Origin of the sequence: [Eubacterium] eligens ATCC 27750 (assembly GCF_000146185.1) — a bacterium.
Taxonomy (GTDB): Bacteria; Bacillota; Clostridia; order Lachnospirales; family Lachnospiraceae; genus Lachnospira; species Lachnospira eligens.
Genome location: NC_012780.1, coordinates 230,687 through 288,357 on the forward strand (window position 1 = coordinate 230,687; position 57,671 = coordinate 288,357).

51 protein-coding genes and 2 pseudogenes (1 of these 53 cut by a window edge) are annotated in these 57,671 nt (G+C 34.9%); 6 read left to right on the top strand and 47 right to left on the bottom strand.

Features of this window, described 5'->3' with window-relative positions; genetic code table 11:
• Positions 1 to 179 precede the first annotated feature (179 nt).
• The 3 genes from EUBELI_RS11645 to EUBELI_RS11655 all read right to left on the bottom strand — a co-directional run bounded on the left by EUBELI_RS11645 (position 180) and on the right by EUBELI_RS11655 (position 2,148).
• Positions 180 to 455 carry an acyl carrier protein gene (locus EUBELI_RS11645; protein ID WP_012740555.1) on the bottom strand — a complete coding sequence of 92 codons (276 nt, stop codon included), beginning with the start codon at positions 453 to 455 and terminating at the stop codon, positions 180 to 182.
• Positions 456 to 679: 224 nt separating this feature from the next.
• Entirely contained in the window at positions 680 to 1,570 is an 891-nt protein-coding gene (locus tag EUBELI_RS13790) for an alpha/beta hydrolase (RefSeq protein ID WP_012740556.1), read from the bottom strand.
• A gap of 17 nt (positions 1,571 to 1,587) precedes the next feature.
• Complete coding sequence (locus tag EUBELI_RS11655; RefSeq protein ID WP_012740557.1) at positions 1,588 to 2,148, bottom strand: TetR/AcrR family transcriptional regulator C-terminal domain-containing protein; 561 nt, start codon at positions 2,146 to 2,148, stop codon at positions 1,588 to 1,590.
• 198 nt (positions 2,149 to 2,346) lie between these two features.
• Here EUBELI_RS11655 and EUBELI_RS13795 point away from each other — a divergent pair, with 198 nt between their 5' ends.
• The gene (locus tag EUBELI_RS13795; protein WP_148231392.1) at positions 2,347 to 2,955 is read left to right on the top strand and encodes a zinc dependent phospholipase C family protein; all 609 of its coding nucleotides are present in this window, start codon (positions 2,347 to 2,349) and stop codon (positions 2,953 to 2,955) included.
• 75 nt (positions 2,956 to 3,030) lie between these two features.
• Here EUBELI_RS13795 and EUBELI_RS11665 read toward each other — a convergent pair whose 3' ends face one another.
• The 4 genes from EUBELI_RS11665 to EUBELI_RS11680 all read right to left on the bottom strand — a co-directional run bounded on the left by EUBELI_RS11665 (position 3,031) and on the right by EUBELI_RS11680 (position 9,277).
• Positions 3,031 to 4,722, bottom strand: a complete 1,692-nt coding sequence (locus EUBELI_RS11665; RefSeq protein ID WP_012740559.1) for a bifunctional diguanylate cyclase/phosphodiesterase — start codon at positions 4,720 to 4,722, stop codon at positions 3,031 to 3,033.
• A 46-nt stretch (positions 4,723 to 4,768) separates the two neighbouring features.
• On the bottom strand, positions 4,769 to 6,487 hold the full coding sequence (locus EUBELI_RS11670) for a HAMP domain-containing methyl-accepting chemotaxis protein (RefSeq protein ID WP_012740560.1): 1,719 nt from the start codon (positions 6,485 to 6,487) through the stop codon (positions 4,769 to 4,771).
• A 546-nt stretch (positions 6,488 to 7,033) separates the two neighbouring features.
• Positions 7,034 to 8,074, bottom strand: coding sequence for a metallophosphoesterase (locus EUBELI_RS11675; protein ID WP_012740561.1), 1,041 nt, complete (start codon positions 8,072 to 8,074; stop codon positions 7,034 to 7,036).
• Between the two features lie 48 nt (positions 8,075 to 8,122).
• Positions 8,123 to 9,277: an APC family permease gene (locus EUBELI_RS11680; RefSeq protein WP_012740562.1), complete on the bottom strand. Its 1,155-nt coding sequence runs from the start codon at positions 9,275 to 9,277 to the stop codon at positions 8,123 to 8,125.
• 151 nt (positions 9,278 to 9,428) lie between these two features.
• Here EUBELI_RS11680 and EUBELI_RS11685 point away from each other — a divergent pair, with 151 nt between their 5' ends.
• Positions 9,429 to 10,643, top strand: a complete 1,215-nt coding sequence (locus EUBELI_RS11685; RefSeq protein ID WP_041688923.1) for a GNAT family N-acetyltransferase — start codon at positions 9,429 to 9,431, stop codon at positions 10,641 to 10,643.
• Between the two features lie 83 nt (positions 10,644 to 10,726).
• Here EUBELI_RS11685 and EUBELI_RS11690 read toward each other — a convergent pair whose 3' ends face one another.
• The 3 genes from EUBELI_RS11690 to EUBELI_RS14850 all read right to left on the bottom strand — a co-directional run bounded on the left by EUBELI_RS11690 (position 10,727) and on the right by EUBELI_RS14850 (position 12,046).
• Positions 10,727 to 11,143, bottom strand: a complete 417-nt coding sequence (locus EUBELI_RS11690) for a hypothetical protein (protein ID WP_207643835.1) — start codon at positions 11,141 to 11,143, stop codon at positions 10,727 to 10,729.
• A 14-nt stretch (positions 11,144 to 11,157) separates the two neighbouring features.
• Positions 11,158 to 11,535, bottom strand: a complete 378-nt coding sequence (locus EUBELI_RS11695; RefSeq protein ID WP_012740565.1) for a hypothetical protein — start codon at positions 11,533 to 11,535, stop codon at positions 11,158 to 11,160.
• Positions 11,536 to 11,914: 379 nt separating this feature from the next.
• Positions 11,915 to 12,046, bottom strand: a complete 132-nt coding sequence (locus EUBELI_RS14850; protein ID WP_012740567.1) for a hypothetical protein — start codon at positions 12,044 to 12,046, stop codon at positions 11,915 to 11,917.
• On the opposite strand from EUBELI_RS14850, the gene EUBELI_RS11700 reads away from it, so the two are divergent.
• Positions 12,036 to 12,545, top strand: coding sequence for a GntR family transcriptional regulator (locus EUBELI_RS11700; RefSeq protein WP_012740568.1), 510 nt, complete (start codon positions 12,036 to 12,038; stop codon positions 12,543 to 12,545). The genes EUBELI_RS14850 and EUBELI_RS11700 overlap by 11 nt on opposite strands.
• Here EUBELI_RS11700 and EUBELI_RS11705 read toward each other — a convergent pair.
• The 3 genes from EUBELI_RS11705 to EUBELI_RS14550 form a co-directional block, all read right to left on the bottom strand.
• Positions 12,542 to 14,095, bottom strand: a complete 1,554-nt coding sequence (locus EUBELI_RS11705) for an ABC-F family ATP-binding cassette domain-containing protein (RefSeq protein ID WP_012740569.1) — start codon at positions 14,093 to 14,095, stop codon at positions 12,542 to 12,544. The genes EUBELI_RS11700 and EUBELI_RS11705 overlap by 4 nt on opposite strands.
• 72 nt (positions 14,096 to 14,167) lie before the next feature.
• Positions 14,168 to 17,254 (bottom strand): HD domain-containing protein, encoded by a 3,087-nt coding sequence (locus EUBELI_RS11710; RefSeq protein WP_012740570.1) that lies wholly within the window; start codon positions 17,252 to 17,254, stop codon positions 14,168 to 14,170.
• A 345-nt stretch (positions 17,255 to 17,599) separates the two neighbouring features.
• Positions 17,600 to 18,796: a hypothetical protein gene (locus EUBELI_RS14550; protein ID WP_012740571.1), complete on the bottom strand. Its 1,197-nt coding sequence runs from the start codon at positions 18,794 to 18,796 to the stop codon at positions 17,600 to 17,602.
• Positions 18,797 to 19,038: 242 nt separating this feature from the next.
• Here EUBELI_RS14550 and EUBELI_RS11720 point away from each other — a divergent pair, with 242 nt between their 5' ends.
• Positions 19,039 to 20,904 carry a DUF4012 domain-containing protein gene (locus tag EUBELI_RS11720; RefSeq protein WP_012740572.1) on the top strand — a complete coding sequence of 622 codons (1,866 nt, stop codon included), beginning with the start codon at positions 19,039 to 19,041 and terminating at the stop codon, positions 20,902 to 20,904.
• A 303-nt stretch (positions 20,905 to 21,207) separates the two neighbouring features.
• Here EUBELI_RS11720 and EUBELI_RS11725 read toward each other — a convergent pair whose 3' ends face one another.
• The 28 genes and pseudogenes from EUBELI_RS11725 to EUBELI_RS13805 form a co-directional block, all read right to left on the bottom strand.
• Positions 21,208 to 22,227, bottom strand: a complete 1,020-nt coding sequence (locus EUBELI_RS11725; protein WP_041688924.1) for an Abi family protein — start codon at positions 22,225 to 22,227, stop codon at positions 21,208 to 21,210.
• Positions 22,228 to 22,634: 407 nt separating this feature from the next.
• The gene (locus EUBELI_RS11730; RefSeq protein WP_012740574.1) at positions 22,635 to 23,210 is read right to left on the bottom strand and encodes a hypothetical protein; all 576 of its coding nucleotides are present in this window, start codon (positions 23,208 to 23,210) and stop codon (positions 22,635 to 22,637) included.
• Between the two features lie 131 nt (positions 23,211 to 23,341).
• Positions 23,342 to 23,812 carry a hypothetical protein gene (locus EUBELI_RS11735; protein WP_012740575.1) on the bottom strand — a complete coding sequence of 157 codons (471 nt, stop codon included), beginning with the start codon at positions 23,810 to 23,812 and terminating at the stop codon, positions 23,342 to 23,344.
• 24 nt (positions 23,813 to 23,836) lie between these two features.
• Positions 23,837 to 24,121, bottom strand: a complete 285-nt coding sequence (locus tag EUBELI_RS11740) for an STAS-like domain-containing protein (protein WP_012740576.1) — start codon at positions 24,119 to 24,121, stop codon at positions 23,837 to 23,839.
• A complete protein-coding gene (locus EUBELI_RS11745) occupies positions 24,118 to 25,293 on the bottom strand; it encodes a hypothetical protein (RefSeq protein ID WP_041688925.1) in 1,176 nt (391 codons plus the stop codon). The genes EUBELI_RS11740 and EUBELI_RS11745 overlap by 4 nt, the downstream gene beginning before the upstream one ends.
• Positions 25,294 to 25,312: 19 nt before the next feature.
• A complete protein-coding gene (locus EUBELI_RS11750; protein WP_012740578.1) occupies positions 25,313 to 26,086 on the bottom strand; it encodes a hypothetical protein in 774 nt (257 codons plus the stop codon).
• Positions 26,087 to 26,254: 168 nt separating this feature from the next.
• Positions 26,255 to 26,533 carry a hypothetical protein gene (locus EUBELI_RS11760; RefSeq protein ID WP_012740580.1) on the bottom strand — a complete coding sequence of 93 codons (279 nt, stop codon included), beginning with the start codon at positions 26,531 to 26,533 and terminating at the stop codon, positions 26,255 to 26,257.
• Between the two features lie 493 nt (positions 26,534 to 27,026).
• A pseudogene (wecB, locus tag EUBELI_RS11765) lies at positions 27,027 to 27,608 on the bottom strand (non-hydrolyzing UDP-N-acetylglucosamine 2-epimerase); the annotation flags it as partial.
• Entirely contained in the window at positions 27,609 to 28,457 is an 849-nt protein-coding gene (locus EUBELI_RS14555) for an SdiA-regulated/phytase-like domain-containing protein (RefSeq protein WP_012740583.1), read from the bottom strand.
• The gene (locus EUBELI_RS11770) at positions 28,450 to 29,874 is read right to left on the bottom strand and encodes a lipopolysaccharide biosynthesis protein (protein ID WP_012740584.1); all 1,425 of its coding nucleotides are present in this window, start codon (positions 29,872 to 29,874) and stop codon (positions 28,450 to 28,452) included. Before EUBELI_RS11770 ends, EUBELI_RS14555 begins: the two co-directional genes overlap by 8 nt.
• A 7-nt stretch (positions 29,875 to 29,881) precedes the next feature.
• Positions 29,882 to 30,991 (bottom strand): radical SAM protein, encoded by a 1,110-nt coding sequence (locus EUBELI_RS11775; protein ID WP_041688926.1) that lies wholly within the window; start codon positions 30,989 to 30,991, stop codon positions 29,882 to 29,884.
• Positions 30,992 to 31,029: 38 nt separating this feature from the next.
• Entirely contained in the window at positions 31,030 to 32,118 is a 1,089-nt protein-coding gene (locus EUBELI_RS11780) for a polysaccharide pyruvyl transferase family protein (protein ID WP_049777988.1), read from the bottom strand.
• A 13-nt stretch (positions 32,119 to 32,131) separates the two neighbouring features.
• A complete protein-coding gene (locus EUBELI_RS11785; RefSeq protein ID WP_012740587.1) occupies positions 32,132 to 33,121 on the bottom strand; it encodes a glycosyltransferase family 2 protein in 990 nt (329 codons plus the stop codon).
• A 26-nt stretch (positions 33,122 to 33,147) separates the two neighbouring features.
• The gene (locus EUBELI_RS11790; RefSeq protein WP_012740588.1) at positions 33,148 to 34,251 is read right to left on the bottom strand and encodes an EpsG family protein; all 1,104 of its coding nucleotides are present in this window, start codon (positions 34,249 to 34,251) and stop codon (positions 33,148 to 33,150) included.
• A complete protein-coding gene (locus EUBELI_RS11795; RefSeq protein ID WP_012740589.1) occupies positions 34,242 to 36,071 on the bottom strand; it encodes an HAD family hydrolase in 1,830 nt (609 codons plus the stop codon). Before EUBELI_RS11795 ends, EUBELI_RS11790 begins: the two co-directional genes overlap by 10 nt.
• A gap of 40 nt (positions 36,072 to 36,111) precedes the next feature.
• Entirely contained in the window at positions 36,112 to 36,957 is an 846-nt protein-coding gene (locus EUBELI_RS11800; RefSeq protein ID WP_012740590.1) for a glycosyltransferase family 2 protein, read from the bottom strand.
• A 12-nt stretch (positions 36,958 to 36,969) separates the two neighbouring features.
• Positions 36,970 to 39,057 carry a sugar transferase gene (locus EUBELI_RS14090; protein WP_012740591.1) on the bottom strand — a complete coding sequence of 696 codons (2,088 nt, stop codon included), beginning with the start codon at positions 39,055 to 39,057 and terminating at the stop codon, positions 36,970 to 36,972.
• Positions 39,058 to 39,203: 146 nt separating this feature from the next.
• Positions 39,204 to 39,905, bottom strand: coding sequence for a CpsD/CapB family tyrosine-protein kinase (locus EUBELI_RS11810; RefSeq protein ID WP_012740592.1), 702 nt, complete (start codon positions 39,903 to 39,905; stop codon positions 39,204 to 39,206).
• 2 nt (positions 39,906 to 39,907) lie between these two features.
• On the bottom strand, positions 39,908 to 40,759 hold the full coding sequence (locus EUBELI_RS11815; protein WP_012740593.1) for a YveK family protein: 852 nt from the start codon (positions 40,757 to 40,759) through the stop codon (positions 39,908 to 39,910).
• Between the two features lie 31 nt (positions 40,760 to 40,790).
• Entirely contained in the window at positions 40,791 to 41,534 is a 744-nt protein-coding gene (locus tag EUBELI_RS11820; RefSeq protein ID WP_012740594.1) for a CpsB/CapC family capsule biosynthesis tyrosine phosphatase, read from the bottom strand.
• A 208-nt stretch (positions 41,535 to 41,742) separates the two neighbouring features.
• Positions 41,743 to 42,000: pseudogene (locus tag EUBELI_RS14095) on the bottom strand (AAA family ATPase); the annotation flags it as partial.
• Positions 42,001 to 42,018: 18 nt separating this feature from the next.
• Positions 42,019 to 42,771, bottom strand: coding sequence for a lysophospholipid acyltransferase family protein (locus EUBELI_RS11825; RefSeq protein ID WP_228003391.1), 753 nt, complete (start codon positions 42,769 to 42,771; stop codon positions 42,019 to 42,021).
• Between the two features lie 17 nt (positions 42,772 to 42,788).
• The gene (locus EUBELI_RS11830; RefSeq protein WP_012740597.1) at positions 42,789 to 43,481 is read right to left on the bottom strand and encodes an SGNH/GDSL hydrolase family protein; all 693 of its coding nucleotides are present in this window, start codon (positions 43,479 to 43,481) and stop codon (positions 42,789 to 42,791) included.
• Positions 43,482 to 43,491: 10 nt separating this feature from the next.
• Positions 43,492 to 44,238 (bottom strand): flavodoxin family protein, encoded by a 747-nt coding sequence (locus EUBELI_RS11835; RefSeq protein ID WP_012740598.1) that lies wholly within the window; start codon positions 44,236 to 44,238, stop codon positions 43,492 to 43,494.
• 2 nt (positions 44,239 to 44,240) lie between these two features.
• On the bottom strand, positions 44,241 to 45,149 hold the full coding sequence (locus EUBELI_RS11840) for a patatin-like phospholipase family protein (protein WP_012740599.1): 909 nt from the start codon (positions 45,147 to 45,149) through the stop codon (positions 44,241 to 44,243).
• 9 nt (positions 45,150 to 45,158) lie between these two features.
• Positions 45,159 to 45,386: an acyl carrier protein gene (locus tag EUBELI_RS11845; protein WP_012740600.1), complete on the bottom strand. Its 228-nt coding sequence runs from the start codon at positions 45,384 to 45,386 to the stop codon at positions 45,159 to 45,161.
• Positions 45,387 to 46,034: 648 nt separating this feature from the next.
• Positions 46,035 to 47,519, bottom strand: coding sequence for a class I adenylate-forming enzyme family protein (locus EUBELI_RS11850; protein ID WP_041688927.1), 1,485 nt, complete (start codon positions 47,517 to 47,519; stop codon positions 46,035 to 46,037).
• A 450-nt stretch (positions 47,520 to 47,969) separates the two neighbouring features.
• A complete protein-coding gene (locus EUBELI_RS13805) occupies positions 47,970 to 48,587 on the bottom strand; it encodes a lysophospholipid acyltransferase family protein (RefSeq protein ID WP_012740604.1) in 618 nt (205 codons plus the stop codon).
• 292 nt (positions 48,588 to 48,879) lie between these two features.
• Between EUBELI_RS13805 and EUBELI_RS11860 the strand changes: the two genes are divergently transcribed.
• Together EUBELI_RS11860 and EUBELI_RS11865 are read left to right on the top strand one after the other, a co-directional pair.
• A complete protein-coding gene (locus EUBELI_RS11860; protein ID WP_012740605.1) occupies positions 48,880 to 49,491 on the top strand; it encodes a TetR/AcrR family transcriptional regulator in 612 nt (203 codons plus the stop codon).
• A gap of 9 nt (positions 49,492 to 49,500) precedes the next feature.
• Complete coding sequence (locus EUBELI_RS11865; protein ID WP_012740606.1) at positions 49,501 to 51,003, top strand: hypothetical protein; 1,503 nt, start codon at positions 49,501 to 49,503, stop codon at positions 51,001 to 51,003.
• Positions 51,004 to 51,059: 56 nt separating this feature from the next.
• Here EUBELI_RS11865 and EUBELI_RS11870 read toward each other — a convergent pair whose 3' ends face one another.
• The 6 genes from EUBELI_RS11870 to EUBELI_RS11895 form a co-directional block, all read right to left on the bottom strand.
• A complete protein-coding gene (locus EUBELI_RS11870) occupies positions 51,060 to 52,913 on the bottom strand; it encodes a methyl-accepting chemotaxis protein (protein WP_012740607.1) in 1,854 nt (617 codons plus the stop codon).
• A gap of 138 nt (positions 52,914 to 53,051) precedes the next feature.
• Entirely contained in the window at positions 53,052 to 53,627 is a 576-nt protein-coding gene (locus EUBELI_RS11875) for a DUF5662 family protein (RefSeq protein WP_049777989.1), read from the bottom strand.
• A 22-nt stretch (positions 53,628 to 53,649) separates the two neighbouring features.
• A complete protein-coding gene (locus tag EUBELI_RS11880; RefSeq protein WP_041688928.1) occupies positions 53,650 to 54,819 on the bottom strand; it encodes a DUF4317 domain-containing protein in 1,170 nt (389 codons plus the stop codon).
• Between the two features lie 422 nt (positions 54,820 to 55,241).
• Positions 55,242 to 56,123, bottom strand: coding sequence for an L-serine ammonia-lyase, iron-sulfur-dependent, subunit alpha (gene sdaAA / locus EUBELI_RS11885; RefSeq protein WP_041688929.1), 882 nt, complete (start codon positions 56,121 to 56,123; stop codon positions 55,242 to 55,244).
• Between the two features lie 51 nt (positions 56,124 to 56,174).
• Positions 56,175 to 56,834 carry an L-serine ammonia-lyase, iron-sulfur-dependent subunit beta gene (gene sdaAB / locus EUBELI_RS11890; RefSeq protein WP_012740611.1) on the bottom strand — a complete coding sequence of 220 codons (660 nt, stop codon included), beginning with the start codon at positions 56,832 to 56,834 and terminating at the stop codon, positions 56,175 to 56,177.
• Between the two features lie 87 nt (positions 56,835 to 56,921).
• Positions 56,922 to 57,671: the 3' portion of an MATE family efflux transporter gene (locus tag EUBELI_RS11895; protein WP_012740612.1), read on the bottom strand. Its footprint extends 591 nt past the window's final position; 750 of the gene's 1,341 nt are visible here — the last part of the coding sequence; the start codon falls outside the window, past its right edge; the stop codon is at positions 56,922 to 56,924.

The following is a 57,671-nucleotide window of genomic DNA, read 5'->3' on the forward strand; positions in this document are numbered from 1 at the left end:
ATCCAATTCCACCAAAAAGTCCAATCCATCGACTCTAGCATTCCCGTTTGGACTTTGTAAGCAATATTCCAGCCTAAATGTCCAATCCGTCAGCAACATCCAAGCAATCAACCACAACTTATATCCGTAACTAATACGGGTGCCAGAAAAGTCATCTGACACCCGCCACATTTTATATATTATGCATTTTCTTCGATATACTTAGCGATTGTCTCAATGCTGTAGAAGTGTTCTTTGCCAACACCTGTCATCTGAACACCGAATTCATCATCGACATAAGCAATGATTTCAAGCGAATCAATTGAATCAAGTCCGATTTCACCATCTCCGAAAAGCTGTGTATCAAACTCTAAAACATCTGCGTCAATTCCTAAATTCTCACATAAAAAGTCTTTTAACTTTGGCATAATTTCGTTAGTGCTCATTATAATATTCCATCCTTTTTCTTTAATCATATTGTGCGTCCACTAAAAAAAGCACCTACACATTATATATTTTTTTGTAAAAATTTGGCATAACAAAACCCGTGTAGTGTTCGAAAACGCTACACGGGTTCTATAATTGTACTAATTTCGGACATTTTCGTTAAAGTGTCCAAATATTATCACAAAAATATCCAGACATCATTCCCACCTTCCAAAATATCATCAATACCCTGCCCCACAATTCCACAACATTATCAGAACTTCCTAAGATACTCCACCATCATATCAATAACCGCACTGCTCTCTGGCAAAAAAGGCTCAAACACACTGAATGCATGCGTAAGCTTCTTATTCTTAGGAAAATCTACCAGTTCATGCTCTCTTTCTGCTCTTGTCAGTGCCTTCTCAAAATCTGTTGTATATCTTCGTAAGAAATCATTATGGCTTGTCACGAGCCAGACTGGTGCAAGTGAGTTCAGCAGTTCCCTGTTTTCAGGATTAACATACTTTGCAAATGAAGTTTTCTTGTAATCCCTGCCATACAGATACTTTGGAAGAAAAAGTCCAATCTTATCAAATCTTGATGTATAGAACATTCCACTTATAAGCCCAAGCGCATTAATGCGAAGTCCTGATGGTGTGACATTTGCTGCCCTCGCTATATTAGTGCTGTTCTGGATGGCATTGGCATATGTGATAAGGCATGCGCCGCCGCTGTCACCTGCCATATATACATGTGACGAATCGCCGCCATCTGCTGCCAGCCTCTCCTTTATATAATCCATTGCCATGAAAACATCTGCAAGCTGGTCATATATAAGGCAGTCTGGTATCAGCCTGTACTCTATGCTGTATACAAGAAATCCCTTCTTGCAAAGCAGAGCACAGAAATATCTGTTAAACTCCTTATTACCAATAATAAGACCTCCACCATGAACATTAATAATTACAGGAAGAATCTTTTCCTGTGAATCTTCCGGTCTGTATATGTCAAGCATATGTGCTTTAATTCCATCATCAGCATATGCAATGTCAGTACTGCATCTTACTCCTTCCGGAAATGTTAATCCTGCATCTCTTCCTGCACATGAATCTTCAAAATCTTTTCTCTGCCTGTAAAACTGTTTTGTTAAAATATTCCCCATTGATGTACTCCCGACAATTACTTCTTCATATTAGATATAATAAGGTCAAGCTGACCCTCAAATAATTTCTCGATTCTTTCAACGGTATCCTTGATTTCATCAACAGTCTTGGCCTTTTCTTCTTTAATAATCCATCTTATAAGCAATCCAAATATAGCTTCTTCATAGAAACTGCATATAATCTCAACATCCCTAATAGAAAGTATGTATCCTTCAGACATTTTTCTAATCTGCAAAAGTGCCAGATAATGAATTCGTGTCTTAACATATTTTTCCAGCCACTCTCTTCCTCTTGCATCAAAAAGATTAGCCCATACTTTCCTATGGATTATACTATATTCAATAAATCTCATAAGAACCTTGTCCATTTCACCATTGTACTCTTCATTGAATTCATCAATCTTTGCCTGGACAACACCATCCAATACATCATATATATCAGAAAAATGATAGTAAAATGTACTCCTCGTAATACCACATTCATCGGCTATATCTTTAACTGTGATTTTCTTCAGTGATTTTTTTTCAGCAAGTTCAAGTGTACACTTCATTATTGCTTTTCTTGTCAACTGCGACATGTAAATCTCCCCGTTCACTTATATTTGCCTGCATATTGTAACACATTTCACTACTTAAGTCACATACAAAATAAATTTACATAAATTTCATGCATTCTTTTCCATAATGTGCTAGACAAATGTATTAAAAGGTGTTACTTTCTTATAGGACTAAAGGACTATTTATATTCGGATTTATTATTCGGATATAAAGCATTTATGAAAGGAAAATTAATGAACAAGTACGGACATGTAACCGTAACCAAAAGACTTACCCCTATGCTTAAGAAAAGACATGATTTTGCTTTAAGACTCGGAAGTATTATGCCGGATATTCTTCTGCATACATATATTAAGGGACATACATGGGATTCTTCCTACAATAAAGTTTCAAGAAGGCTGCAGCGTCTTGAAAGACATGGCAGAATGAACTGTTTTTCTTTTTTGTCTTTAGGCTATGCCTTACATTACATAGAAGATTACTTTACATTTCCACATAACTCATGGTATCCGGAACCGATGTCTGAGCATGTGTTATATGAAATTAAGTTCATGAATTATATAAGAGAAAACAAGAACGATATTAACAAACCTCTGATATCTAATAATGGTCGCGGTGTGTCTGCTGACAGAATGTTAGATTATCTCATAACTAACCACAAAAAGTATGCTGCTAACGAGCAGGGCTTTGATAATGACTATAGTTTCATCACTTCCGTTGGATATGCATTTGTTACCAACTATGTTAAGCTGTTCATGATTAACAGCGGCAAGGATATCGTTATTGATATGAATGAAGATTATGTAGCACTTAATTCTAATATTTAATACCTTTTTCTTTATAACTCAAACTTCGCACATAAAATAAGGCAGCCTCACATAGCTGAGTCTGCCTTACTTTCTTTATTTAATGTTGATGCCACTGGCATATTGCTGCAGAAACTGTTTCTTTCCACATGGTCTTCCCAAATAATATCCTTGCAGATAATCAACCTTCATTTCTTTCATTTTCAGAAGCCATTCTTTTTCCTCGATGCCTTCTGCGCATATCCTGACGTTAATACTATGTACCATGGTGATGATATTTTTATATAATTCATAATCCCTGTCACTGTTCATCGCCTTGTCAGTAAAATCCCTATCCATTTTCACGTAACTTGGATTCATATCACGGATACAATGAAGATTCGAATATCCTGTTCCAAAATCATCGATCACAAAGGGAATCCCGTTCTTGTCCAGAGTTTTACGGAATTTACAGAACGAAGGTGTCATATCCATAAATCCGCTTTCTGTCATTTCAACACATAAGCATTCCGGCTGTAATGAATATTTTTGAATTGCATCCAGAATATCCCGCTCCACATTGCCTTGCAGGATCTGAACATAGGATACATTTACATTCATCCGGAAATCAGGAATATATTTCTGCATTTCACAGCACATTGCTGCAGCTTCGTTCAAAATATATCTTCCAGCGGGAATGATTAATCCGGTCTCTTCCAATAATGGGATAAACTCCACCGGTGAAACAAACTCCCGCCCTTCTTCCGTTATCATGGAAAAACGCATCAGTGCCTCTGCTCCAATAATCTGTTCGGACTGACAGTCCACGATCGGCTGGTAGTATACTTCAAAGCCATCATAATGGTTCACAATAGCATTACGAAGTGTTGCTATGATTCTTCCTTGTTGTAAAAAGACCTCATAGTCATCCTGGTCAAAAATATAGAATCCATTTTTACCCATGCTTTTTGCCTGTTTCAAGGCAAATTCAAACTTTTTGCGGCATTCTTCGGTTCCCTCACAAAATGTTGCTGCATCTATAACACCAATAGAAATAGAAAATATAGCCTCATAATTTTCGTCTACTATGAAATTATGAAGTTTATCTGTAATCTTTTCTTTCAGTGCCACAGCTTCTTCTGCGGAGGAAGCTTCCAGATCCACGATCACATACTGATCCGCTACCAGATGGTAAATTCTCTGCTTGTCTGAAAGGCATTCCTTCATGCAACCGGCTACGCTTTTCAGGATATAATTACCATAATCAGCTCCCCTGGAGCTATTGATCGCTCCAAAATCATCAATTCCTATATGCATAAAAAACCCCTTGGTAATGGGTTCTTTTTGTGCACGCAAGTAAGCAAGGAATTCCGGACCGCCAAGCAGTCCGGTGACATTATCAGCCCTTCTCTTGTTGCCGGTCTCATTCAGACACCCGACCAGATACTCTGCATTTCCCTGCTGATCATTGACAACGATACCACGGCTGTTGATCCATACCGGCATACCTTCTTTATCAAGCCATCTATAATGAAGATTATGTACCATTTCTCTTCCTTCACATATATCCGCAAGATGCTTTGCAAGCATCTCACGGTCTTCTTCATATACTACATTCATAACTTCATTTGACATATCTGTCAGGATATTACTCGGTATATTAAATCGTTCCACAGCTGACTGTGAAATCTCAAAGGTATTATTCTGCAGATCAAATATATACAGATAATCGTCCATACATTCTGTAATGATCTCAAATAAAATATCAGCTGCCTTCTCTCCAAATAATTTAAATATATCATTAATCACAACAATAACCTTCCTTATGAATACTTCACTCTATTCCTGTCATTTTCTAGAATAACTTAAAAATATTCACGCGGTCATGCATCTTGGCTGCTCCCTCTGCCAGATTAATACTGATTGCAGTATTCTCTTCTGAGGATGCTGCATTGCCCTGTACCACACCGGACAGCTGTTCAATTCCCTGACCGATCTGTTCCAAGGACTCTGCCTGGGAGTTTGCTTTCTCCATGGTGTTCTGTGCAATCTCTGCAAAGGACTCCATATCTGCAATGATCTGATTGAATGCGTCTGCTGTTGTTCTTGTAATCGTATTGCCATTTTCGATTTCCACTAAGGTCTTATCGATCAGATCTCTTGTATTTACGGCAGATTTTGCACTGTCTGCTGCCAGCTTGCCGATCTGATCTGCCACTACTGCAAAGCCTTTTCCTGCTTCTCCTGCTCTGGCAGCTTCAATGGAAGCATTCAGGGATAACAGGTTGGTCTGGGATGCAATATCCTCGATATCTGTGATAATATTACCGATCTCCTTGGAGATTTCTGTAATGTGCTCCATTTCCATCAGCAGATCGTTCATTTTTTCTTTTTCTTCGTTCGCTTTATCTGCAGAAGCTTTTACACGTGCAGATGCGCTCTGTGTTTCCTTCGCTGTATCTGCCGCCAGATCCACGACCGTATCAATGGTGGCATTCAATTCCTCGATGACTCCTGCCTGCTCTGTTGCACCGTCCGCCAGGGATTTTGATGCATTTTCCACCTCGGATGCATTCGATGATACCTGTTCTGCCAGATTTCTGATCTCGGTCAGGGTACTGTTAAACCGTTTCAGAATATACAGCAGTGATGTCTTCAATTCCGAGAAATCGCCTAGGAAATCTGTAATATCATCACCATTTCTGGTCAGGTCACCCTGCGCTATTGCCTTTACCTCCACAGAAATCTCGCTGACATAATCTGCCAGAATACCCATGGCTTCTTTCAGATTCTTAATGGTATCGCCAAGCTCATCTTCAGACTCATAGGTAAGCATTTCTACATTAGACAGTTCGCCCTTACGCAGGCTGGCAACTGCTGCATCTATCTGTTCTACCGGCTCAGTAATGGAATTGGTAATGATCTTTCCGATCAGTGTCGTCACTACAGCAATCGCAAGGCCCGCTGCCACAATCACGACAAATATGATGATGGTGCATACATTGGCCATGGTCTTTGCCTGATCTAATTCTATCTGGAACTCGTCACTTAATATAGTTAATTTCTCAGCAAAAGCATTATATTCTTCATACGCCTCTCCGATCATCAGCCTTGCTGCTTCCTGCTGTTTATTCTCACGGCTCAACTGCAGGATTTCATCTGAAGCAGCCCTGTATTTTTCCCATCCTGTGCTTGCTGCTTCATAATCAGCTTGTCCTTTTTGAGCATCACTGTCTGCAGTGATAATCGCATTCAGCTTCGCACAGGTATCCTGGATCTGACTCTCCAGCTTCTGGATTTCTTCTTCGCAGGAGTTCATGACTGCTGCATCTGATTCTACCAGATGCTGATACTGTTTGATTCTGTATTTCGCAGTCATTGTCTCTAAATCCTGCAGATATTCCAATGACGGAGACCAGACCTCCGTGATCTTCTCTATATTTGAACGGATCACTAATGTTGAGATCAGTGCCACCAACACTAAAAATAATGTCATAACAAGTACTGTCATTCGATATACTTTTAATTTCCCTGCAACCTTTAAGTTAGCTATACGCTTTTTAATCTTTTCCATGATAGTTTTCCCTTTCTTTGTAAATTATTGATCTTTTATCACATTTGTTTATCCATAAGCTGCTATAAAATAGCATACTTTATTGGAAAAGTCTATAAAAAAAAGTATTAAATTATTTTCTACTACATATTAGTGGTTCTATTGCTAGAAACTGGTGAAAATTAATCTAAATTCTGTCTCCTGGATGAACACTTTTCACAATGCTGCTTCAAATGTTCAGAACAATGCTTTCAGATAACACTGAACATTGACAACTGAATAACTGCCAGATATTGAATTTTCAAGGTGCATAGCTAAAATTTATGTGCGAAGTTTGAGTTTATAATTAAAATTGTACTTTAAAAAGCACAATCACAACAAAGCCCGTGTTCAACTAGCTGAAAAGCTGATAAGCACTGGTTTTGTAACCTTTTTAGTAGAATTGTAAAGTTCTAATACAATCAAAGTATTGCTTGTTTTGTTATAATCCGTGTGTTATATTAGACATGTAAATGATTTTTGCTCAAATCATTGCAGGGCTTACCCTCTTCCTTGGGTAGGCCTTTTTTATTTCTCGTCATTTTGGGGTGTATTTACACCTCTTACCCTTGTAGATACTACAGCTCCTAAAGGAACCATATTTACAGTCACCTGACCATCAGCTTTTCGTGTAATCAGTGTACCACCTCTCTGTATATAACTCTTATCAATATCTTTATATCCAAGATAATCTATCGACATTCCATATGTCATCTGGATTCCCTTATATATAAGTGAAAGGGTATTCAGATGGTCATGTCCGCAAAACATCCATTTAATAACACCATTCTCCACTGCTTTGTTAAAAAATGTTCCTTCAAACTTTGAAATTCCAAAATGCTCATTCTTCTCAGCAATACTGCCATGCTGATATATTACGCTTTTATCACCAAGCTTCATCTTACGGTATGCTTCCTTAAATTCCGCAGGCGGCATGTGGAAAAATGCCATCGCCTTAATATCCGGATTACATTTTTTCAAGTCATTAAGCCTGTTCATGCACCACTCTACCTGATCATCATGTATCCGGTCAAATCCGCTGTAAAACCAGCCTCCTTCACCATACATATTAGAATCAAGCATAACAAGTGGCAATATAGCATTGCCATCTGAATCGGTAAGATTAATAAAGAAGTTTCCTACACCTGTAAGTTCTTTCCTGCCTTCAGTAAATATGCAATATTTCCCTTTCTTATAAATTTGCGCAAGTTCTTCCTTATTACAAGTCGAACCCATCTCGCAGTCGTGATTACCAAAAACAAGTGTATACGGAATTGCAAAGCTGTCCATGAATTTCATCAGCTTGTACGCCTGCTTTCTGTTATTAAGCGTACCCACCTTCGGCAGAAATGGAAATATAGAATCTCCAGTTAGCACTATCATATCAGGCTTTGCTTTATGAATAATCTTTGTTACTGCATTTAGCGCCATCTTATCCTTCTTTCTTGATATAAAACCAAATCCCAGATGAAGGTCTGTAAGCTGCAATATCTTAAAATCTTTATTCTTATCAATTTTATATGTAAATGTTTCATTGTCTGTCTGCTTTAAATTGTCTGATTTATACATACTTTCACGCCTTTCTTTCCGGCACTAAAATTAATACCGGTTATATATTTAGCTGAGTGGTATTAATGCTCCTATAGCCGAAACTATCGTCGATACTACCATAAGAATCTGAAATGGCAGCGTTCCTATCACTCCGCATATAGGACTGGCTCCTGCTTTCTTTCTTGATTTACCATATGTCAGAACGAGCATTATGCTCACCAGTACAACTACACCACTCATAATTCTTGTAAGTATTATAAAACTGCTTACTCCGAATATCGCAAATAATATACATGGAACTGTCGCTATAAGCCAGCTTACACGGTTGCCGATTCCAACCTGCTCATGCACGACATCTCTTAAAGCAAGTGTGTTACTCCAGAATGTTGTAAGCAGTGCAAAAAGCGAAAAGATACCTGCAAGAATAACCGCCCATTTTCCGATGCTTTCTCCAAGCTGCATATAAGCAAGTTCCTTATCTATTGTTCCCTTAGTTCCAAGAAGAACGGTAAGTGTTACAACAAGCACGAACGCTGACGACAGACCAAACCCTATGAATATTGATTTCCTTATCTTTCCCGGATTGCCGTCAAGCCCTTTAACGACCTGAATAACCGCCTGATTAGCAGATGTCGCAAATACAACCATACTATACAGTGCAAGCAGATTATTCCAATGGAAAGGTGCTGTATAGAATCCATTAACTGGATGTGTAAATGTTCCTACTGTCATAACTGCAACTATTCCCATAAGAAGTATTACAGCGTATTTCTGTGCAATTCCTACCGCCTTCATTCCCATAAATACAACAATTCCGGCAATTACATAATATATAACCTGTGCCAGCCATAACGGCAGTCCGAACCAGTTCACAAATATCTGTGCCCCACCGTTAATATTGCCGCTCACTCCTATCATAATCGCAAGCCCATACACCACAAAAACAATCCAGCTGAATACCTTCTTCATAACTCCGTGGAACAATTCCCCCTCAAAACTTTTTACAAGCTGTACACCACCGTTGTTATACGAAAGTTCCGCAATTATAAGATGTAGAATTACATTAATGACGTAAGCTGCTCCTACCATCCATATAACATCAAGCATACTGTTTTTCGTTGCAAGATACGGAACTGCTATTATTCCCGTTCCTATACTGTTTCCCACAATCATGCTTATTGCCTCAAATGTGGTGAGCTTTGCTTCTGATTTTATTGACATATTTTTTCTCCTTTTCACTCACGACATAACATATTATATACATTATATATTGCATTGAATATTGTGTAAATTCATTTTTGCATTTGACCACAACCGCCCCCAGTGCTATATTATGTACGAAATAAGCGCACACAGAAAAGGAACAAACGCAATGAGCAGAAATGATGAAAACAACTATACTCTGCGTCCTCTTACTATAGATGATGCTGAAGAATACAATGCACTTTTAAGATATGCCTTTCAGGTAACTGAACAAGAGCTTGCTGAGACAGGCTGGAAGGATGATGAGATTACCCAGTCCAAATTCCCGGTTCTTCAAAGAGCTGATGTACTTGGCTGCTTCAATGGTGATGATCTGATTGCACAGTTTGCAGTATACCCTCTTGATATGAATATATATGGTATGAAATACAGCGTAGGCTTCGTTACAAGCGTATGTACTTATCCTGAATACACAGGACACGGAATTATGAAAAGACTGATGATTCAGAGCCTTATTCGAATGAGAGATGCTCACAAATCATTTGCTTTACTGTATCCATATTCAATTCCATTATACCGTGGTCTTGGCTGGGAAATTATCTCTAACAAGATGACTTATACAATCAAGGATACACAGATTCCAAGAAAACTTAATGAGCCCGGTTATGTCAGACGAGTTTCATGGGACGACAAAGAATTTAAAGAACTTCATACCAAATTTGCTGAAAAGACTCATGGCTGTCTATATAGAAATAACCTTGCATGGGAAGAATATTGGCGCTGGGACGAGGACGACACATCTGTTGCCATCTATTATTCTAAGGACGATGTACCTTACGGATATATGGTTTACATGATAAGTTCTGATGTCATGCATGTGAAAGAAATGATTTATCTTAACCGCGAGGCACAGCTTGGCTTGTGGGAATTCATACATGCCCACGATTCAATGATTGACGAGGTCCGTGGAAACAATTACTACAGTGAGCCAATCGCATTTGAACTCGATGACAGCGATATTAAAGAGACAATCCGCCCATACACAATGGGTCGAATTATTGATATCAGACAATTCTTTGCCAAATATGCATGCGACCCGGACGAGCCTTCTGTATGTATACGCTTCTACATTGAAGATGACCTCCTTGCATGGAACAACGGTTACTTTACATACCTTTTTGATAATGGCAGATGTATTGAAACCGAACAGCAGCCTGATTACGAAGTATCTATGTCAATCGGCACATTAACTACATTAATGCTTGGTTACAAGACTGCTGAAAAGCTTCATATAATGGATAAAATCCAGGCATCCGATGAAGCCATCGAACACCTGGATGATATTCTCTTCCATAGAATTCCTTATGTATCAGATTATATCTGATTATGATGCTGATATGATTTTTTAACACAAAAGCCCATAGAATCTGCTTCTATGGGCTTTCTCAACATTTTAATCAAATATAATTAATCATTTTCGTTATTCAATTTCTTCATTATCTTATCCACATCATATTCAGGCGCTGCTTCTATCACTATATCATATAACACCTTAATATCTTCAACATTCTCTTCAAGTTCAGAAGCAATCGTTTCCAGAGTCTTTTCTTTCTTAACTTTCTTTATAATTAAGTTAATCATATTTAACTGTGTGGTTTCTTTTTTTGCTTCATCAACGACTTTTACAACAATTTCTTCAACAGCTTCATCAACTAATGTCTTCCTTACCTTCTCTTCATCATAATCATATATACTCACTTCAACGACCTCCTCCCTGTGCTGTTCAAAGAAATCGACAAGTATATTCTCTTCTATGCATTCGTCCATTGCCTCTAATACTGCCAGCTTGACATCTTCCCTTTCAGCTGCAGTTTTATATCGCACTTTATTGACAAATGTCATGTAATCACGAAGAGTTTTGCATTTACTAAGGATATCTGCATCTTTATCATGCTTCTTCTATGAAGCATATCATTACTGAATAATTCCCTAAATACATCTGATACATAATGCAAAAACCTTAACGCCATGTTATTATTCCTGCTTGACTGCTGTTCAAACATATACAGGTTCATGCTAAGTAAAAATGAGGCATCATTCTTATATTTCATGTATGAGCCTCCATTCAATGTCGTAACTTTCAAGTCATTCACATTAATGTAATTGGAATTATTCAGTGCATTATACAGTTCAAGTAAATTCTTCTTATCCCTGTAAAGCATACAGAATACATTATCCTTATATTTAACTGCTACATTGTCTCTTTTCTCTGCCATAGATATCCTCCTCGTCTCTTTCACAGGCAGATATCCACGCACATATACTAATATTATTTCTATATATGTATATTAGCATTTACAGATATCTAAAACAAGCCTGCATTATTCAATTATGTGTTATGGGGTTCCTCCTGAATGATTATCCAGCATTAGATAAAAGAATTAAATTCTTTTAATATATTAATAACATGATTTATCAAATTCGTCAATAAAATATTTTTTATATTTTAAAACAGCTACCCACACCTTCTGGCATGAATAGCTGTCTGCATCTATTTCTTATTCAATTTCTCATTCCTTATAACCAATATTATTGTTACCAAAACATTTATCATAAGAAATACCTGTTAATTTCTCAATTACATTTCTTGTTTCCTCAGAAACATCTTCTTTTCTGCCACCAGCGTGCACTCTGTGACTGTGTTGATGCACCTGAAACAAATCCAAATGCAGCAAGAACCTGACCTAAGATAAAGACAACGCTTGCTCTCATAAGCTTGCCAGCCATTGTCATAGCTCCGACATATACACCTTCTCTTGGAGCATTTGTATCATATGTTAATTCAGATATTGTAGAACAGCTCCGCGACTTACGCTGTGTACTTGAGGCACAGCTTGCAGTTGAAGCATGCGATATACTGACAAAGAACCAGCTTGATTCATTATATGAAAATGTAGCTTTATGGGAAATGTATATCAAACGCGGTGATGAAGAAAAGATTTTCACACTTGATAAAGAATTTCACGGAAGTCTGTATAAAATGTGTGGCAAAACTGTATGGTACAACCTTGTAGAAAGCATGGCACCACATTTTGACAGAACTACAATATTAAGTTTCAGATGCAAAGAAACAGGTAGAATCCTGAAAGACCATGGAGAACTTGTATCAGCAATTGAAAAAAAAGATAAAGAAAAAGCTGCCCATATATCGCAGAGACATATGAGCAGATATTCTGAAAATATTGATGCAATCAGGAAAATGTTCCCTGAGTACTTTAATGATTAAATACGTGTTGTCCACTTTCCACAGTCCCACACATCAGTCGCAAGACCATCGTAGAACTCTGGTTCGTGGCAGACCATAAGTATACTGCCCTTATATGCCATAAGGGCTCTTTTTAATTCATCCTTGGCATCCACATCAAGGTGGTTAGTAGGCTCATCAAGTACAAGAATGTTACTCTCCCGGTTAATCAGCTTGCACAGACGCACCTTTGCCTGTTCTCCACCAGAAAGAACCTTAACCTTGCTTTCGATATGCTTGGTTGTAAGACCACATTTGGCAAGGGCTGAACGAACCTCATACTGTGTATATCCTGGAAACTCCTGCCATATCTCCTCAAGACATGTAGTTTCAATTCCAGCCGGAGTCTCCTGTTCGAAATATCCTATCTCAAGATAATCGCCCTGCTCAACATCACCTGACAGAGGCTTAATAAGTCCTAATATGCTCTTTAGCAATGTAGATTTACCGATACCGTTAGCACCTGTAAGCACAATCTTCTGGCCTCGCTCCATCTCTAAGTTAAGCGGACTTGAAAGCGGCTCATCATAACCGATAACAAGGTCGTGTGTCTGGAAAATATATCTTCCCGGTGTTCTCGCAGTCTTGAAATTAAACTCTGGCTTTGGCTTCTCTGCCGCCAGCTCTATAATATCCATATTATCAAGCTTCTTCTGTCTCGACATCGCCATATTTCTTGTGGCAACTCGTGCTTTATTTCTTGCAACGAAATCCTTAAGCTCCGCAATCTCCTGCTGCTGCTTATTGTAAGCTGCCTCAAGCTGCGCCTTCTTCACAGCATACACCTTCTGGAAATTATCATAATCACCCGTATAACGATTCAGTTCCTGATTATCCATATGATAAATAACATTTATAACACTGTTAAGGAATGGGATATCATGCGATATCAGTATAAATGCGTTCTCATAGTCCTGCAGATATCTCTTAAGCCACTCAATATGCTCCTTATCAAGATAATTAGTCGGCTCATCAAGAAGAAGGATGTCCGGCTTTTCAAGGAGCAGCTTGCCAAGCAGAACCTTAGTTCTCTGTCCACCTGAAAGCTCAGTTACATCCTTATCAAGTCCAAGTTCAGATAGTCCCAATGCTCTTGCAACTTCCTCAACCTTCGCATCAATCATATAGAAATCATGCATTGTAAGAAGGTCCTGAATAGTTCCCGCTTCCGCCATCAGCTTATCCATCTCTTCCGGTGATGCGTCGCCAAGCCCGGCATATATCTCATTCATCTGATTCTCCATGTCATACAGAAAATCAAATGCAGACGCAAGCACCGACTGGATTGTCATGCCCTTCTCAAGCACAGCATGCTGGTCGAGATATCCGACTCTGACATTCTTAGCCCACTCAACCTTTCCCTCATCAGGCATAAGCTTGCCTGTTATTATATTCATAAATGTGGATTTACCTTCGCCGTTGGCTCCCACTAATCCAATCTTATCAAGCCTGTTAAGCTGGAAAGACACATTATTAAATATCGCTCTGTCGCCAAATCCGTGTGTAAGTCCGGTTACTGTAAGTAAACTCATGGGGTGTTTCCTTTTCTTTAATGTAGTTATTAGGTTATTATACGGGAGATATGGCAATGTTGTAAAGGGGGATTACTTTGAACAAGCATCATATATATCTCCTATAAGTCTTATATACTCTTCTCTTATTTTTTCCTGACTATTATTACATTTATCTAATTGATGCTCATATACATATTTTACCAACCTTTGAAACTCTTCTGAATTACTAATAGATTCAATAAACTGTTCCTTGCTTAACAGTGCATACTTTTCCCATTGTATACTTGTAACGGGAGATATAATATATCCTTTACTCCTGTGCCAGTCTCCACCAATGCCAAACGGAACTTCCCTTGATAATATTGATGGATATTCGTCAATCCCTAAAATAAAGCGTCTTAACATTCCATCATAAAATTCATGTATAATATCAGGTGAATTGTTTTTTACAACTAAATCTCTGAGTATGCTATCTTTAGTATTTTCATCCAATACACCCGGCAGTTTTTTATTTTCGTCTGAATATGACTTCAAGTAAACAATATTATCATCTTTCTGTATAATCTGAATATTACTGCAAAATTCGGATTTGAATAAAGCATAAAAATCTCTATCTACAACAATTACTTTAAATTTACATTCTGATTCACTGTTATTTAGGACTTGTATAATTTCATTTGTCTTAAGCACTAAATCACCGTGCAATGATGAATGCTCTTCATAATCATGTATATTATAAATAAATGCAACATTATTCAAATCATTCATAATATTCTTAAAGTCCATCTCATCTTCCGAATACCTATTATCAATATTTTTTATCACTCGCACTGTTTTAGTTATACAATCAAATATCTGTTTATTATTATCAAGAAGTTCCTTTTTCTCTTTTAAATCATAACTACACCATAGTACATATATTTGATTATATAAATTTTTTTCTTTAATATTGTTTTCTTTAAATATTAAATCTTTTATTTTCTTTTTGTAAAACTTAAAAGCATTATCAATTATAATTTGTATATCATTATATGCTTCTCTCCTTATTCTTTTTCTATCCAGACTTAATGTTTTCTTGGTATCAAGTCCATAAAAATCAACTTTTAATGCAAATCCTTTTATTCCAAATATCGAATCTGTTTTAACCGACATTCCTTTAAAGAAAAACTGTTCAATATAGTTTTCATTGTATTCATTTAGTTTAATATAAAAACTAGTATTTGTGTCATTATCCCATAACTTCATACCATAATTATTTATAGAATAATTATATCTGCCATCTGATGGTTTCTCTTCTAACTGTTCAAACCCTTTACCTATTATAGTATCAATTTCTTTACCATCAAATTTTAATTTTATAGGGAAATATGTTCCATTTACATTCTCACGCAGCTCGTCCCATATCCTATAATATATAGGATCTATTTCATACGCAAATGGATCATATTTATTTTCAATATATTCGCTGGTCTTGCTATTATAAGAATATCTATACTGCAGTTCCTTTGATATAATTACATGTATTTCCGTTCCCTGATGCTTTAACTTATTAGATTTACTAAGCTGCACATATCCTTTTTTTCTTCCTGATTCAACCCTTGCATATATTCCTTCTTCATTATCCGCCTTTGAATAAATCTCAAAATAATCAGCTACTAAAAATACAGACTGTAATCCTATTCCAAAACCAGCTGTAGGTTTAAGCCATTTGGGCATACCTGATATTTCATTCTTTTTAGCCTTATCATTCGAATAACTTTCTCCTACATTACATATTTTCTTAAACTGTGGAATTGAAATACCTATACCATTATCTTTAATAATAATTTTAATATTATGTTTATCATATTTAGTTAAATTTATCTCTACCCCATAATTATTCATTACTTTCTGATTAATGTCATATGGCTGCAGACTGCTGTCTACTTTATTTTTTATCCAACTTTTATAATGTCCTTCAGAAATATCTCTCCACATTCTTATCTTGCAGGCATCAAGTGCGTTCTGAATTACCTCTCTTAAAAAAATGAAATTGTCATCATATATATTTGCACCTTCAATAATTTCAAATGCTTTTTCTGAACTCATAGAAAACCGCAAATCAGATAATCCCTGAATATCTGGAACTCCTTTTAATAACAACTCACATTTCCCTAATTTAGGCGCACTTCCATTTATATTCTCAGGCATTATATCTTTCCAATTTAGTGCCCAGAATTCCACCTCTTCTTTCAGCCATGTCAAAAAATTTCGTGTTTCCCTGTAAACCTCTGCTTCTGCACAATCTGCTCTATATTCAATTTTATCTGGTGTAATTAATATATGTCTCGTTGACATATGCTTTTTTAAATGATTTTGAGATGAATTAGGAATTTCTCCAAATATAATCTCATTTCCCAAGTTAAATCTATTATTATCTGCATCTAACAAATCACCCATTCTCAACATTAAAGCCACAAATCTTGGATGTGCATAATCAGCATTAAATCCATTTGTGTTATAATCTAACTCAAGAATTTTCATACTGGATTCATTATGCATATAGGCAATATCCGACAATAACAGTATTAATCGATGCTGTATCAATCCATTATATTCTAAATCAATATGCAGTCTGTTCTTCATATTTTGTATATAATTCTGAGATTCTTTTGCATGCCCACTTCTATAATAATCTGCTATTATAATAGTTACTGCTTTTCTGACTCTGACAGGCCATGCTCTCACATCTTTATTATCTTTTAGATTTTTCTCGAGTGAATTAATATATTTAGCACTCTCTGACAATGATGAGTCATTTGAATTTTCTAACCTGTGTAAATAATCCTGAAATTCCTGTGTTTCCCAGTTTTGTTCTATTATTTTATTGTCAATTACCATTCCCAGATCATGAAGATATGCAGCATTTAATAATAACCATGTATCTGTTGGAGACAAGCTTCGTATTGCTTCTTCTCCAAGCAGCATCTCTATGTTAGTTATTATCGCCTCACTGTGTGATATATCATGCTTTGTATAATGAGGATAATTAAATACAACATCACTTAATAAATTAAGACATGTCTTTTTATTAATATGCCAGGAATCCAAAAGGTTCACATATATAGGATCTTCCCCACATATTTCCGTTAAATGTGTTTCTAACTTATATGGAATATATTTATTATTATCTGACATGTATTTTCTCCCTTCTCTTTTAGCTAATGAGTTTATAATACATCATTAAATCAATTTGTCTAATCGTTTCAATTTCGTCTTTAATTAGACTATCATAATATTTTTATTTTATCAACATTAAGCCTCTTACTCATACCTTATAAACTTTTTGTTGAGATAGTTCAAAATCCATTTCAATATTACCATCTTTATCTTCTTTTAATTTTATAATCACATCATAATTTCTATTCTTTAATACATTTACTTTATGCCTAATAATCTACTAATACCCTTATAATAATCTCCTGTCAAAGTATATATAAAGATGCAGCTACCACTCTACTGTGATAACTGCATCTGCAATAACTACTTATTTTGTTCTTCCAATAGTTTCTTTAATCTTGCTATTTCAGCATCTTTCTGGTCAGATGAGACTTTTAAAGCATTGTTTTCCGCTTCCAATTTATCTGTATGAACTGTCAATTCTTCCTTTTCAGCCTTCAACCCATATGTCTGCTCTTCCAGTTCATCAATTCTCCCTGTAAGTTCATCATTCTGCTCCCTCAGATCCACAATCTCATCCTTCATTCTGTCGACCATCAACTCTGCAGTATTCCTATCCAATATTCTCAACGCTTCCGAAAACATACTGAGCACCTCCCCAGGTCTTTCCAAATACTCATTAATATCCTGGCGTACTGATTCCAGATCAGGAAATGTCTCTACAAGTTTGTCTATCTCCTGCGGTGTCTCGGCTACGAATAATGACAAGAATTTTAATCTGTCTCTTTTCATTTTCTCAGATACTAATGCATCATTATACTGACTACTGTCATAATCGTAATCCGTTATTTCTGTACGCCCTTCTTTAATATCAGAATATCGGTATTTTCTGAATGTGTCAAGGCTTACCAGAACAAAATCCTGCAAAAGTTCTATCTTTATTCCTGTATTAAATTTCGTCTTTCCAACATGAAAATACAGTGCCTTGTCCATATCACTGATAAGGCTTTTATTACTGTCTTCAAAAAGAATAATCGTATGAACTTTCCTCATATCCTTATATGACGGTTTTGAAGAACCATTCATTGATAGCTCATGCTTTCCCACCTGATTCTTGCCTGTAATCATTTTATACTGGCGAAGTACAAGATCTGCCGAATAACATGATATTCTCTCTGCCGGAAAGTCATACGAAATCTTCTGGATTTCTATATTGGCGATACTTCCGTCAGCCATCAGCACAACCATGTCCATAATAATCATCACACCAAGAAATTGTGAATCCTCATTTGGAAACACCTCAAGCACAGTAACCTTCTGCCCTAACAGACAGCTCACCAGCTCCGACAGTCTGTCCCTTCGCTCCGTTGGATTGAATATCTTCTTAAAAAATGGATCATACAATAAAGGAAGTGATTTCTTTCCCTTTAGAAAATCCTCATACCTTCCAGCCCACTCCTCATTCTTCTTAAGATACTGATATGTACTTAAACACAATGAATCCCCATTAATCTGATGCATTGCTGCATCATAATAATTCTTATTTTCTTTAATCTCCATAAAATATACGACACTAGTGTTCTACCTCCTCTGAATTAATAAACATGCACATTTGTATACTCACAGTATCATACATATATGCTGTTGTAAATATACATGTCGTAATCTGTCGGTTTTATGTCGTAATCGGTTGATTTTATGTCGCGAACGGTATTTTATTGTAAACCAAATAAATATCTGTTATACTGAGACATTGTGATTTATACACAATATTTAAATAGCAAATTTACAAGGAGGAACTAATGGAAGAATTATTCTCTGATTCTAAAGATACTGATGAGAGCTTTGCGTATGAAAATGAGTATCATGTCCACCATGAACATCACCATAGCCATCACTCTCACAAAAGACATAAAAAAAGTCATAAACTCCGGATTGCATTGATAGTTATTGCCTGCATTTTTGTTGCTTTAGGAATAACTGGTGCAATAGGAATTAATGTTGCAAAGAAAGAAGTTAATAATGTAAAACAGCAGGCATATGAACTTAAAGGTAATCTTAAAAATGTTATGTCAGCAGTACAGGCACAGAACCCGGAGGCTGCACTTTCAGCATGCGATATGCTTGATGAGTCGGTAACAAAACTCAACCAGACCATGGATGGCGGTATATGGAAATTTGCAGCTAAATTTCCTGCAACTAAAGGATATATGACCTCTGTGAAACAGTTACTTAATGCTGTAAATGATGCTTCTTCAGAAATAGTAAGACCAGCAATTCAGGTATTGAGTGATTATCCTATGTCAGGACTTAAAGTTGACGATGGGTTCAGCATATCAACAATTAATGCATATATAGCTTTACTTGAAGATATTGAACCTAAAATAGATGAAATATCAGAAACCATGAAAAATATCAATCTGCCAATGGGATTAAACAGCATGATTTCTGAATATGCTGATCAGCTTGTTTCTATGACAACATCTTATGATGATGCCAAAGAATTTCTGCCACTCTTCCAGATATTTGTCGGAGACGGAAGTGACAGAACATACCTTCTGACTGCGCAGAATTCTTCTGAACTCAGGGCATCCGGTGGTTTCCCTGGTTCTATAGGAACAATCCGCATAAGAGATGGAGTATTAACAATTGGTGATTTCCAAAGCGAACCTAAAGTTCTTGCCCAGCATACATCTGCGAACTCACAGATAACCGATTTAGAATATGAATTGTTTGGTGCATGGATATATAATCCTCGAGATGCATGTTTTGATCCTGACTTTGAAAGAACCGGATATATATGGGCTGTTGCCTATGAAGAACGAAACAACGAAAGTGTTGACGGAGTAGTTTCGCTTACACCTACTATTATTCAGGATTTACTCGGCATTGTAGGTGATATTACATTGTCAGATGGAACAGAACTCACAAGTGAAAATGCTACTAAGGTTTTGCAGTACGATATGTATTATAAATATCTTGATGCTTCTCATGCAAGCACTATGAACGAAAGCAATAATTATGTTGATGATTTGTTTTCTGAGACGGCTAAAACAGCCATGGCTAAGCTTGTAGATAATTTCGATATCAAGAAAGTTAGTGATTATTATAAGATATTAGCCGATGGCGCAAAGAAGCGTACAGTAATGATGTGGATGAAAGATGAAAACGAACAGGAACTCGTCCGTAACGCTGGTTACTCAGGAACTCTTAATTTCGATCCTGAAAACCCTGAAACAGGTGTATATTTTAACTTCACTGACCCGTGTAAACTCGGCTGGTTCCTTGATATTAACACTGAAGTAAGCGAGCCAGTAATTAACGACGATGGTACCCGTACTTACGAGGTAACTGCCACATATGGCAATGTCATTACTAACGAAGACATTACTAACGGCAGTACATACATTATCGGCAACTACGGCGGCCGCATAAGCGGTTACGCACATATATTTGCTCCAGCTGGCGGAACAATATCCGACTTTAAGGCAAGTAATGGTGGAAAAATGTATATGAATGAATACCATGATCATCAAGTAGCTTATATGTTTGGTATCGGTATAGCCCCTGGCTCACAGCTGACAATTACTTACAAAGTAACAACTGCTGCCGGTGTGACAACCCCGCTTGGCGTCAACACTACCCCTACTCTGCAGGAGTATAGGTAAAATTAAACTAATTATGGCGGCTCAATGTTATGAAATTGAACCGCCTTTAATTATTTATTTGATGCTAATGCTATTTTTCAATTATTGGAGACATTTTTAAACTCACATAATAATACTTGCCCTCATATTTATCATAAGCGCTACATAATCCTGCAAACTGTAAATTGTAAATATTCTTTATAAAATAAAAGACACCCGCAATAAATAATGCGAGTGCCTTTCAACCAAAATCAATATGGTTATCTCTGTAGTAGTATACTAACATATCTGTTATTTAATTACAATAAATTTTAAAATTTATTTTTATTTATTTTCAACTTTTCTATCAAATGTATTGTAATTAATTTTTTCTTTTTTTAACTCAACCAATATCTTTAAATCATCAATGTCTTTTATTCCCATTTGCCCACGAATATTATCAAATGCATTTTGCGATACTTCTTTTTTTATGGCACTCAGCATCTCTATAAATTCCTTCATCATATTTTTAAATTCTGAAGCGGGTAAATAATATTTAAAATAAATTAATAAATCCATCAATTTCTTCTCAGTATCTTTTGAGTAAGATGCTCTTAATTGTTTAAAATATTTTTCTTTTATTCTTCCTTTTTTACTTTTGTCTTTTGTTTCTGTAATGCAATAAATCCTTTCATTATGAGCACACGAGTTTCTAACTTTTCTAAGCCAATGTAAACTTCCAATTAATAATTTAACATCTGGATACCCTTTTTCATCAATCATACCATATAATTCACATAAACTATGTTTAACAATCATTTTACTATTGTTCAACACATCAATAAATGTTGAAAAATTTATAACCTTTATCATTATCCATGTCGGAATTGATGTGTGTTGATTCATGTAAAACTTTACATAATCCAACTGGCTTTTACTTAATTCACTATATGCTGAAGAAATTGCACTTATTTTATTTTGTAACCTTGCCTTTTCCGAATATGCATTCGCATCATACCAAGGTATTTTTCCATTATCATTACACTGATCAAATTTATACCCTGTTAATGTCCTAACTTCTTCTTCAATCTGTGTAATATATCTAAGTAAAAAACTCCTTAACTTCTCATCAAATTTTTTTAATTCATAAATATTTGCCAAATCAGTATTAGGTAAATAAATATGTTTTCCAGTATTATCTATTCCGCAGATAAACGGATATTTATAACCATTAACAATATTAAAATATCCCATTCTAACAAGAATTTCTTTATCTTTAGTACTATTATTACAAGTAATTTTCTTATTATTTCTCAATTTTTTCAACTGTTGATTATATGTCAAAAAAACTTTTTCCTCACTCATAATGTGCTCCTTGTACCATTTCATTAAATTAATCGCCAATAATGTAATTCATATATTACATACAGTAAATGTTCAAGAATATAAAAATTATAGATTTTACTTTCCAACTTAGAGAGGCTACTTCTTGTGTCCTCTCATCTTCTATATATATTTATTAAATTTTAATAATTTCCTACTTTTAAATAATAATATCCATAACATTGAATCAATCATCCTGTTCTAATTAATAGATTTCTATTAAAAATTCATGACTAATCCAACTGCTAATTTCGATTTAAACTGTTATTATAGTATCATATTGACTTTGATTTATCAAGTTCTTGCTATGAGTCCGTTGATTTTATGTCGCGAACGTTTCTATGTAAAATGCAGTTATCACATCCCTATGATAACTGCATCTATATTAACTACTTATTCTGTTCTTTCAACTGTCTCTTTAGCCTTGCTATCTCAACGTCTTTCTCTGCACTCAGTTTATCAGATGCTTCACTTCTCTTCTTCAACTCTTCTGAAAACATACTGAGCACCTCCTCTGGTCTTTCCATATACTCACTAATATCACGATGTACTCCTTCAAGGTCAGGAAATATCCCGATAAGCTGCTCTATCTCCTGTGGAGTTTCAGCTACGAATAACGACAGGTACTTCAGACGGTCAAGCTTCATCTTCTCCGTCACAGCTTTGTCCTTATACTGTGTACTGTCATAGTCACATTCCCGTATCTCAGTACGCCCTTTCTTGACATCAGCATATCGGTATTTCCTAAATGTTTCAAGACTTATCAATACATAATCCTGCAAAAGGTCTATCTCAATCCCAGTATTGAACTTCGTATTTCCTACATGAAAATATAACTCCTTATTCAACTCACTGATAAGACTGCTGCTACTGTTCTCAAAAAAAATAATAGTATGAACCGGCCTCATATCCTTATATGATGGCTTTGAAGAACCATTCAGCAAATTGTTCAACGAAGTACTCATCGATTCCCCAGTCTTTCCTAACTCACTTTTGCCTGCCAGCTGCTTGTACTGGCGCAGTACAAGGTCCGCCGAGTAACACGATATTCTCGCTGCTGGAAAATCATATAATGTAATTATTCCGTTTAAGAATTTTATTTCTTAGTATTTCCCTCATATGCATCATTAACACATTTATAAATTGCCTCTATTTTTTCATTAATAATCTTAAATTCTTCCGCTTGTTCATCCTGTTCATAGTTACGGTTATTTCCACACTCAGCTAGATAACTTTCCAATTCATTAATCTTACTTTTTAGTTCTTTATAAAAATCTCGATTAGTGTACTTAAAATATAAGGCACTTCTTAGCATAGCATCAAGTTCATCTACTAATTTACTAAAATCTTTCATTCTTTCGTCTTCGAACCTTATATATCTTCTTGCTTCCGGAATCTTATATATTAAAAAATCATCAAATATCACATTATAGTATTTTGCCATAGAATTGCTATGATTAATTCTTTCCGTCTGTTCATATGTTTTTTTGAACAAAATTATATTGCCTAATAATGTAAAAGCACCAACCACAGCGCCAGCAACAGTACATATAGCACTGATACTCATATCATATGTCACCCTCTTCCATAATTACAACTTCCGTTTAATTGATTCAGCTATATCCAGTGTAGCAGCCTTAATTGTAAGACGGCTTTCAGTATTTGCTAATCCTATCTGATTAACTATATCAGAGAAAAGTCCTTGAACAAAGGATGATGCTATCATCTCTATATAGTCAGGAAATTCAATTTCAAAATTCTTGCTAATATCTAATTTGCCTTTTATCTGTTCTTCATATATAGAAACTCCATATTCATATCCCGCTAAATTAGGAATTGATTTATCAAACTCAAGTACTATTGAATTATCCATCATTCAATACTCTCCTTCTTTATTACATAACTTAAATTATACATAGTTCCTGGGAGATACACATCTACATCTCTTATAACACCATCTTCTGGAATTGAATTAATATAATCATTATTCTTATTGAATCCTATAAATTCCTCTTTGTTAAATCTCATATGATCCGCATAAAAAAATAAAGCTCTGTTACCCGATGCCATATAACATAACTGATCTGATGCTTTTTCTCCTAATGAAGATATCAGACTGGTTAAACCTCTGCCACCAGTCTTATTCTTTTGTATGCTTCCAGATATTTTATCCTGAAAACTGGATATGGTATAAAAATCTTTTTCAGAATATTTATCTGAGAAATACCTTTCATGATTATTCTTAGCTTTTTTTACCCAGATATGTCTTTCATTGACTTCTTGTGATGACTTCATTTTATTCATCAGTGGAACATAGAACAATTCCTTTGAAAAATTAACAACACATGCATTCAAACCATAATAATTATCTAAATCATCCGCTGTGCTTTTATATGTATCATCAGTTAAATCTAAATCTATGAGACAATCTGTTTTCGCATGTTCACCAGAATTTCCTACTAACTCTATCAAAACTTCTGTCAATTCATCAACACTGCTCTCATTAATACAATTATTCTTTAGAAAACACCTTATATCTGTCATTAATTTAGATAAACATTTTTTATCACAATAATCCTGATATGTAAACACTTTCCTGAAATGTTTTCTATCTAAATCATACTTGAATTTCTTTTCGAATATATCAAAACCATCATTGACATTATTTAAACACGAATATTTAAATCCTTCTGTCCATATACTATCTGTAACTTTATAACAAATATATACTTTCCTATGATATTTCTCCATAACAATATGAATTACACATTCCAACACAATATATACCAGCTTATCGTTAAAAGATGTCTCACCAATATCCAGCATTATAGGATACTTAAGGGCACTGTACTTGACAACTGTATAATGTAAAAGATGAATTATATCTCTCATTCCAGTCCCTGTAATAACATTCTTATGATACTCTATTAAAAAACATTTCAATTTTCTTCCGTTATCATTACATGTACTCAATCTAATCCTACGCTTATAATACCTATCTCTACATGTAAATGGATTCTCTAATATTAAAAGTTCATCATTTTTCATTTCCCTCATCCCTCTGATTTCAGCTTTTCCCCTTCCCCATAGCCTCAAGCAACAAAACCACCGAAGCCACTGCCGACGGAGTCATCTTGTATTTCTTTTTCAGCCCCGAAATAAACATTTCATCTTGTGTAATATAAGCCTGTTTCAACTGGTCTATCGTAAGAAATGCGTACTTTGTACCATCTATCATAGCAGAACTTTTATCTTGCTTCAGGCTGCTTTCATAACCATCCTTATTAAATTTAACATCCAATTTTTCATTTCCAAATTTATGATATAATAAAAATTGTGTTTTACCACCTTCAACTAAATCTCTATAGAAAGCAAATATGCTTCCATTTATCTGCTTTGCTGTGACATTAATTGGCTGTCCATTAACTCTGAAATACTTCAATTCCCTATTAATACTTTCAGCTATAGAATCGTAAAATCCATCAAGTGTAAAATGTTCTCCCTTTTTATAATCATATTTCGGACTTAATTTGGCTGATATACTTGTTCCCCATGTTTTCTTGCCAACAGACATTTTATTACTTCTTCCAACAAAAAGAATTCCTATTTCGTGGAATTCAATAAACCCATTAAAACCAATATGATTAACCATTAACGAAAATTCCAACGGACTGATGAATGGACCCGGCTCATATACATTCCTATTTGTCTTTCTATTCTCCCATTCATAATCCATAGCTCTGTTAGTTCTTAACAAATCCCAATATGTCGTATTAGAATATGTTAATATTATCTTATTATCCTTATGTGTTAAATTATCAAGTCCTACTGTCATAATCATACGAACACCTGTGAGCGTTTAATAACCATTCTGATTGATTTTCTATCTGTTTTGGAAGACTATACACATTAGCAGCATTCTTATGATTCATAATAATATCAAATGGTTTATCTTTTAATTTTCTTTTAACCAAAACAGTTATTAGAAATTTCACATTTCTATTATAAGTTAACAATAGTTCTTCCTTATATCTTTTGCAAATTCCACATAATCCATAGACAACTTTATTGAATCTTCTTTATTGTTAGAATATAAATTATATATCAATCCACTTGCAATATTACAGACAAATAATGTAAAAACAGACAAAAATAAAGATATATCTACAGTATCAATTTCCATAAAGTTATATGCAATAAATAACACTATACTAGCTGCAATAAATCCCGGAAAATCTTTGTCAAACAATATTTTATATAACAAAGTATTTTTATTATTTTTCCTCACTGGAATCTCCTTTTCGCATTCTTTTTATGTATATATGTTTCATTATTGTCGTTTATATTTAAACATTTAACAAATTATTAGGTTATTTTAATTGTGATTAGTATTTATTGCAAAGTTACTTTATTAGTTATTTGCAATATTTTATATCTTAATTGTAAATATCCTCTTATTTCCAGATATGCTTTCCAAATTAAAAAACAATAAAAATACAATACTTATAGTTAATAGAAACTGCAACATTTCTTTACTAAGTATAAATTTCATACATCGGATTAACCTTCTCTTTAACATAGTCTCCGCCCTTTCTATGTAAAATAGTAATCCGACTATTAACTTTAATTCCAACTGTAATTACAATATCATATCAATGTGATGTCAGCAAGGGGATTATTATGGAGAACTATAGTAATCTCAAAAATAACTGTTTGCTTCTTCTGCAAATGCATTGCTGTAATCAAATACCGCCACATTCTCAACATAATCCATTTACAGCTCACTCCGCCACCCAGGCTTCACACTCCCCATACTCAAGCACATCTGCTATCCTCTTGCAGGCGTTGCCGTCACCATATGGATTGCACGCATGAGACATAGCGTCATAAGCTTCATGATTCTCCAGAAGTTTCTTAAAATTACGATATATTGTCTCCTCGTCTGTTCCAACCAGTCTTAATGTACCGGCTGCAACACCTTCCGGGCGTTCTGTTGTATCACGCATAACCAGTACAGGCTTGCCATATGATGGGCATTCTTCCTGTATTCCGCCTGAATCTGTAAGACAAAGATGGCACCTTGCTTCGAAATTATGACAATCAAATACTTCTATAGGATCAATAATATGTATCTGGCTGCAATCCCCCAGTTCTTCATCTGCTGCTTTTTGAACTACTGGATTCATATGAATAGGATATACCGCCTTACATTCTGGATGTTCATCAAGCACTCTCCGAATAGCCCTGAACATATGATGCATAGGCTCTCCTAAATTTTCCCTTCTGTGAGCAGTAATAAATATAAGCTTTCCATCTCCAACCCAGTCTAATTCTGGATGAGTATATTCTTCACTGACTGTATGCTACTTTAAACTATAAATATTAATATAACTACAATTAAAAATATCATGATGAAACTTACCGTCATTTGCAATATATAATGTATCATCCAAAATAACAATCCCCTCTATTGCATGTGAATCTTCTAATTGATATTCACAACTTATAATTCCACTTTTTAAATTGTATTTAAAGACAAAATTATTATCTCCTAAGTAATCCGCCCCAATTGTTACATATAAATTATTGTTTATTAAATAAATGTGATCCTGATCTTTATAATTAAATTTGTATTTTTCCTCTATATCACCATATTTATTCAACTTTAATAGAAATTTATTATAACATAATACCCAGATATTATCTTTATCAACAGCTATACCATTTGATTTATACTTTGAATAATTTCCCATTGAAATTTTTGAAAGTATTTTTCCTGTCTTATTTATTTCAATTACAAATTTCCCAGTTGCCATCCATAATGAATCATTACATATATCATATGCTATCCCTTGTAAATCAAATTCATCATCTTTTATTTGATCTACTTCTATGATATTTAGAGTCTGTGTAAAATCTTTATTAACTTCAATTAATCTTGGATGTAATTGCTGATCATTATTATTATTACCATGATCAGCTATCCAAAAAGAATCATCACATTTATCATATGTCAACCCAGTACATGTAAAATCGTTTTGTTCAAATTCCTCAAATTTAATTTTATTTGTTTCGTTTAATCTTGTAGTCTGCTCTGTAACTCTTTTTTCTGGCTTAATTGGCTTATTACTATGCCTAATCATTACTGCGGTCAATATTAATATTATTATAAATATACCCTGTATTAATATAATACATTTTTTTTTACTCATATTTTTCCTTCCTTTTTATTAAACAATTTTTGATAAGACAAATAAAATCCCTATTAAGCCAAATAGCATAAATTGCGTAAAACGGTATAAATAATATAGTTATTATCTTTTTATTAATATAATATATTATTGTACTCGTAATGATTCCTAACAATAGTATTAAATACTTTTTTATATTGTACTTAATACACAAATATTTTCTAGTATCAATAATTCTATATATCATTGCGACCAAATATCCTACAAATGTAGATAAAGAAGCCGCATATAATCCAATATATGGAATTAGAACAATATTAACTATTATATTTATTGCCGCTGAAATCATAGTTGTTTTTGCTATTTCAAATGTTTTTTTAGTAGCAACATATACTACTCCTAATAATCCAACAATAACATTAAACAATGATGCAATTAAATATATTGGAATATTATAATATGCCTCGCTAAATGACTTATTTATAAACCAATCAAATATAATTGGCAACACAACTATCATTCCAACACATATTGTTGAGAAAATCGTTATAATTTGTTCTATTGTTTTAGTAAAAAAAGAATCTCTATCCTCATCGAAATAATGAACTGCTCCTGTTTCATGCCATGCTAATAAAAATATGTTAAATAATGTCATAAAAACAGTCGGAAATTTATGTGAAACAGCAAGCACTCCATTAGCAGCAGCCCCAACATAATATGCTACAACTAATCTATCCGAACTGTTCATAACCCATATCGATAGTTGATTAGGAACCAAAGGCATAGAATATTTTATTTCCTCAATTATAACAATCTTACTTATACTAAATATTGATATGTACCTATATATTCTAAGCTTTACAAAAATAAATAAACAACAAAACAAATTTCCTATAAATGTTGATATTAACATTCCAACTGCACCCATTTTAATAAATGCGATACATAACACATTTAATATAATAGTTATAAATGAGCATATAAAACTTCCAACGGTATATTCAATCGTTTTTTTCAATCCCCTTGAAATTTGTAAAAATAAATTACTAAATGTTGTAATTGTTAAAATAAGCAAAATCCATACTTTATATTGTAACTTATTAACTGGTATTAAAAAAATATAAAGCAATAAAAAACACAAATTCAAAAAAAATAAAATAAAAAAAGCATTTGATATGATACTCTTTTTTTGTGATTCTTTTTGACATGTTAATAGATATCTAAACACGCCTTGATCAATCATTATAGACACTATGGGAACAAGCAATTGTACTATTGTTGTCACTAAATCTACTGATCCATATTCTTCTGTAGATAAGAGTGCTGTATAAAGAGGCAATAATAAAAAAGTTATAAATTGCGTTGATATCCTTCCTATAGTAATTATCAATGTATTTTTGCCCAATTCCTTTGTCCGTATCATTTTTTTTTCATACATACTTTGCCTACCTTAATTTATCTTTTATTCTTTTTTGATATTTTTTCCCTACTTGTTTTATTGCTCCATAAGGTGCTTCAATAATATTTTTTATTGATATAAAATTTTTCTTTATATTACTTAGTTCTTTATTATCATCAGATAATTTTTGTGACATAATTTCTTTCATATCCTTTTTTATCCATTGATCACCATTAACCATTACTCTATTTCTCATAGATTCATAATTCGGTGTGTCTATTTCCGGTATAAGTCCTAGCGTCATTAATGCATGAGAATTAAAACAATGCGGAGATAAACACATATGACCTATCGGTTTAAAAACTATAGGCTTTGATAAATCTCTGTAAATGTTCTGAGAATAAAAAGATTTATAACACTGTTTTGCTTCTCCTGTTGCTAAATTTAAAAACAATGCCCAATCTCCTGCATAACAAAATTCTTTTCGCTTTATATTAAATGTAGAATATTTAAATCTAAACATATTTGAATCAAATTCTTTATTCCATACATTATAAAAATCTTTATCACTTAAAGATGTTAATTTTTTCATTTTTGAAGTTCTTTCATCGCGAGGAATTGTAATATGACATAATGCTCCAAAATTTTTAATACACAATTCTTTTATTTGCGGGATTTGACCTATCAATGAATCATCAGGCACCATCTCAATGGTAACAGACGCCTTACTCTTTATCACTCTTTTTACATTTTCTATATAGGTATTCAATAATCCACTTCTGATCAATTCCGCATAATGAAATGAACACTTAAATTCTAACTTTGACAATATATCGTCATCAAACTGTAATATTTCATTAATTCTATTTGATAATGTCATATTAGTAACCAATTCCACATAATGCCCTTCTGTTAGAATCTCTTTCAATATATCTATAACTTCATGAGGTAATAATGTTTCTCCCTCTCCACAAAAATTAAATAAACATACGCCACCTAATCTGTCTTTTGATAATGCTTTTCTAATATATTTAGCATCATATTTAAATAGTGGCATTTTATTTGTTTTTCTTCCACTTATATGAGGAACATAACAATACTCACATTTCAAATTACATGCTGTGACTGGAATTAAACAATTAATGAATCTTTTCATAGCCTAAATACATATTCCTTTCTGCTAAAATTTAATTATTAATTTTTATTTAGCATACCATTCATAATAGCTTGTGCTAAATTATCATAATATTTTATAATATTTGTATTATTATACACACGCGGTTCTTCTATCATTTTCTTAAAATTAATCTCCGATATTTCATTTTTATCCTTTATAAGTTTAACAGTAGAAATATCTTTAATAAACTCATATACTCCACTAACCTTTTTACTTGAATTATCAAGTGCTATACATGGAGTACCAGAGATAATACTCATAATCATACCATGTAATCTATCTGTAACTACAAATCCTGAGTGTGAAATAAGTTCTATCAATTTTAATAACTCTTTTTCTCTATTTTCTTTTGTTACTCGCAAATGCCTTATTACAGTGTCACTTTTATTAACTTTATATGTACACTCTAATTTTTCCTCTATTTTTTCTATTTCAGCTGTTTTTTCTTTATCATTTCTCTCTATAACTAAGCATGATTTTTGATTATATTTTCGTCCCAGATTATTTGTAAAATTTAAGAACAATACTATATCAGGAACTAATAACAACTTATTTTCTGGCAATAATTTCCTGTTTATAGCAAAATTATAAGAATTCATTTCTCTTAAACACATAATTAAATTTTTATTCTTCATTAATATTTTTTTAAATTTATCAATCTCTCTTTCTTCGCATTCCTTAAAAAAAATAGTTTGAGGAAAAATAATCATTTGATTTTCGGAAAATGATTTTATTATGTTAACTATATGATTATGTTCATTTTTCCATAATGAACCAATCGAGCCTCCTCCAGTAATGATGATAACATCCTCTTTGTTTATATATTTTTTTATTTTTCTTTTATTCCCCCTATATGAATTTTTACTTATCTCTATAACATCACAATCAAAATACTTCTTTATAAATGCTTCTTCTGCATAAACAATTGCTTGATCTCCCATATTACCATGCTCTGGTACCCCCATTATTATAAATCTTTTATTTTTTTTAATACTTTTGAGTTTTTTTAATTCTTCATCAGAAAGGGAATGCCAATAATCAACAATCAAATGAAATGGAATTTTTATAGAATAAGGAATTAAATCTAACAAACTGTTAATAAACATATACATCTCCTTTTTAATTTAAAAAATTTTTAATTTTAGCAAGTAATTCATATAATTTAGCAAAATATCCACATACTAAAAACTGTATTTTTCTTGCAAAAGACAGTTTTTTATTTATTATAATTGCCTTTTTATATTTTTTTATCACATCCTGTATTGTCATTTGATATATTCTTAGTTCTTTACTATTCCCAATTATTGCTTTATCTAAAAAACTTATATAATATCTTATATATCCTACCATAATATCATTTATATTGTTTGGAAATCTTCTTTTGCTATCATTCATAACAAAACCTATGGCATCTAAAACCTCTGCTGATTTAGAATTAAATATTGCATTAGTAATTGAATCTTTTCTTTGCCTATAAACATATCCACTTTGCCAAATAAAATATACCTTTTCAGACTTTAAAAATACTTTATAAATTGTAATAATATCCTCAAAATGCTTACCTATAGGAAATTCTACATTTTGAAACAATTCTTTTTTGAATATTTTATTAGGTGCATAGAATTGATAAAATTGAGGATACATCAAATTTACAATAGCTTCATTTTTGTTATAGATATCAATCCCATTTTTTCCTCTCTTTATAATACGCTTATCTATTTCTAAGTCAAAATTACAGCACACAATTTGTGCATTCTTCTCCAATACAATTTTCATCATATCTGAATACATATTTTCATATATCCAATCATCACTATCTACAAACCCTAAATATTGTCCCTGTGCTTGTGCTATTCCAAAATTTCTAGTTGCAGCAAGTCCTTCGTTTTCTCTATGAAAAACTCTTATATTACTATATTTCTCTCCGAAATAATCACAAATTTCTCCACTATTATCTGTCGAACCATCATCTATCAAAAGTATTTCAATATTTAAATACTTTTGATTTATTATAGAATTACAACATTCCTCTAAATAATCTTGCACATTATACACTGGAACAATTATGCTCAAAAGAGGTAATTTTTCATTTTTTATATATATTTCCATTATAATATCCTTCCATTTAAATCTAATTACAATATGGCACTCCAAAAACTATAATTTTGAATTTGATCCATTCCTGTGAAATATGATCTTACAAAATCAGCTGTAAAAACAATTATAACAGCTGTATAAATTATAATTTTATATTTCTTTATTTTATTAGCAATCATAGGAACAAATATCATTGAATTAATACTAAACAGCCAATATACTCTATTATGTTCTGGAATATACGGTGCATTAATAGCGATTATAAGGCTAAATAATTGCATCCATAAATTTAATGAATAAACCTTGTCATTTAATTTGAATATAAACTGTATAAGTAATCCTAATCCTAATATGACAAATGAAATTACAACAAAACTAATAGTAACTGAATGATAATATTTACGAGTTTTTAAATAATACAATAATTTTTCTGATTTCATAAATTTTGAAAAGAAATTCCAAAATATTGGAAAGAAAAATGTACATAAACTTAAAATTACAGTGGACTTCTTTATATCACATTTTATATTATACAAAAAATATAACGGAATATATACTAATGCCATTATATGAAATGTAGAAGCAATCATTATAAAAATAATATATGGAATAAATTTTTTTGAATATATAAATTTAAATGCAAGTAGAACTATTCCAATTGATATAAACTGTCTTATCCCATTAAACATATGAAAATAATTATAACTTAAAAAGAAAATTAAAATACTCATGCCTATATCTTCAGAATTTTTTATTATATATACATAAAAAATCAGCCATGATATTGTTCCTGTAATAAATATTATAGCAAAGAAATTATCAGTAATACCCGCTACTAAATTATTAAATAATAAATATCCCGCTTCTGCATTATCTGCATATATCTGATATGATCCATTCAGTGAATGTTGAAATATCCTATAATATGTAATTCCTGTATCCGTTCCAACACTTATATTTCTAAATGCTATCAAAACCCACATCGGAATAAATATTAATACAAAATATATTATTTTTTTATCATATGTAATTTTACCATTTATAAATGACAGCTTAAACTGCATTTGTTTTCTGTTAATTTTAAAAATATAGCAGAAAAATAAAGTAATAAATAACACTCCTAAATAATATATTAATGACATTTCTTACCTCTTTTCTTTAACATCTTATATGTCTGTAAATATGGAAAATGCTTAATACCAATTGTTTTTTTTAAGAAACCTATTTTCCATCCAGAATTCACTAACCCATTTTTAAAATTTTTTATATTATTATCACAAATTAATTTTGAAACATATTCATCATAATATGGCAAATTTCCTAATAATTTTAAACATTTCAAATCTGGATTTACTGCCAATTGAATAAATCTATCAATAGGAACATTAGATTCTAATAAATCAGGCGCAAATATATTATTTGAAAATATTTGTATATAATATAATGCGCCTTTCTGTATTTCCCTTATTTTTTTATAATCCTCTGTATCAAATTCCGATTTTTTTAGAACAGGAATAATTTTTTCATCTGATTCTTTGTCATAATTATACCCTACAGTTGTTCCATGATAAGGCATAAACATTGTTTCATATAATATTGTTCCTGCTTCAAGTTCATTATCCCTATCTGTTATAAATCCATATGATTCATCTTGATAAGAGCTTTCTCTTTTCCCAAAATAAATTCCTATTTTTTTTGATTGTGGAAATATATTATTTAAACTGTGCTGCATTGATCCTTTCCATCCAATATCAACTAATGCACTATTGTTATCAAAATAATCTAGTTTGTTTAAATAATCTTTTAACATATTTTTCCCTGTCTCGGAATTATTCCATAATATAGGCATAACATTTTCTATAACCGATGTGACATTTTTATTATTTATTAAACTTTCTTTCTCAACTCCATACCGTTTTAAAACATCCTCATAAGCATTAATTTCTAAATTCCATTTGTCAAAAAACCTCTCAATTGTTTCATCCACTCGAGGTTCTGTCATCTCTAACAATTGTTTTACAGACATATCTGGTTTAACAGCAGCTACTCTTACTGGTTTTCTCGAAATATAAAGATATATATTTTTCCCTGATTTTCCCATAAATGTTTCATAGCATTCTCTAATAAATAATCCCTCTCGCGCAAGAAAAAATAATTTATCAATATTTTTCTTTACTTTAATATCTTGTAACCAATTACAAAACTGAAACATGACTGGACCTAAATATATATATCCTAATTTATAATATTCATTATTTTGATATGGGAAATAATTATAACCTATTCTATCATATATGTTTTGTTTGGGAGTTAAATTGCTTATTTTATTACATTTATAATGTATCGCCCTTATTCCTGATTTAATAGCCATTAAAAAATCGCTTTTTATATTATCCCCAATATGAATAATATCTTTATTTTTTACACCTAACTCATTTTGAACAATTTTATATAACTTTCCCGTAGATTTTCTTGCTCTATACTCAGAGGAAATAAATATATTATTAATATTTTTATAACCACATTGTATTAAAATACTCATGATATTTTCAGTTGATAAATACATATCGCTAATAACTATAATTTTTTTATTTTCATTTATGCAATAGTTATATATTTCTTTTATTTCCTTATTTGGAACTATATTATCTAATTCAATTTTTAATTCCATTTCTTTTAATTGTTGCTTTACATTTAAATATTGATCATTTATACACGCATAAATTTCATTCAGATTTATTTCTTGATACTTACTTATTTCATATGCTAATTTCTGTGCCATTATTCTGTCTTTAACAAAATCACATTTAGGTGAAATCCATCCATTCTCTTTAGCAACTTTTTCTACTAAAGAAAAAATCATTTCTGGTTTATTTACATTTCTATACACAAGCGTATCAAATACATCAAATGAAACATATTTATATTTTTTTATAATATTCAACTTATTTTTTATATTCATTTTTATCCCTTAAGATATATATCTTATTTTTGATATAATATCATTTAAATTTCTTTAATTTCATCCCCAAAAATCTTGCAGTCATGTTGGGAATATATTCCACTGCTACTTTCCAATTTTTATCTTCTATAATTCTTTTCAATATATATTTAGCCATACCAGCACCAGCATTATTAGTACCATATGTATTCATATATGGCTCGGCTCTATAGAACTCTCCTGTATCCTGATATCTTTTGTATAAAGACTTGAAATTAAAATCATGCGAATGAAATACTTGTGATTCAGCACAATACTTAATCCTGTAATCATTCATAATTAACTTATGTGCTATATATTGATCCTCATTTGATGCAAATCTCTTTCCGTCATAATAATTTAGTTTTTCAAATACATCTCTTTTTATCGCTGATGAAGCATCTGAAAAGAAAAAAGTATTAAGTCCTAATTTTTCTATATCATCTTTTGTTTTAACAAAAGAGACATTTCCATAATTCTTTTCTCTAGTGTATTTTTCAATATTATTTTTTTCTGCAAGCTGCCGAGAATATGCTGCATCACATTCTCCTAATTCAATATCTTTTGTAAGATAATAAAGCCAATCATCTCTTACAATCTTTATATCCTGAGATATAAAGACGATTATATCAGCTTTACATGTCTTTGCCATCATCTCCCTTGTGGCAGAATGCGAAAAATCTTTAGGTTCAATCTCTACATACTGAGCATTAATCCTTTTTAAAATTGCTTCACTATTATCTTTTGACCTTGTAAGAACAAATTTTATTTCATGTAAATCAATATTATTTTGTTTCTGAATTGATTGATATAAAGGTTCAATATACTTTTCCGCATTAAATAATGGACAAATAATATCTATATTCACTCTTTCACCTTCCTATTGTGCCCCGCTTCCCTTCAACACTGAACTAAATGTCTTAAATATAATCTTAATATCCAGCCACAGGCTCTGATGCTCAACATAATACATTTCCATCTTCTGTCTCTCGCCACTTTCATATGTAGCATTATTTCTCGCATATGCCTGCCAGTATCCTGTTAGCCCCGGCTGTACACTTAAAAGCTTGGCTGTATCCTTTCCATATATTTCAATTTCCTTTTCTACAATTGGACGAGGTCCTACTATAGATATATCACCTTTAAGAATATTGATAAGCTGTGGCAGCTCATCGAGGCTTGATTTCCTTATGAAATTCCCCACCTTTGTTATTCTCGGATCATTGTCTATCTTAAATTCTGTTCTGTATTGTAACAGCTGCTCCGGTGTCAATATTTTTTCTATATCAACATCAATATTTTTCATACTTCTGAATTTATATACGCATATTTTCTTTCCGTTTTTTCCTATTCTTATATGACCATAAAAAGGATTACTTCCATCCTCAGCAATTACACATATCATAATAATTAAGAATACTGGTGATAATATAATCAATCCTATTGCAGATAACACAATATCAAATGTTCTTTTTATTATAAGATATATATGTCTGCCAAATGTTTTTTCTACTTTATATACGCTTTCATCATACTGATAAGGAACTTTGTTCTCAAGTATTTCACTAATGGCACCTATCTGTTCATCAATTTCTAATTGTTTCATAATATGCTTCGGATGATATACTACACATCTTCCCATTGCCATAACAAAACGCTTTATATCTCCCTTCATACTTTTGTCATATGGCATATCATAACTCTCTGAAGTTGCTGCTATCTGCTCATATTCTTTAGGACGAAAACTCCATTCTCCTATCAAACCTGGTTTTATAGTAAGTTTTCTTTTTTGTAAAGGAATATAGTTCATGTATTCCACTACCGATGGTGATTGGGGACCTATAATCCCTATATCCCCACACAATAAATTATAAGCCACTGGAAGTTTATCTAAGTGTAGCCTGAACAATATTCTACCAGTTACCATATATGGATTCTTACCGTTATTCATACAATCCTGTGCATTCATTTTCATCGTACGGAATCTATATTGCAGATACTTTCGTCCATTCCTGCCGATTCTGACACTTGAAATTATTATCTTACCTGGCGATTCAATTAACATTCCAATTCCAACGAATGGAATTAATATTAATGTCAGCACACATCCTATAAGACCTGCAATAACCTCAATAGTTCTCCTTATAATCACCTGATAAAACATCATGTTCTTAGATGACATATAGCTTATTGTAGCATAGGAACCTATCTTTTTAAATTGTTTATACCCATCACACAATTCATATTCTCTTAATCTGACATGAACATTTTTACCTATGCTCTGTAATGTTGATATAATCTCTGAACTCAGCTGATCATCTATATCGTTTGCCGATAATAATACTGAGTCAGCCTCTCTTTCCTCAATAGCCTGAATATATGTATCTTTATCTGCTATAACATCTACACCATAATAATCATTGCCTATTTGATTACTATCAGTTAGTACAATGCCGACTATTTTATAGTTATCATCATTTTTCAGTCCTGACATTGTCTCTTCAATGTACCATGAATCGCTTATTACCACAACCCGTTCCTGATATCTGTCACTTGCATATGCAACTCGTAATATTCTCTTTAGCACCTGTCTTCCCATTAACATGACCGGACATGATACAACTATAAATATAAGCATCATAGACCTCGAATAATTAGCGCTGTTTTTCAAAAAGAACAACACAACCATAACGAGAACTGATATATAAACAATTGTTTTTACGGTTTCGATTACCTCTTTTGTTATATTTCTACTTATGAAATCAATATTCTTCATAAAAATCAGATTAATCAGAATATACATTATCGAAATCAATAAAAATAATATTATATAATCACTCCTGTGAATATTATTTTCTCCTTCTATCCAGTTAAACTTAACTAAATATGCCATGCAAAACGATATTATCAGTGTTACCACATCCACAATGTACATAAAATACATGGCTGTTTTCTTTGAACTATTCATAATTCATCCTTTATGTAATTATCTATTAAATATGTTTATTCCTCATATCAATATACACAACTACGGAGCCAAAATCCTCCAAGAAGAAAGGTATTCTCTCTACCCCTCCCAACGAAATTCAGCTCCGTACAGGTTATTCCTCGCTCTTAACTTTCTTCACCGTATTTTCCATAATATTTGCCGTAATACTTGCCATAGTATCTGCCGTAATATGAATTACCAGCCATATCAACCTTATTAAGAACGCATCCAAGAATCTTGCAGCCTACAAGGTCAAGCTGTTCTTTGGATTTCCTTGCGAACTTGTAGCTTATATCTCCTGCACCTATTACAAGTATTCCGCCATCACAGAACTTAGACATAACAGCGGCATCGATAACACTTCCTATTGGTGGTGTATCAACTATTATCATGTCAAATGTCTCTCTTGCACTTTCAATCAGTTCAGCAAATCTGTCATTTCCAACCAGTTCACTTGGGTTAGGAGGAACAGGACCTGCGAATATCATGCAGAAATTAGGCTCATCACTTACGCTTATAACATCTGTAAGTTCATTTTTTCCTGAAAGGTAATGAGTAAGACCATATTTAATCTTACCTTTTCTCCATCTGTTCTTCATAACTGATTTTCTTGTATCAGCATCTATAAGAAGTGTCTTCATTCCGTTCTGCGCAAATGACATTGCTAACTCAAATGATACTGTACTCTTACCTTCTCCTGGTGTTGTACTTGTTATGAATATTACCTTATTATTATCTCCTGAGAACTCTATGTTTGTTCGTAACATTTTATATGCTTCCCTTGTTCTGAAATCAAGATAACTTTTCTTTACTGAAAACTCCTGCATTTTTATTCCTCCACGCTTTCTTTAGCACCATTACTTTTCTTCTTATTCTCAAGTTCAGATGCCTTAAAGCTTCTTCCCTTATCATCATTCATAGTGATATCGGTTTTTGAACCACCTTTTGAAGGTACTGGTACTCTTCTCTTACCCTGATTACTATTCTGTCCTTCATTAACAGGGATAAGTGCCAGTGTACTGAGTCCAAGGTATCTCTCAATATCTTCAGAAGTCTTGATTGTATCATCAAGAAGATGCTGTATGATAATAACTGCTGCTGATATTACAATACCCACAAGAACACCTATTATAGTCCACTTAGGAATTGAAGGTGATACTGGTTCATCAGGAAGATTAGCCTGATCAACAACATTTACCGCTTCAATATCCATAACTTCTGTTATATGCTTGGCTGCCAGATCTCTGACTGAATTGGCTATCTTCTGTGCCTGTTCAGGTTCTGGATCTGTAACTGTAATTGCTATAATTCTTGTATCTGTAGCATTAGATGCTGATACTCTTTTAACAAGACTTTCGTATGTTTCATCAAGCTTAAGATCGTTAATAACACCTTCTATAACATATCTGCTTGTAACAAGCTGCTCATAATCTTTTGAAAGTGTTGATGATAACTGTACATCACTATAAGTAACTGATCCGCTTGCATTCTGCTTGTTAAGAATATATACCTTTGTTGTTGACTCATACTGTGGTGTAATAACAAAGAAGCTGTACATAAACGCAACCGATCCACACACTAAAGCTGCCACAACAATAATCCATAATCTGTGAATTAATACTCCAAATATTTCACGGAGGTCTATTTCAATGTTCTCTGTCTCTTTACTTTTTTCCTGCATTATATAATCTCCTTAATCTTATTCTGACATTCTATAAAAGCCTGTCCATGGCATTGCCATATAATATATCATCAACATACTGTTCATTATATTTTTTATACAGCATGTCGGCACATTCCTGAATCTTAGGTGTACGGCTGCCTTCACATCGGTGTGAATCAGTTCCGACATAATCAACTATCTGCTCACTAAGCAGTTTCTGTAGAAATTTCTTTATATCCTTGCCTATATCACCAAGTATGCTTGATGCATTAACCTGAATTTCTACACCCATATTCTTGATTTCACGCACATTTTCAATATCATCTACCATACATCCATACCGCTCAACATGCGCAATAATTGGCTGATAGCCTTCACTCATTATCTCATCTAATGAATTACGTATATACTGATATGGATCAGATGGCATAAATTCAACAAGTACATAATCTGTCCCATTCATCCTGCTGATGCGTCCGCTGTCAACACCTTCACATAATTCATCATGATACAGGATTTCATTTCCCTGATATAACTTTATTCCTAAATTACATTCATCTGCTGCTTCCTGTACCTCATCAATAAGCGCACTTACCTTCTCTGGTGAAGCATTGTGATGTCCGCTTTTAAAATGTGGTGTCGCAATAATATGCGTTATCCCCTCATTATGTGCGATTTCCAGCATCTTTAATGTCTCAGACATATCCCTTGAGCCATCATCTATTCCCGGAAGGATATGGCAATGAACATCTACGATATAATCCGCTGCCTTTTTCTTCTTTCCAAATAACATACTATTCCCTGTACTTTGTGATTCTTCTTATTTATAATAGGTTAACTTTAAATAAGCCTTAAATATCTTAACAATGTGCAATAGTAATGTCAACCAAACTGTAAAAAATTTAAGAATTTTGGCAAATCAGGGCAAAAAAAATCCCCCGGTGGGACATTACATGTCCGTCCAGGGGATTTCTAATGTGTTATAAATCTCACATCGGCTGCTTTCTATACTCATCATTCCTGCTGATTGCAAGATTAGCAAACAAATCTTGCGAATCACATCCTTTACTATAGTATGCCGTTAACATATTTGCTGTTATTGACTTACCGAACCGTCTTGGTCTGCTGTTACATACATACCCTTGTAATGTGTTCATTATCTTGTTAGTATATTCCAGCAATCCCGTTTTATCTATATATATTTCAGAATTGATTGCAACTTCAAATGCACTGTTGTCAGGATTGACAAATACCCCAATACGCAGCCTCCTTACTTCCTACCCAATCAGTTCATAACTCTCATTAATTTCCCCAGCCTTAATCTGAGCCAGTCTCTCCGCAATCCTGCTCTTAACCAGCTCGGCTACCTCTTTTTTCTTAAGCTCACCATACTCTGAATAAAGAATAGGCTTTAAGAAATGTACCTGTGTATCTACTCTTTCAAATGTATTGCTGTTCATGGATTTATACGAATCAAAAAGTGCTACAGGAACAATAGGCGTCTTCGACTGTAAACTGCATGAAAAACAGCCTGCCTGAAATTCCTGAAGTTCATTCTTATTGTCAGTGTAACCCCCCTCAGGAAATATAAGGAAATTCCTTCCTGACCTGACCTGTCTGGTAACATCCATAATAGCCCTTACCTTGTCACGGTTATTATCAAGATCAATAACAACTGCATCAATAAGACCACATACCTGACGGCTCATAAGTCTTTCAGCCTGCTTCTTTCCCCAGAGGACACCACACGGCTTATCCTGTGCAAGAATAATTCCCAGCGCATCATATTTCCCCTGATGATTAGGATACATTATGTAATTGCTGTCCGTTGGAATATTCTCTCTGCCATATACCCTTGTTCTCGTTCTGGCATGTCTTCTCATGTAGTCAATAATCCACTTGGCATATACAAATCTTTCTTTCTCTGAATAGCGGTTCTTGTTGGCAATCATCTTATTAGCTTTAGGTACAGCATGAAGCACCATGCGCCAGCTTGATATAACAGTACATTTGAAACGCAGATTAAACATTATAACCCCTCATCTTTCTATATAATACCTGCTACAGATGCAAAATATTTTTCAAAATCACCACGAATAAGTGCATATCCTGCCTCATTCGGATGCATCCCATCCTTACTATAATATGCCTTCATGTCATCAAGTGCAAGAAAGCTTTCACGAAGACTTAATATTTCACAGCCATTTTCCTTGGCGACAGCTCTCATTATGTCGCCATATTCTGCATACTCGTACTGCATCTGCTGAACTGAGTTCACATATTCTGACATAACTTCCCTGCTGATTCCGCTTTCAAGCAGATGTGAAAGATACACTTCAATAGCAATCGGAGGTGCAATTACTGCTGTTACTGCTGCTCCCTTTTCCTGCAACAAATATATCATATCCTCATAATTCTTCTTAAAATCCTGTGGGGCAACTCTGTGCCTGTGTTCATAGTCACATTTGCCCTCACATATCGACTTCCAGTCATAGTCGCAGTCGTTACCGCCACATTCAAGAAATGCCACATCAGGTACCGGATAACTTGACATTACCTGTGTAAGCCACATTTTTACTCTCTCTGATGTGAATGTCGGCATTGCAAAATTTAAAAACTTCATATTATATTGTGCCTGCATTTTCTCAAAACCGATTGCATCTGAGCTGTGATAATTCCACACTTCATCCGGCATAACCCCGCGCATAAGCGAGTCGCCAAACATGTAATATGTTTTCATAACCCGCCTCTTATCTTAAATTAGGAGCCGGAAGAGGATTCTCTGGTGTAACTGCATCCCAGTAATTGTTCATAAGCTTCTCTAATGCTCTCTGTGGAATCATTGGCTGCGAAGCATAATCAATCATATCCTGAGGGATATCTTCACCTTTTCCCATAACCTTACCGATTTCTGTATATCTCTTAAGATATTCATTAATCTGATTTACCATTGGTGGAATTGCAAACATTTCACTCTGCGGACAAAGGAGAGCCTGATATCTGCCCTTGCCATAGATAAAATTAAATTCCTTGATAAGTGCATCATATATCTCCTGAGTCCTTCCGTATCCACATGATGATATAACATAGAACTTCTTGCCGCTTACATCATAACGGAATTCGTGGAACGCATTATCTCCGATATCTCTTACCTTGCCATTGTAAGTCTCCATAAGTGGCATGATTCTGTCAACAAATGTTTTCATTGGACCTGGCATGCCAAAGAAATACAGTGGAAAACTGTATATTATCACATCTGCATTCATGAATTTAACATGAACATCCTGCATAACATCATTGATAACGCACTGTCCCGCTGTCTTTCCCCAACAGCTCATGCATCCCATACATGGCTTAATATCCATATCTTTAACTGTAAGAAGCTCAATTTCAGCTTCCGGATTAGTCTCCTTAAGTCCTTTAAGAACCGCATTTGTCATCTGCATAGTATTACTCTTAGGTCCTTTAGGACTTCCGTTTACTACCAAAACCTTCATTATTAATCCTCCTTGTTTTCCGCAGGAAAATCCGAGCCTCTCTGGCGAGGAGAGGATTTATCCTCCATAAACTTCTCAAATGCTTTAAACTGTTTTCTCATCGTGTCATATCCATACTGATAGCACTGAAGAAGTTTTTCATTATTATTCTCAAAGTGTCTTATCATCTGCTCCTCCGGACGGATAACAAAGACCTTTCCCTCTTTCACAAGCTTTTTCATGAACTTATCCTGCCTGTCATAAGCCTGCCTTCTGTGTGCCATAGCATCACAAAGTTCCGGATATTTCTTGTAGCTCCACTCTATAAGCTTCTTTACCTTAGAATAATCTGTAGGCTTAGAACCCTCCGGCTTGGTAAGTACAACAACAATCTTATCGCACCCCTTCTCAACTGCTCTTTCAAGCGGTATCGAATCGATAATACTTCCATCAAGATAATGATAGCCGTCAATTTCAACAGGTTCACATATAAATGGCACAGAGCAGCTTGCCATCTGACACTTCAAGAATTCATCCTTCGTCTTAAAATTCCCTTTATACTCAGCCTTTCCAGTCTCGCAATTAACAACAACACTCTCACACTCTGTCTTAGATGCGAAAAATGTGTCAAAATCATAAGGAATATCTTTAAGAGCATATTCGGCTACCAGCATTTCAAGATTAAGAATCTTCTTATTCTCGAAAAGCTGTCCGACTCCATAATAGCTTTCAGCATTTTCATGGGTAATTATCTTTTTCGTTCTTCCTTCCTGTCTGGAAACATAGTTTACCGCATTACCTGCCCCCGCAGACACTCCTATAACATAGTCATAATAAATGTCCTTCTTAAGCATGTAATCAAGCACTCCGGCTGAGAAAATACCTCTCATAGCCCCGCCTTCCAGCACAAGTCCTGTCTTTACTTCACTCATAGGTGACCTCTATTTAGCGTTAGCTTCTACATAATCAACAATATCTTTAACAGTTTCAAGCTTGGCATCAGAACTGAATCTGATCTTAAACTCATCCTCAACAGTAATAGCCAGTAACATCATATTAAGAGAATCAACTCCTAAATCTGTTGCAAGAACACTGTCCATTGTAATAGTTGCCGGGTCGCACTGTGGCATAACCCTTCCAAAAATTTCCTTTAACTTCTCAAATACCATGATAAAATCTCCTTTTGATTTATTTTATGAAATCCGGTGGGGTGTGTTGGCAATCGGACGGTACGCGGTTTTGGAAAGGCTCGCTCCAAAAACACGCTTCCGCTCGGCTACTGACGCAGCGGACACTAAGCTCGTTCTGGCTTTTGATGAGGGATGCCGCGAGCAAGCTCCCGCATCCCTCATCAAAATCCCGAACTCCCTAAGTGCCGGCGTCCTCCGACGGTTTTTTCCGCAAGCCTTTTCAAAACCACGTACCTGCGACTGACACCTCCCAGATTATAATCAACTAAAACTGTATGGTCGCCAGCCTTCAGCTGTCTGCCCACCGTCGCCTACGCCCCTACCCACCGGGCGACCCCTCCGCAGGAGGCAGCCCGGAAGGCTGTGGCTGACGCAGGGGCTGCGAGCTGGGTGGGATGCGGACGGCGTGTGAGTGTGTAGTAGTTTGAAACCGTTGGAGGACGCCGGCACTTGGTAAGCTGGAGCAGTTGGCACTTCGTGCCAACAAACTCCAGCGAACCTAGTACCGTTGCGTCCGGATACGAGCGAAAGCGTGTTTCAAAATGCTACACACCCACACAACGCCCGCGTCACACCCAGCCGCAGCCCCGTTCGTCCTGTCACTACCTTCCGGGCACCACCACAACCTTACGCCTGATTCCTCAAAATCTTCATTGCGCCATTTCTCTTAAAATCTTCTGTACGCACCTTAAGCTTAAGCACTCTCTTGAATGGTGGGAGTTCCTTATTAACCTCATTAACAGTTTCCTGCAATCTGTTCTGGATTTCTTCCTCAGATGCACCCTCTAATTCAGGCATATATGGAATAATCTCAACACCGATAACAGTGTTTCCATTCATTTCCATCTCCTGTACAAGACAATCCTTTACAAGCGACTGCTTGTAGAACAATTCCTCTATCTCTTCTGGCGATACATTTTCACCATTAGGAAGAATGATAAGATTCTTGATACGACCTGTTATGTATATCCAGTCATTATCATCAAACTCAACAAGGTCACCTGTCTTAAACCATCCGTCTTCTAATACTTCTGCTGTATGCTCAGGATCCTTGTAATATTCCTTCATTACATTATCACCCTTAATCCAGAGTTCTCCTTCAACAACCTTAACCTGCTGTTCTGGATAAATGTGTCCCATAGATTCAGGCTTCTTATCTGTATCGCAATTGCCTGATGTCAGGTTAGCACACTCTGTAAGTCCATAACCCGCGCATAATGTAATTCCTAATTCACGGCACTCTGCCATCTGTCTTGGAGGAACAGGTGCAGCTCCGCACATGATAAGCTCAAGATCTCCTAAGAATGCTCTTCCCTTAAGCCTGGCAATGTTAAGGATAATCTCAACAAGACCAGGAACAAGTACAAGCGTTGTAGGTCTTACAACAGGAATATCACCGATACCGGCTCTCATATCAACACATGTATATATAAGCGAACCTGTATACAATTTAGCCATATATCCCATAATTGCCCCAAATATGTGTGAAAGAGGAAGCATAGCTATATATCTCTTATGGAGAATACTTCCCGGTCCAAATACTCCATTAAATGAGCCCCTCATAATAGAACCGTGGCTGTGAACTGCACCCTTAGGCGCTCCTGTAGTTCCACCTGTAAAGAAAATGGCTGCTGTAGTATCCTTTTCAACATCTGCAAATGCACTTTCTGTCTCACCAATAGAAGTGCTTGGCCATGTCTTACAAGGAAGATTAGCTGTAACCTCTGTAAATTCCTTGCCAACGAACATACCAGCAAGGTCAAACTTCATGCTGATTCCTGCAAGTGCCTTATCGTTAAGTGCATTAGGAAGCATAATAAGTACATGTCCAGCCGCTGGAATTGCAAGGAAAAGCTCCATTGCATCTAAATCGTTCTTTGCAAGTACTGCTATGTTAGAACCCTTCTCAAGTCCTAATGAATTAATAAATGTAACTCTCTTAGCAACTCTTGAAACAAGCTCCTCATATGTATATGTAGTAACCTTGTCACTTATGGCTGGATAATCAGAATATTGCTTCTTAATAAATTCAAGAAACTTTGGAATAGTTGGAATATATTCCAAAGTAGCCATTTCATCAGTATCTACCATGTTATAAAAATAATTATTCATGCTTTGCTCCTTATTTTACTTTATTGAAATCCGGTGGGGTGTGTTGGCAATCAGACGGTACGCGGTTTTGAAAAAGCCCGCTCCAAAAACACGCTTCCGCTCGGCTACGGACGCAACGGACACCTCCCGGATTATAATCAACTGCCATGCGTCATCGCAAACCTCTACGCCCCACCGGGCGGACCCTCCAAAGGAGGCAGCCCGAAAGGCTGTGGCAAACGCAGGGGCTGCGAGCTGGGTGGGATGCGGACGGCGTGTGAGTATGTAGTAGTTTGAAACCGTTGGAGGACGCCGGCACTTGGTAAGCTGGAGCAGTTGGCACTTCGTGCCAACAAACTCCAGCGAACCTAGTACCGTTGCGTCCGGATACGAGCGAAAGCGTGTTTCAAAATGCTACACACCCACACAACGCCCGCGTCACACCCAGCCGCAGCCCCGTCCGTCCTGTCACTACCTTCCGAGCTGCTCCACAGCCTCCCGGAACCTCGCACACTCCCCTGCGAGATACTCTGCATTAAGCCCTTTTCCCTCTTTAGTAAGTTCCATCGGCTCGCCAACATACAGCTTAAGTCTCTTCCCAAACAGCTTATGATATTCTCCGTCATTATATACCGGAACAATTTTTGCACCTGACATAACTGCCAGCATTGCAAAGCCCGGCTTGAATTCATCCATAACCCCTGTCTTAGAAGTATGTCCTTCTGGGAAAATTATCATATTATCTCCTGCACGAAGATGCTCCGATGCTCCTCTTATCCATGTAATGTCTGTTCCAAAGCGGTCTACAGAAATAAACTTACCACCGCTTGTAATCCACTTTAGAATCTTCTTATCAGCCCAGTCTTTGGCTATTATAAGTACACTGTTCTTAAACAGCATATAAAACATCTGTCCATCATTATGTCCTACATGATTGCCAATAAATATGATTCCGCCTTTTTCAATTTCCTCTTTAGCTTTTCTGCTCTGATAACATATCTTAGGTCTGAACATAATATACAGGTAAGCGTATAAAAGACCTCTCCCCATACTGGCTGTTACATTAATAAATGCATTTTTCTTTCTCATTTGATACCTCTTGCTGTCAAATCATTTATCCGCGTATTACTATTTAATCACAAGTTAATACACAAACGTTCCAATATCATACAATATGTTTCCAATCAGCATTGTATGTTTTTTAACAAATATTTTCAAAGGTCAATTAATTTCTTTTTGGCACTTATGTAACATTTTGTCGTATTTTGTTTACTATTATTTGCAAATGTTGTACAATATAGTTAACTGCAAAATACATTTTTCATAGTATTTTCATAACAATTTTATATATATTTTATAATCTGATTAATAGGAGTTTATTATGGCAAAATCTGAAGAAATCAGTTTTACTTCTGCACATGAAATTAAAGCTGACCGCAGAATTCTAAAAACTAAAAAAGCGATTTACGAAGCACTTGTTGAACTTATGCAGAAGAAAAAGCTAAATTCAATAACAGTTACTGAGCTTGCTGCACAGGCTGACATTAACAGAAAAACATTTTACACATATTACTCAACTGTCAATGATGTTCTTGATGAAGGAATTAATGAACTTATAACATCTCTTAAAGATCTTTTGTGTGCTATGTCTGAGGATTATAATATGTTCTCACCTCAGACTTTATTTGCATTTCTTAATACAATTATGTCTGATGCAGATATTGCAAGAGACCTTTTTGCTTCGGACAACGGAAGCCTGCTTTTTAACAGGCTTCAGAAAGCATTGCAGGAAACTCTTCTCAAAGAGCTGGTAGAAAAGGATATTAAGATGAATGTTCCTTCTGAACAATATCCTCTGATTTCTAGCTTTGTCGCTGGCGGAATGGTTTCCGCGTATTATGAATGGATAACCAATCCTGACGGTATTACTCTTGATGAAATGGCACGCACACTTACAACGCTTATTATTTCTGGCGTTCACGCATTTGCATAAGGAGAGCTTATGACTTTTAATGACAAATTTAAGTTTCTGATGGATATAACAAACACTAATAACACAACTCTGGCTGGTGCTGTTGGCATCGATAATTCTGCTGTAAGCCTGTATCGCAGTGGTAAGAGAAAATGTCCTCGTAATAAGGAAATTTTAAGACGAATGTCGGACTATTTTGCCGCTTCAATTAAACTCAGCTATCAAAGAAAGGCTTTGGCTCTTGCATCTGATTATAGCAGATTCAATCATTCAAGACCTTTGCCTGAATATTCAGACATGCTTTACCAGTGGCTGGCGGATGAGCTTCCTCAGACCAATACACTGGTTGACGGCATTCTTAATGAAAATATCTCTTCATCAGGCACTAATAATATTATGGGAATAAAATCCATTGACGTAATTCCCAATGCTACCAGTATTCTTTATAAGTCCGAAGGAAAAAAACAGGCTGTTATCAGTTTTATCAACCATCTTCTTACCCTTGAAGACCACGGTACAGTATATGTATGGATTGATGATGATGTTTACAGTATATTTGATAATAAGGAAATTCTTAATTCTATACAGGAGCTTCTGCTCAGATTGATAGATTATGGATATACTATATGCCAGATTTCCCCTTCTCCTGTTAATACCACTCAGTTTTTTGAAGAGTTTTTCTACTGGGTTCCGGCATATATTACCGGACGGGTGAAATCTTACTACTATCCTCGCATGCGTGATAATCTGTTTTCAAAAATAAGCATAATTTATCCTCCGCATGTTGCAGTTTACTCTGACTGTCTTTCAACGGTAAGTGATAATTCATTTACTGTTATGACAACCGAACCTGCAGTTATTTCTATTAAAGAAAACGAATTCAAAACATTTTTATCCTACTGCAGGCCAACCATGAATATATATGAATCAGCAGAGGATGTTTCTAAGTGTTTCCACCGTATCTTAAACACCCATGTAAACCATATCCAGAAGGGATTGAGTCTTCCTCCAGCAGCCATGCCGGAAGAGCTGATAACAGAGTTTCTTAATAATAATCCTGATAGCCTTGGTGTAAATCTGCGTACCTCTTACCAGTTATCCACTGTATTTGATGATTTACGCAATGTTGATATATGTCCACTGGCAACTGCTGAAGAAGTTATAGCTGGTCATGTTCCGGTTATTTTCCCTGTTGTAAGACAACAGACAGCTGTATATTACACGCCCCGTTCTTATGCAAAGCATCTGCAGAATATTATAAGAATTATGGATACATATCCTGACTATTTCTTTGTTCCGATACAATACGATCCAGATGATAACGTATGTATAATTGTTAACGAAGGATCTGAGGCAATACTTGTCCGTACAGCCCTGCCAAGCATGGTTTTTGATTTCAATCACCCACAGATTGTACAGAACTTTCAGGAATATCTTTATAAGATTGCCAACGAAATTGGTTATTCGGATATCAATCGTAAGAAAATCCGGGCACAGCTAAAGGAATTAATAAATGTACTAGAAAAAGCATAAAAAATTACCGGTTAAGTTCTTAATATATACAAACTTAACCGGTATCTTTATTCTGATTACATCTTAAAATACTTCATATCTTCATTAAGCTGGTCTGATACTTCCTTAACCTTAGCCGCTGTTTCTGCAAGAATATTAATAGTTGCATTAAGCTCCTGCATAGAAGATGTTGTCTGCTGTGTTGAAGCAGCATTCTCTTCTGATATAGCAGATAGATTAGATATTACATCAACAACGGTAACTCTTGAGCTGTCGCATACTTCGGCATTGCCTTTAATAACATCTGTTCCACGCTTTGAAACATTAATGCCATTACCAACTTCCTTAAATCTTTCCTTAGTTGCTGCAAGCTTTTCATACTGCTCTCTTACAAGAACTTCTGTACTTCTCATAACCTCAAGTGTTTCTTTCGAATCATTCTGGAGATCTGTAATAATCTCCTGAATCTTACTTGCTGTGCTGTCAGATTGTGATGAAAGCTTCTGAATCTCTGATGCAACAACTGCAAATCCTTTTCCTGCTTCTCCTGCTCTTGCTGATTCAATAGAAGCATTCAGTGATAACAGGCTTGTCTGGCTTGCAATATCTGCAATAAGTGAAGCAGCATTGCCAATCTTATCTACCGATTCATTAGTTGTCTCTATCTGTTTTGCAATTCTTGCAACTGCATCAGTAGTTCTCTGTACTGCATCACTTAATTCAATCATTGTATCCTGTGAAGCATTTTCGGCTTCTTCCATGTTCTTAGATGTCTTTGTAAGGTCAGCAATATTATTAACTATCTGAGTAATCTGTTCACCCATTGTCATAATTTCATTAGTTGCTGTCTCAATATCTTCTGCCTGTGATACTGCACCCTTAGATATCTCCTCTACTGCTGTACTGATTTCTCCTGCAGCAACACTTGACTGTGAAGCCATAGAGTCAATTGAATTACCTGACTCACCAAGATCTGTTGCAGACTTTGCAAGACTTCCAACAATTTCTCTTAACTTAATTATAAGAGTTTCAAGGGCTCTGCCCATGTCTCCGATTTCATCCTTTCTCTTAAGTACAGTCTTATCGACCTCTACTGTAAGATCTCCTCCGGCAACTTTCGTTACAGATACACTTGCTCTCTTAATCGACTTTGAAATACTCTGTGCTATAAATGTTGCCACAATTCCTACTAATATAAGTACTACTGCAGAAACTATAAGCATTGTTCCAACCTTCTGCATTATATAGTTTGTAATATCTGATGTAGGCTGTCCTGCAAATACACATCCTACAACCTGGTTATTATCCTTTAGTGGCACATATACTGCACAGTATCTCTTTCCATCTACCTTATAATTAGTATCTCTATATGTCTTTCCCGTCTTAACTACATCCCACACTTCACTTGATATATCTGTTCCCGTTAATCTTGCTCCCTTTTTATCAGTAAGCGTTGTAAGAACTCTCTTGGTTCCATATGTAAGTGTAACCTGGACATCATTCTTGGAGTTCTTGACATATATATCAAGTGCAGCCGGTTTAATAGTCAATTCTTCGCCACCCTTGAATAATCTACCGTTCTTATATTCATAGTTGCCTTTAATATCCTCATAAGAACTCTGTACTGCCCCACTTAACAGTTCTAGTCCATCCATGGCCTCTTCTTCCAGTCCTGACTTAAGACTGAATACTGTAGTTGTAATAAGCCCCAGTACCATAACAATTACCGGTACAATAGCAAGCATAAACAGTCTGAATGTAATACCCGCTCTTCTCTTCTTTCTATCAGCGGCAACCTGTCTGGCTTTCTTCTTAACCTCAGCATCAAGCTCTTTCTTCTTTGCCCTGATCTCTTTTACCTTCTTCCTATTCTCAGCCTTAATCTCTTCAACTTTTTCAGTTCTTTCGGCCTTAGTATGCATTTTCCCCATTATAAGACCTCCCTTTCCTCTTATTTAATTATTCACCAGAACATTCTTTTGTTCATATTGTTCTTTAAATTATACACCATTACGCCAATTTTAAAAACCTTTTTCTTGTCAAAATATTAAAGTTTCACCAAAAAATTGCTATAATCCGCCTGTTTTCTTTTTCTTAAGCACATTTGCTTTTATATATGCAAATGTATACTCTTCCCCTTTATCAGCAAGCATCTTCAAAAGATTGTGAAGAAGCTCATCTGTTTCCGGATGCATAATATAATGCCCAAGCCCCTTAATATAGTAATCCAATGGATCTGAATCTTTGTACTTGTCTTTATTATATATCCTGCTCGCTGCAACTCTGTCGCAAAACATCTCAGCAACATATTTCACAGGCATTTTCATTCCTGCAAGAATAGTGCTGTTACCATCGACATCGTAATCTATCCAGTATTCAAAATGATGTTTATTCCTGCCCTTATGATGCAGCCATGCCTTTGAAACACCTTCATCTTCACGCTGTGCATTATTAGGACTTCTGTGTCCATCCTGATAGTACTTAACTCCTGGTATGAACTCCGATGGCGAATATTTTGACAAATCATGCATCATTCCCTGCCTGTATAATCCAAGCTTAAAGCAGTATTTTCTCACCAGCCTTCTGTGGGAATTAACCGTGTGCAGATGCCCATTGAAATTATGCAGCAACTTCTTCAATGTCATACAGACTCATCCTCCATTATCATTATTCTACATATCCATCAGCGGTTCTATCTATAACCTCACCTGTATCAGGATTAACTGAAATCCCATTAACCTCAAGTCTCTCGTCAATCTGAATTACAAGGCACTGTCTTCCATCAATTATCTGTGTACTCACAATATCTGTCTTATCTGAATTAATCTTTATGACAACATCCGGCGTTTTCACTTCAAATTTCTTACCAGATGAAACATTTGATGCAACAAGCTTTCCATGTTCACCGGCAGCCATCTCAAAGTGCTCCTCGAAATTCTCAAGCTTTTCCTCTTTAACACCACTTTTTTCCAACAGATCCTTCATCTCAGTTTTATCAAGCATAACCGGTGCCGGACTTTCCTGCTTCTTCTCTTCTATAATCTGCTCAAGATTTTCATGAATATTCTTCACAATCTCAAGGTCAGCCTCTTCACCAAGTGCCTCATTAACAAGTGATGTAAATGTTTCCTTCTGCTGCTTTGCAGGAAGCGGAACCGCACAGTCAAGCAGGCAGTCGATAAGCCCGTCCTCAAATTCACTGACATCTTTAGTATAGAAAAGAGTCATATCCTCATCTGCACTTCTCTTATTAAATGCCGGGAACAGAAATCCCACATCAGGTACATCTACCATATGATTCTGCTTCTTATCATGGAAATTATTGTCCTCCTCATCATACCCAAGCCCCGGCTTAGAAAGATTCACATGACATATACTGCATAAAATGTAGCTGTAAACCTCATCAGATGCATCATCCATCTCTATATTATCAGTAGTAACCGCAGGAATATCATATACCTGATTAATTAGAAGAATCAGATAATTACCAACATAGCTGTAATTATTGATAATCCTGTCATAGAATTCGTTAAGAAGTCTGTCATCCTTAAGACCGCTGTCTCTTAAATTCATTAAAAATGTTCTTGCGCCCTCATCAGCATACGCATCGACATTAAACTTCATATCAACCAGATTCTTTCCTGGTGTTCCTGAAAGAGTCTTCTTAAATATATCAAAATATTTATGCTTCTCCTCTTCCGGAAGATTAAGAAAATTCTCATTAAACTGTGTTATCTTATTTCGCTCACCATCAACATAGCATCCGCATAACCTTAATATTCCACAGTCCTCTAATGTATATTGTGATTTAATTTCATTAAGTTCTTTTCGTGTCATAACTAACTCCATCCTCTGATTATTTATTTACTCATAGCCGGTATTGTCTGAATGTAAACATATTGTGTAATTATAGCATATACTGATGCCCACATGTAAAAAAGTTTCAATTCATGCAAGCATGATTACAGTACATTTTTATATTCTCCTCGCTATCCGCGCATAAAAAACTTCCCCGGTTCTGGGGGAACCGGGGATGAGTAGAGGGGATAGAAATATAGTCAAATATAAGGAATTATGGAGTTATCCTTATATCTGTGTGTAATGTTAATTGTAAAATCATTCAAATTCATTCAAACAAATTCAATTTCTTTTACAATCATCTATATTATAGCATATTATTTTTGTCAATCAACAGTTTTTTTGCCATTTTTTTTAAAAAAACAGTATTTTTTGTCAATTTTTTGTCATTTTTTGTGACATTAGTTGTCAATATTATTTAACTTTTGCTTATACACTTTTGCAGTTGGTGTTATTGCCAGTCCACCTTCACCTGTTTCTTTAAGACATACCGGCATGTCATTACCTATCCTTCTCATGGAATCTATAACCTCGTCTGCAGGAATTACGCTCTTTATACCCGCCATTGTCATCTGTGCCGCCGTAATTGCATTGACTGCCCCAGAAACATTTCTCTTTATACATGGAACCTCAACTAATCCGCAAACCGGATCACATGTCAGCCCCAGCATACTCTTTAAAGCAAGTGCCAGGGCATTTGCACATCCTTCACTATCTGCTCCCTGCATATAAGCCAGTCCCGCCGCTGCCATTGCACTTGCCGAACCAATCTCTGCCTGACAGCCACCTGCTGCTCCTGCAATAGATGCATTTTCAGCAATTACCGCACCTATTCCGGCCGCAATTAATAACGCTTTTACACATTCATCTTCTGTAACGCCAAAACATTTTTCATAAGACAGTAATACAGCCGGAATAACACCACATGAACCTGCTGTAGGTGCTGCTACTATTCTCTTCATGCATGCATTCGATTCCCCCATCTTTAATGCTTTTTCCATAACCACACCAATAAAATCACCACATATATTTCTGCCAGACTCATTATAAATTCGCATTTTATATCCATCACCACCAGCCATTTTACTTGGTGACCTCAACTGCTGGTCATATTGCTCATCTGCGCTCTTCATAGCCTGATACATCTTTTTCATCTGTGCAAATACATCTCTTTCAGACATTAGCTTGTCACGTGCTTGTCCCGTAAGAACAACCTGCCATAATTCCTGCTTATTATTAATACTTAATTTCACAAGGTCACTGATTGAATGATATTCTGCCATAAATCCTCCATTTTTCACCAATAATTATGCTAATCAAATTCTACATTATGATTATTCCAAGCCAAGATAAGTCACCTTGACAACACCTTCTGCATGTCTTAACCAGTTAATTCCCTCCTCTGGCACTTCCTGGTCACACTCAAGCACCATAACTGAATTGCCGCCTCTGCCAGCCCTGTACAACTGCATGGCAGCAATATTAACTGATTTGTGTGCAAGCATTGATGTAACTTCTGCCACATGTCCAGGCTGATCCATGTTATGCACAACAAGTGTCGGATAATCACCTGAAAAATTCGTAGATATACCGTCAATCTGAGCAATATTAATTCGTGATCCTCCAAGTGATTCACCAACAACTTCAAGATTCTTACCAGTTACAGATGTCAGGAAAATCTGGGCTGTATTCGGATGTGCATCTCTTAATGCTGATTCTCCGAAAACAACCTCTATACCATGCTCCTTAGCAATCTCAAAACTGTCCGGAATTCTCATATCATCCGGTTTCATTCCAAGAAGTCCGGCAACAAGTGCCTTCCTTGTTCCATGTCCTTTTCCTGTTGCCAGAAACGATCCATATAGAAGAATTTCTGCTTTTGCAATCGGCTCTCCCATAAGTTTTCCTGCAATGTAACCAATTCTGACAGCACCTGCTGTATGTGAGCTTGACGGACCAACCATCACAGGTCCTATTATGTCAAATATATCCATAAATTATCCCTCTTTCCAAGATTTTAAAAAAGCCACCGCTCCCTATACAGAAGCGATGGCACCTTTGCTATCATTGTCTTTAGAATACTATTCCGGCAGTTTTTTGTAAAGTGTAAAATACATTGTAGTAAAGCTTGCCAGACCACCTATTGCATTAGATACCGGCTCAGCAATAAACACTCCTTCAACTCCAAGTCCAAGCATAGGAAGAATAATTGTAAGCGGAACAACAATTATAACCTTCCTGAATATTGAAAAGAACACAGCTCTCTTCGCACATCCAAGAGCTGTAAATGTCGACTGTCCCACGAACTGGAACGACATAAAGAAAAACCCAAAGAAATACAGCTTCAATGCATGTTCTCCTAAATTAATCATTGCCTTATCCGTTGTAAATACCGACAGAATCTCTTTCGGAAATATAATTACAGCAAGCCACGCAATAAGCATATATAAAAATCCAATCGCAGCCGTAAATCTTATTGCTTTTCTGACTCTTTCGTATTGCTTTGCACCATAATTGTAGCCAAGAACAGGTTGTGCTCCACTACCAAGTGTACTACCAGGAACAGAAAGAATCTCCCTGACTGAATTAATTACAGTCATAATTCCTACATACATATCCCCGCCATACATAAACAGCATTTTATTACATACAATCTGCACAAGGCAGTTAGTTCCCTGCATAACAAATCCTGATATTCCAAGAGATGTAATCTTTCCAAACATTCGTGCTTTCAGAATCAGATTTTCTTTTTTTATATGGTAAAATGTTTTCTCCCCCATAAAAAAGCTTAAAACCCACGCAAAAGACACCCCCTGGCTTATTACTGTTGC

Coding starts and splice junctions, on each gene's coding strand:
- EUBELI_RS11645 (WP_012740555.1), bottom strand. CDS start 455: ATGATTAAAGAAAAAGGATGGAATATTATAATGAGCACTAACGAAATT.
- EUBELI_RS13790 (WP_012740556.1), bottom strand. CDS start 1,570: ATGGGGAATATTTTAACAAAACAGTTTTACAGGCAGAGAAAAGATTTT.
- EUBELI_RS11655 (WP_012740557.1), bottom strand. CDS start 2,148: ATGTCGCAGTTGACAAGAAAAGCAATAATGAAGTGTACACTTGAACTT.
- EUBELI_RS13795 (WP_148231392.1), top strand. CDS start 2,347: ATGAAAGGAAAATTAATGAACAAGTACGGACATGTAACCGTAACCAAA.
- EUBELI_RS11670 (WP_012740560.1), bottom strand. CDS start 6,487: ATGGAAAAGATTAAAAAGCGTATAGCTAACTTAAAGGTTGCAGGGAAA.
- EUBELI_RS11675 (WP_012740561.1), bottom strand. CDS start 8,074: ATGTATAAATCAGACAATTTAAAGCAGACAGACAATGAAACATTTACA.
- EUBELI_RS11680 (WP_012740562.1), bottom strand. CDS start 9,277: ATGTCAATAAAATCAGAAGCAAAGCTCACCACATTTGAGGCAATAAGC.
- EUBELI_RS11685 (WP_041688923.1), top strand. CDS start 9,429: ATGAGCAGAAATGATGAAAACAACTATACTCTGCGTCCTCTTACTATA.
- EUBELI_RS11695 (WP_012740565.1), bottom strand. CDS start 11,535: ATGGCAGAGAAAAGAGACAATGTAGCAGTTAAATATAAGGATAATGTA.
- EUBELI_RS14850 (WP_012740567.1), bottom strand. CDS start 12,046: ATGGCTGGCAAGCTTATGAGAGCAAGCGTTGTCTTTATCTTAGGTCAG.
- EUBELI_RS11705 (WP_012740569.1), bottom strand. CDS start 14,095: ATGAGTTTACTTACAGTAACCGGACTTACACACGGATTTGGCGACAGA.
- EUBELI_RS11710 (WP_012740570.1), bottom strand. CDS start 17,254: ATGTCAGATAATAATAAATATATTCCATATAAGTTAGAAACACATTTA.
- EUBELI_RS14550 (WP_012740571.1), bottom strand. CDS start 18,796: ATGGAGATTAAAGAAAATAAGAATTATTATGATGCAGCAATGCATCAG.
- EUBELI_RS11720 (WP_012740572.1), top strand. CDS start 19,039: ATGGAAGAATTATTCTCTGATTCTAAAGATACTGATGAGAGCTTTGCG.
- EUBELI_RS11725 (WP_041688924.1), bottom strand. CDS start 22,227: ATGAGTGAGGAAAAAGTTTTTTTGACATATAATCAACAGTTGAAAAAA.
- EUBELI_RS11730 (WP_012740574.1), bottom strand. CDS start 23,210: ATGAGTACTTCGTTGAACAATTTGCTGAATGGTTCTTCAAAGCCATCA.
- EUBELI_RS11735 (WP_012740575.1), bottom strand. CDS start 23,812: ATGAGTATCAGTGCTATATGTACTGTTGCTGGCGCTGTGGTTGGTGCT.
- EUBELI_RS11740 (WP_012740576.1), bottom strand. CDS start 24,121: ATGATGGATAATTCAATAGTACTTGAGTTTGATAAATCAATTCCTAAT.
- EUBELI_RS11745 (WP_041688925.1), bottom strand. CDS start 25,293: ATGAAAAATGATGAACTTTTAATATTAGAGAATCCATTTACATGTAGA.
- EUBELI_RS11750 (WP_012740578.1), bottom strand. CDS start 26,086: ATGATTATGACAGTAGGACTTGATAATTTAACACATAAGGATAATAAG.
- EUBELI_RS14555 (WP_012740583.1), bottom strand. CDS start 28,457: ATGAGTAAAAAAAAATGTATTATATTAATACAGGGTATATTTATAATA.
- EUBELI_RS11770 (WP_012740584.1), bottom strand. CDS start 29,874: ATGTATGAAAAAAAAATGATACGGACAAAGGAATTGGGCAAAAATACA.
- EUBELI_RS11775 (WP_041688926.1), bottom strand. CDS start 30,991: ATGAAAAGATTCATTAATTGTTTAATTCCAGTCACAGCATGTAATTTG.
- EUBELI_RS11780 (WP_049777988.1), bottom strand. CDS start 32,118: ATGTTTATTAACAGTTTGTTAGATTTAATTCCTTATTCTATAAAAATT.
- EUBELI_RS11785 (WP_012740587.1), bottom strand. CDS start 33,121: ATGGAAATATATATAAAAAATGAAAAATTACCTCTTTTGAGCATAATT.
- EUBELI_RS11790 (WP_012740588.1), bottom strand. CDS start 34,251: ATGTCATTAATATATTATTTAGGAGTGTTATTTATTACTTTATTTTTC.
- EUBELI_RS11795 (WP_012740589.1), bottom strand. CDS start 36,071: ATGAATATAAAAAATAAGTTGAATATTATAAAAAAATATAAATATGTT.
- EUBELI_RS14090 (WP_012740591.1), bottom strand. CDS start 39,057: ATGAATAGTTCAAAGAAAACAGCCATGTATTTTATGTACATTGTGGAT.
- EUBELI_RS11810 (WP_012740592.1), bottom strand. CDS start 39,905: ATGCAGGAGTTTTCAGTAAAGAAAAGTTATCTTGATTTCAGAACAAGG.
- EUBELI_RS11815 (WP_012740593.1), bottom strand. CDS start 40,759: ATGCAGGAAAAAAGTAAAGAGACAGAGAACATTGAAATAGACCTCCGT.
- EUBELI_RS11820 (WP_012740594.1), bottom strand. CDS start 41,534: ATGTTATTTGGAAAGAAGAAAAAGGCAGCGGATTATATCGTAGATGTT.
- EUBELI_RS11825 (WP_228003391.1), bottom strand. CDS start 42,771: ATGTTTAATCTGCGTTTCAAATGTACTGTTATATCAAGCTGGCGCATG.
- EUBELI_RS11830 (WP_012740597.1), bottom strand. CDS start 43,481: ATGAAAACATATTACATGTTTGGCGACTCGCTTATGCGCGGGGTTATG.
- EUBELI_RS11835 (WP_012740598.1), bottom strand. CDS start 44,238: ATGAAGGTTTTGGTAGTAAACGGAAGTCCTAAAGGACCTAAGAGTAAT.
- EUBELI_RS11840 (WP_012740599.1), bottom strand. CDS start 45,149: ATGAGTGAAGTAAAGACAGGACTTGTGCTGGAAGGCGGGGCTATGAGA.
- EUBELI_RS11845 (WP_012740600.1), bottom strand. CDS start 45,386: ATGGTATTTGAGAAGTTAAAGGAAATTTTTGGAAGGGTTATGCCACAG.
- EUBELI_RS11850 (WP_041688927.1), bottom strand. CDS start 47,519: ATGAATAATTATTTTTATAACATGGTAGATACTGATGAAATGGCTACT.
- EUBELI_RS13805 (WP_012740604.1), bottom strand. CDS start 48,587: ATGAGAAAGAAAAATGCATTTATTAATGTAACAGCCAGTATGGGGAGA.
- EUBELI_RS11860 (WP_012740605.1), top strand. CDS start 48,880: ATGGCAAAATCTGAAGAAATCAGTTTTACTTCTGCACATGAAATTAAA.
- EUBELI_RS11865 (WP_012740606.1), top strand. CDS start 49,501: ATGACTTTTAATGACAAATTTAAGTTTCTGATGGATATAACAAACACT.
- EUBELI_RS11870 (WP_012740607.1), bottom strand. CDS start 52,913: ATGGGGAAAATGCATACTAAGGCCGAAAGAACTGAAAAAGTTGAAGAG.
- EUBELI_RS11875 (WP_049777989.1), bottom strand. CDS start 53,627: ATGACATTGAAGAAGTTGCTGCATAATTTCAATGGGCATCTGCACACG.
- EUBELI_RS11880 (WP_041688928.1), bottom strand. CDS start 54,819: ATGACACGAAAAGAACTTAATGAAATTAAATCACAATATACATTAGAG.
- sdaAA (WP_041688929.1), bottom strand. CDS start 56,123: ATGGCAGAATATCATTCAATCAGTGACCTTGTGAAATTAAGTATTAAT.
- sdaAB (WP_012740611.1), bottom strand. CDS start 56,834: ATGGATATATTTGACATAATAGGACCTGTGATGGTTGGTCCGTCAAGC.